Origin of the sequence: Croceibacterium salegens (assembly GCF_009827435.1) — a bacterium.
GTDB classification, from domain to species: Bacteria; Pseudomonadota; Alphaproteobacteria; order Sphingomonadales; family Sphingomonadaceae; genus Croceibacterium_B; species Croceibacterium_B salegens.
In genome coordinates this window covers 113954-170910 of the sequence record NZ_WTYM01000058.1, presented here as the reverse complement: position 1 = coordinate 170910, position 56957 = coordinate 113954, and the positions used below count along the sequence as shown (strand labels likewise).

Annotated in this window: 54 protein-coding genes and 1 tRNA gene (1 of these 55 cut by a window edge); 41 read left to right on the top strand and 14 right to left on the bottom strand. The window is 62.9% G+C overall.

Annotated elements, in window-relative coordinates; all coding sequences use genetic code 11:
* Positions 1-989: the 5' portion of a DUF418 domain-containing protein gene (locus GRI89_RS15665; RefSeq protein WP_159797605.1), read on the bottom strand. Its footprint begins 307 nt before the window's first position; 989 of the gene's 1296 nt are visible here — the first part of the coding sequence; it begins with the start codon at positions 987-989; its stop codon lies off the left edge, out of view.
* A gap of 47 nt (positions 990-1036) precedes the next feature.
* Positions 1037-2182 (bottom strand): SPOR domain-containing protein, encoded by a 1146-nt coding sequence (locus GRI89_RS15660; protein ID WP_159797603.1) that lies wholly within the window; start codon positions 2180-2182, stop codon positions 1037-1039.
* Between the two features lie 259 nt (positions 2183-2441).
* On the opposite strand from GRI89_RS15660, the gene GRI89_RS15655 reads away from it, so the two are divergent.
* The 3 genes from GRI89_RS15655 to GRI89_RS15645 are packed head-to-tail and all read left to right on the top strand — an operon-like array spanning position 2442 to position 5202.
* Entirely contained in the window at positions 2442-3158 is a 717-nt protein-coding gene (locus GRI89_RS15655; RefSeq protein ID WP_159797601.1) for a ParA family protein, read from the top strand.
* A gap of 18 nt (positions 3159-3176) precedes the next feature.
* On the top strand, positions 3177-3839 hold the full coding sequence (locus tag GRI89_RS15650) for a hypothetical protein (RefSeq protein WP_159797599.1): 663 nt from the start codon (positions 3177-3179) through the stop codon (positions 3837-3839).
* A gap of 37 nt (positions 3840-3876) precedes the next feature.
* Positions 3877-5202: an SPOR domain-containing protein gene (locus GRI89_RS15645; RefSeq protein WP_159797597.1), complete on the top strand. Its 1326-nt coding sequence runs from the start codon at positions 3877-3879 to the stop codon at positions 5200-5202.
* A 64-nt stretch (positions 5203-5266) separates the two neighbouring features.
* Here GRI89_RS15645 and GRI89_RS15640 read toward each other — a convergent pair whose 3' ends face one another.
* The 3 genes from GRI89_RS15640 to GRI89_RS15630 are packed head-to-tail and all read right to left on the bottom strand — an operon-like array spanning position 5267 to position 8285.
* Complete coding sequence (locus tag GRI89_RS15640) at positions 5267-6016, bottom strand: SDR family NAD(P)-dependent oxidoreductase (protein WP_159797595.1); 750 nt, start codon at positions 6014-6016, stop codon at positions 5267-5269.
* Positions 6017-6018: 2 nt separating this feature from the next.
* A complete protein-coding gene (locus GRI89_RS15635) occupies positions 6019-7251 on the bottom strand; it encodes a dihydroorotase (protein WP_159797593.1) in 1233 nt (410 codons plus the stop codon).
* On the bottom strand, positions 7248-8285 hold the full coding sequence (locus GRI89_RS15630) for an aspartate carbamoyltransferase catalytic subunit (protein ID WP_159797591.1): 1038 nt from the start codon (positions 8283-8285) through the stop codon (positions 7248-7250). Before GRI89_RS15630 ends, GRI89_RS15635 begins: the two co-directional genes overlap by 4 nt.
* A gap of 142 nt (positions 8286-8427) precedes the next feature.
* Here GRI89_RS15630 and sppA point away from each other — a divergent pair, with 142 nt between their 5' ends.
* Complete coding sequence (gene sppA / locus GRI89_RS15625; RefSeq protein ID WP_159797589.1) at positions 8428-10332, top strand: signal peptide peptidase SppA; 1905 nt, start codon at positions 8428-8430, stop codon at positions 10330-10332.
* Positions 10333-10385: 53 nt separating this feature from the next.
* A tRNA-Val gene (locus GRI89_RS15620) sits at positions 10386-10460 on the top strand.
* Between the two features lie 137 nt (positions 10461-10597).
* Here GRI89_RS15620 and GRI89_RS15615 read toward each other — a convergent pair.
* The 5 genes from GRI89_RS15615 to GRI89_RS18080 are packed head-to-tail and all read right to left on the bottom strand — an operon-like array spanning position 10598 to position 14824.
* Positions 10598-11626, bottom strand: coding sequence for a copper resistance protein B (locus GRI89_RS15615; RefSeq protein ID WP_235913459.1), 1029 nt, complete (start codon positions 11624-11626; stop codon positions 10598-10600).
* The gene (locus GRI89_RS15610) at positions 11626-13386 is read right to left on the bottom strand and encodes a copper resistance system multicopper oxidase (protein ID WP_159797587.1); all 1761 of its coding nucleotides are present in this window, start codon (positions 13384-13386) and stop codon (positions 11626-11628) included. Before GRI89_RS15610 ends, GRI89_RS15615 begins: the two co-directional genes overlap by 1 nt.
* 32 nt (positions 13387-13418) lie before the next feature.
* Positions 13419-13979 carry an RNA polymerase sigma factor gene (locus GRI89_RS15605; protein ID WP_328598304.1) on the bottom strand — a complete coding sequence of 187 codons (561 nt, stop codon included), beginning with the start codon at positions 13977-13979 and terminating at the stop codon, positions 13419-13421.
* Positions 13980-13985: 6 nt separating this feature from the next.
* The gene (locus GRI89_RS15600; protein WP_159797585.1) at positions 13986-14417 is read right to left on the bottom strand and encodes a Spy/CpxP family protein refolding chaperone; all 432 of its coding nucleotides are present in this window, start codon (positions 14415-14417) and stop codon (positions 13986-13988) included.
* Positions 14414-14824: a hypothetical protein gene (locus GRI89_RS18080; protein ID WP_235913457.1), complete on the bottom strand. Its 411-nt coding sequence runs from the start codon at positions 14822-14824 to the stop codon at positions 14414-14416. Before GRI89_RS18080 ends, GRI89_RS15600 begins: the two co-directional genes overlap by 4 nt.
* On the opposite strand from GRI89_RS18080, the gene GRI89_RS15590 reads away from it, so the two are divergent.
* From GRI89_RS15590 to GRI89_RS15565, 6 genes are all read left to right on the top strand, one after another.
* The gene (locus GRI89_RS15590) at positions 14823-15533 is read left to right on the top strand and encodes a DUF2231 domain-containing protein (protein WP_159797583.1); all 711 of its coding nucleotides are present in this window, start codon (positions 14823-14825) and stop codon (positions 15531-15533) included. The genes GRI89_RS18080 and GRI89_RS15590 overlap by 2 nt on opposite strands.
* 57 nt (positions 15534-15590) lie before the next feature.
* Complete coding sequence (locus tag GRI89_RS15585; RefSeq protein ID WP_235913456.1) at positions 15591-16019, top strand: DUF411 domain-containing protein; 429 nt, start codon at positions 15591-15593, stop codon at positions 16017-16019.
* Positions 16020-16037: 18 nt separating this feature from the next.
* Positions 16038-16421, top strand: coding sequence for a hypothetical protein (locus tag GRI89_RS17850; RefSeq protein WP_201290952.1), 384 nt, complete (start codon positions 16038-16040; stop codon positions 16419-16421).
* Positions 16422-16545: 124 nt separating this feature from the next.
* Positions 16546-16818 carry a DUF5676 family membrane protein gene (locus GRI89_RS15575; protein ID WP_159797579.1) on the top strand — a complete coding sequence of 91 codons (273 nt, stop codon included), beginning with the start codon at positions 16546-16548 and terminating at the stop codon, positions 16816-16818.
* Between the two features lie 29 nt (positions 16819-16847).
* Complete coding sequence (locus tag GRI89_RS15570; protein WP_159797577.1) at positions 16848-19079, top strand: copper-transporting P-type ATPase; 2232 nt, start codon at positions 16848-16850, stop codon at positions 19077-19079.
* Between the two features lie 89 nt (positions 19080-19168).
* The gene (locus GRI89_RS15565) at positions 19169-20413 is read left to right on the top strand and encodes an APC family permease (protein WP_159797824.1); all 1245 of its coding nucleotides are present in this window, start codon (positions 19169-19171) and stop codon (positions 20411-20413) included.
* A gap of 10 nt (positions 20414-20423) precedes the next feature.
* Here GRI89_RS15565 and GRI89_RS15560 read toward each other — a convergent pair whose 3' ends face one another.
* Entirely contained in the window at positions 20424-20840 is a 417-nt protein-coding gene (locus tag GRI89_RS15560; protein ID WP_159797575.1) for a MerR family transcriptional regulator, read from the bottom strand.
* Positions 20841-20912: 72 nt separating this feature from the next.
* Here GRI89_RS15560 and GRI89_RS15555 point away from each other — a divergent pair, with 72 nt between their 5' ends.
* The 12 genes from GRI89_RS15555 to GRI89_RS15500 all read left to right on the top strand — a co-directional run bounded on the left by GRI89_RS15555 (position 20913) and on the right by GRI89_RS15500 (position 37978).
* On the top strand, positions 20913-21680 hold the full coding sequence (locus GRI89_RS15555) for a transglutaminase-like domain-containing protein (RefSeq protein WP_159797573.1): 768 nt from the start codon (positions 20913-20915) through the stop codon (positions 21678-21680).
* A complete protein-coding gene (locus GRI89_RS15550) occupies positions 21680-22315 on the top strand; it encodes a cation transporter (protein WP_159797571.1) in 636 nt (211 codons plus the stop codon). The genes GRI89_RS15555 and GRI89_RS15550 overlap by 1 nt, the downstream gene beginning before the upstream one ends.
* Before the next feature lie 5 nt (positions 22316-22320).
* Positions 22321-22758: a hypothetical protein gene (locus GRI89_RS15545; RefSeq protein WP_235913452.1), complete on the top strand. Its 438-nt coding sequence runs from the start codon at positions 22321-22323 to the stop codon at positions 22756-22758.
* Positions 22759-22821: 63 nt separating this feature from the next.
* Positions 22822-24063, top strand: coding sequence for a TolC family protein (locus GRI89_RS15540; protein WP_159797567.1), 1242 nt, complete (start codon positions 22822-22824; stop codon positions 24061-24063).
* A gap of 11 nt (positions 24064-24074) precedes the next feature.
* Positions 24075-25250 (top strand): efflux RND transporter periplasmic adaptor subunit, encoded by a 1176-nt coding sequence (locus GRI89_RS15535; protein ID WP_159797565.1) that lies wholly within the window; start codon positions 24075-24077, stop codon positions 25248-25250.
* A gap of 46 nt (positions 25251-25296) precedes the next feature.
* Entirely contained in the window at positions 25297-28560 is a 3264-nt protein-coding gene (locus tag GRI89_RS15530) for an efflux RND transporter permease subunit (protein WP_159797822.1), read from the top strand.
* A 116-nt stretch (positions 28561-28676) separates the two neighbouring features.
* Entirely contained in the window at positions 28677-31151 is a 2475-nt protein-coding gene (locus tag GRI89_RS15525; protein ID WP_159797563.1) for a heavy metal translocating P-type ATPase, read from the top strand.
* A gap of 66 nt (positions 31152-31217) precedes the next feature.
* Positions 31218-31580, top strand: a complete 363-nt coding sequence (locus GRI89_RS15520) for a hypothetical protein (protein ID WP_159797561.1) — start codon at positions 31218-31220, stop codon at positions 31578-31580.
* Between the two features lie 125 nt (positions 31581-31705).
* Positions 31706-32935: a TolC family protein gene (locus GRI89_RS15515; RefSeq protein ID WP_159797559.1), complete on the top strand. Its 1230-nt coding sequence runs from the start codon at positions 31706-31708 to the stop codon at positions 32933-32935.
* Entirely contained in the window at positions 32932-34440 is a 1509-nt protein-coding gene (locus tag GRI89_RS15510) for an efflux RND transporter periplasmic adaptor subunit (protein ID WP_159797557.1), read from the top strand. The genes GRI89_RS15515 and GRI89_RS15510 overlap by 4 nt, the downstream gene beginning before the upstream one ends.
* Positions 34437-37604, top strand: a complete 3168-nt coding sequence (locus GRI89_RS15505; RefSeq protein WP_328598302.1) for an efflux RND transporter permease subunit — start codon at positions 34437-34439, stop codon at positions 37602-37604. Before GRI89_RS15510 ends, GRI89_RS15505 begins: the two co-directional genes overlap by 4 nt.
* Positions 37583-37978, top strand: a complete 396-nt coding sequence (locus tag GRI89_RS15500; RefSeq protein ID WP_235913450.1) for a copper-binding protein — start codon at positions 37583-37585, stop codon at positions 37976-37978. The genes GRI89_RS15505 and GRI89_RS15500 overlap by 22 nt, the downstream gene beginning before the upstream one ends.
* 24 nt (positions 37979-38002) lie before the next feature.
* On the opposite strand, the gene GRI89_RS15495 is transcribed toward GRI89_RS15500, so the two are convergent.
* Entirely contained in the window at positions 38003-38218 is a 216-nt protein-coding gene (locus tag GRI89_RS15495) for a helix-turn-helix transcriptional regulator (protein WP_328598301.1), read from the bottom strand.
* Positions 38211-38702, bottom strand: a complete 492-nt coding sequence (locus GRI89_RS15490; RefSeq protein WP_328598300.1) for a hypothetical protein — start codon at positions 38700-38702, stop codon at positions 38211-38213. Before GRI89_RS15490 ends, GRI89_RS15495 begins: the two co-directional genes overlap by 8 nt.
* 375 nt (positions 38703-39077) lie before the next feature.
* Here GRI89_RS15490 and GRI89_RS15485 point away from each other — a divergent pair, with 375 nt between their 5' ends.
* From GRI89_RS15485 to GRI89_RS15400, 18 genes are read left to right on the top strand one after another with little or no spacing between them, the layout of a single operon-like run.
* The gene (locus tag GRI89_RS15485; protein ID WP_159797553.1) at positions 39078-39392 is read left to right on the top strand and encodes a hypothetical protein; all 315 of its coding nucleotides are present in this window, start codon (positions 39078-39080) and stop codon (positions 39390-39392) included.
* 34 nt (positions 39393-39426) lie between these two features.
* Positions 39427-39714 carry a type IV conjugative transfer system protein TraL gene (gene traL, locus GRI89_RS15480; protein WP_119585960.1) on the top strand — a complete coding sequence of 96 codons (288 nt, stop codon included), beginning with the start codon at positions 39427-39429 and terminating at the stop codon, positions 39712-39714.
* 13 nt (positions 39715-39727) lie between these two features.
* Complete coding sequence (locus GRI89_RS15475; protein WP_159797551.1) at positions 39728-40294, top strand: type IV conjugative transfer system protein TraE; 567 nt, start codon at positions 39728-39730, stop codon at positions 40292-40294.
* Positions 40291-41106: a type-F conjugative transfer system secretin TraK gene (locus tag GRI89_RS15470; RefSeq protein ID WP_159797549.1), complete on the top strand. Its 816-nt coding sequence runs from the start codon at positions 40291-40293 to the stop codon at positions 41104-41106. The genes GRI89_RS15475 and GRI89_RS15470 overlap by 4 nt, the downstream gene beginning before the upstream one ends.
* Positions 41106-42422, top strand: coding sequence for a TraB/VirB10 family protein (locus GRI89_RS15465; RefSeq protein ID WP_159797547.1), 1317 nt, complete (start codon positions 41106-41108; stop codon positions 42420-42422). Before GRI89_RS15470 ends, GRI89_RS15465 begins: the two co-directional genes overlap by 1 nt.
* A complete protein-coding gene (locus GRI89_RS15460) occupies positions 42419-43282 on the top strand; it encodes a DsbC family protein (protein WP_159797545.1) in 864 nt (287 codons plus the stop codon). Before GRI89_RS15465 ends, GRI89_RS15460 begins: the two co-directional genes overlap by 4 nt.
* On the top strand, positions 43279-43845 hold the full coding sequence (locus GRI89_RS15455) for a hypothetical protein (protein WP_328598299.1): 567 nt from the start codon (positions 43279-43281) through the stop codon (positions 43843-43845). Before GRI89_RS15460 ends, GRI89_RS15455 begins: the two co-directional genes overlap by 4 nt.
* The gene (gene traC / locus GRI89_RS15450) at positions 43842-46403 is read left to right on the top strand and encodes a type IV secretion system protein TraC (protein WP_159797543.1); all 2562 of its coding nucleotides are present in this window, start codon (positions 43842-43844) and stop codon (positions 46401-46403) included. Before GRI89_RS15455 ends, traC begins: the two co-directional genes overlap by 4 nt.
* Before the next feature lie 5 nt (positions 46404-46408).
* A complete protein-coding gene (locus tag GRI89_RS15445) occupies positions 46409-46789 on the top strand; it encodes a hypothetical protein (RefSeq protein WP_407924987.1) in 381 nt (126 codons plus the stop codon).
* Positions 46782-47159, top strand: a complete 378-nt coding sequence (locus GRI89_RS15440; protein WP_159797541.1) for a TrbI F-type domain-containing protein — start codon at positions 46782-46784, stop codon at positions 47157-47159. The genes GRI89_RS15445 and GRI89_RS15440 overlap by 8 nt, the downstream gene beginning before the upstream one ends.
* Positions 47156-47662: a S26 family signal peptidase gene (locus GRI89_RS15435; protein WP_159797539.1), complete on the top strand. Its 507-nt coding sequence runs from the start codon at positions 47156-47158 to the stop codon at positions 47660-47662. The genes GRI89_RS15440 and GRI89_RS15435 overlap by 4 nt, the downstream gene beginning before the upstream one ends.
* On the top strand, positions 47662-48294 hold the full coding sequence (gene traW, locus GRI89_RS15430) for a type-F conjugative transfer system protein TraW (protein WP_159797810.1): 633 nt from the start codon (positions 47662-47664) through the stop codon (positions 48292-48294). The genes GRI89_RS15435 and traW overlap by 1 nt, the downstream gene beginning before the upstream one ends.
* Positions 48291-49304, top strand: coding sequence for a conjugal transfer pilus assembly protein TraU (gene traU / locus GRI89_RS15425; protein WP_159797537.1), 1014 nt, complete (start codon positions 48291-48293; stop codon positions 49302-49304). The genes traW and traU overlap by 4 nt, the downstream gene beginning before the upstream one ends.
* Positions 49301-50056: a type-F conjugative transfer system pilin assembly protein TrbC gene (trbC, locus tag GRI89_RS15420; protein WP_159797535.1), complete on the top strand. Its 756-nt coding sequence runs from the start codon at positions 49301-49303 to the stop codon at positions 50054-50056. Before traU ends, trbC begins: the two co-directional genes overlap by 4 nt.
* Complete coding sequence (locus GRI89_RS15415; protein WP_159797533.1) at positions 50053-51777, top strand: conjugal transfer protein TraN; 1725 nt, start codon at positions 50053-50055, stop codon at positions 51775-51777. The genes trbC and GRI89_RS15415 overlap by 4 nt, the downstream gene beginning before the upstream one ends.
* Positions 51778-51821: 44 nt before the next feature.
* Positions 51822-52595 carry a conjugal transfer protein TraF gene (locus tag GRI89_RS15410; RefSeq protein WP_159797808.1) on the top strand — a complete coding sequence of 258 codons (774 nt, stop codon included), beginning with the start codon at positions 51822-51824 and terminating at the stop codon, positions 52593-52595.
* Positions 52585-54030, top strand: coding sequence for a conjugal transfer protein TraH (locus GRI89_RS15405; protein ID WP_159797531.1), 1446 nt, complete (start codon positions 52585-52587; stop codon positions 54028-54030). Before GRI89_RS15410 ends, GRI89_RS15405 begins: the two co-directional genes overlap by 11 nt.
* Positions 54031-54039: 9 nt before the next feature.
* A complete protein-coding gene (locus GRI89_RS15400; RefSeq protein WP_159797529.1) occupies positions 54040-56745 on the top strand; it encodes a conjugal transfer protein TraG N-terminal domain-containing protein in 2706 nt (901 codons plus the stop codon).
* A 2-nt stretch (positions 56746-56747) separates the two neighbouring features.
* Here the strand turns inward: GRI89_RS15400 and GRI89_RS15395 are convergent, their stop codons facing one another.
* On the bottom strand, positions 56748-56957 hold the full coding sequence (locus GRI89_RS15395) for a hypothetical protein (RefSeq protein ID WP_159797527.1): 210 nt from the start codon (positions 56955-56957) through the stop codon (positions 56748-56750).

Here is a 56957-nt window from a genome sequence, read left to right as displayed (position 1 = left end):
GCAAGGCCGAGGGCGATCGGCAACTGCGCCAAGCGCCCAAGTTCGTTGAAGGTCAGCAAGGTGGTGAAGAACGGGAACCCGGTCGCTTCCGGCCACAACGCGACCAGCGCCGTGAAGCCGAGCCCTCCAAGCAACGCGATCCACCCGCCGCGTCTCAGTTTGGCAGGATCGATCGCCCCGCTGAAGAAGCCGCGCCGGTAGAGCGCCATGCCGATCAGCACGAGCCCGAGCGTTTCCATCAGCGGCACGACGACAAGGCTCTGCAGGAAGCCGCCGGCGTGCTTGGTCACCTGCTCGGTGACGAATTCCGGGTAGCTGGCCGACTGCATGAACTCGATGTTCTTGGCCACGCTCTCGAGCGTTTTGGGTTCGGCGGAGACGACCTCTTCGCGCTGGCTGTCGCTCAGGTGCGCGGCAATCGACGGATTGTTCGCCGCCAACCATGCCCCGCCCAGCATCGTGAGCATGCCCAGCATGCCCAGCGAATAGAGCACAATGCCCGTCTTGAGCTGTTTGCTGGCCGACCATTTCAGCATCGGCAGCACCATCAGGCCCGTTGCCGCGTAGGTGCCGAGGATATCGCCGTGCCAGATGAGGAAGTAGTGCACTGCACCGAAGGCGAGCAGCCAGCACAGTCGGCGAAATTGCAGCCAGCGGCTGCTGCCGCGCGCCCAGGCCCGCTCCATGAACAGGTAGATCCCGGCCCCGAACAGCAACGAGAACAATCCGCGGCACTTGTGGTCGACAAAAATGAGCTGGACATACCAGATCACCTTGTCGCCCAGCGTTGCGCCCCCCGGCAGCGCTTTGGGCCAGAAATAGGCTGCGTCAGGATGTCCGAAGGCGGTGATGTTGGCAAACAGGATACCGAGCACCGCGACGCCGCGGATCAGGTCGAGGGTGACAAGCCGTTCGCCGGCCCGGACCGGCTGGTCGGGAGTCGCATCCGCGCGAAGCTCGTCCGGTTGCCCGCTGACGACTGTGGCCATCTGTAATTCCCCTGCACCTGAAGCAGGGAAACAAATACCGCCTGCGCCTAGCGCGTTACAAGGCAATCCTGACCGGAGCTTTTCAGGCTTCGACAAGCTGCATTGGCATCGGCCTGCGTAGCATAGCCTCCGGCGAGCAACTTCGTGACCTGCCCGGCGGGAATGAGCAACCGCTGGCGACCGGCAAGCTCGCTGCGTCCGCTGAGCTGCGACCATAGCCGCTCGGCATTGCCCACGACCGAGAACGCACCGAGCTGGACGCGCCACGGTCCGGCGCTGGAGTTGCCGGTGGACGGGCGCGTGGTGGCGGACGACGGTTCCGGGCGGGTGGCGGTGGTGGCAGCGACCTGCGTGCGCGGTGCGGCAGTGGCGCCCGGCCGGGCGAACGACGCGCCGGCTTCGGCGGGGCTTTCGGTCCCTGTCGCCTGCGTCGCCTGTGCTACCGCCTCACGGGCAACAACGACCGAGGGCGAAACCGCGGTCGTGGCAATGGTCCGCGGCAATTTCGAGGAGGCAACCGGAGGCGCACCCTGCGCGGGCATGGGTATCCGGCTGGCCGGGGTAACGACCCCCGCTCCGAGATCTGCCGAAGCGAGCGCGCGGCCGCGTTCGATCTCGGTATCGCGCTGCATCTGCACCGCCAGCCCGGCGGCCTGCTGGCGTTGCGCCAGCGGAATGCTCTCGTCCATTTGCGCCAGCGCCGCGGGGGCCTGCGGCAGACCCTGGGCGTTGGCCATCGTCATAAGGGCATAGGCCTTGACCCAGTCCTTGGGCACGATGTCGCCATTGAAGTGGCCAATGCCGAGCAGGTACTCCGAACGCGGATCGCCCCGCGACGCCGCAGACTCGATATAAGGCAGGGCCGCGTCGCGCCGCCCGTCCTGGAAGAGCATCAGGCCATACGTATCGGCGGCCTTTATGTGACCCGCTGCCGCGGCGCGGGCATAGAGCACTTCGGCCTTGCGGGCATCGACCGGCACGCCGCGCCCGAGGCGATAGGCCTGGCCGAGATTGAACATCGCGTCGGGATCGCCCGCTGCGGCCGGTCCTTCCCACTCGCGCACAGCGGCACCGTAGTCGCCGCGGCTCCAGGCATCGACCCCGGCCTTGACGTCGGCGAGAGCCGGGCTGGCCGCGAGCAGCGCCACGGCGGCGAATCCTGCCCACTTCAACCGGTCCACCTTCGCAATCATTGCCAGTCCCTGCGCACCCGCGCGTCCGTTCGATTCATGGGTGCCATAGTAAATGCAGCATTAGCAAAAGCTTTATGCGGCAGGATTTTTCACATTCGGATGCGATCCGGCAAAGTCACGTGGAATACCTTTCCGGATCGGGGCCCGCGAATTCGTGCGATTGCCGCACCCCGTTAACCCAAATTTAGGGGTGTTCTGCGATCCCCGCTTTCGAAGGGCCGGAATTTTGCCTCCGGTCGTAACCTCAGGGGGATTAGCCTTGCGCGTTTTGGCATTGGCTTCGCAAAAGGGCGGTTCGGGCAAGACCACGCTCTCCGGCCACCTCGCAGTCCAGGCGCAGCGCGCCGGGGCCGGACCTGTTGTCCTGATCGACATCGATCCGCAAGGGTCGCTGGCCGATTGGTGGAACGAACGTGAGGCCGAGTATCCGGCCTTCGCGCACACCACGGTGGCCCGTCTCGCCAACGACCTTGCGACCCTGCGGCAGCAGGGATTCAAGCTGGCGGTGATCGACACCCCGCCGGCGATTACCATGGCGATTCAGTCGGTCATCTCAGTCGCCGAACTAATCGTCGTGCCGACCCGCCCGAGCCCGCACGACCTGCGCGCCGTGGGTGCCACGGTCGACCTCTGCGAACGCGCCGGCAAGCCGCTGATCTTCGTGGTCAACGCCGCCACGCCGAAAGCCAAGATTACCTCGGAAGCCGCTGTCGCCCTGAGCCAGCACGGCACCGTCGCCCCGATTACCCTTCACCACCGCACCGATTTCGCCGCCTCGATGATCGACGGCCGCACGGTGATGGAAGTGGAACCGGAAGGGCGCAGCGCGCAGGAAGTCGCCGCGCTGTGGCACTACATCGCCGACCGCCTCGAGCGGAATTTCCGCCGCACCGTCTTCGCCGCTCCGAACAGCGTGTCGCAGGCCCCGGGCGCGAACCGTCCGCAGGGTGGCTTCGGCCGCCGGGTCGCCCAGTAAAGCCGGAGGGTAGGTCGGATGAGCGACCCCAAACCCTTCGCCTCCCTCGGCGCAACGTTGCTGGCCCGCAAGGGCGGCGCGAAACCGGCCATGCGTCCGCAGGCCAGCCGCGTGCCGACCATGAACGGTTCGGCCGCGGCACAGAACCTCGAGGATCTCGGCTGGGACGACATGGGCGAGGAAGACGCTGCCGCGGATCACTCCGCCGAGGTGCTCCAGCTCACCCCCGCTCCGCATAACCCGGAAGCCGAAGCGCTCACCGATCGCGCCTCGCCGAAGCCCAAGGTTCTGACGATGCACGAGGAGCTTGCGCTCCGCGTCGCCGAGGAAGAGCAGAAGAAAATGCCCAAGGCCGCCAAGGTCCAGGCGCTTCCGCCGCTCGACGAAATCGAAGTCGAATTCGACGACGAGCCCGAGCCCATGCCTGTGTTTCCGCACGCCCGGCTGGTCGTGGACTCGGCCCCGGCAACGAGCAAGTCCAAGGGCAAGCCGGAAGCTGCCAACGACAGCCGCCGCGCCGCCTTCACGCTTCGTCTCGACGCCAAGCGCCACCTCAAGCTTCGCCTCGCCAGCACGGTGCGCGGGCGCAGTGCCCAGCAGATCGTCACCGAAGCGCTCGACCGCTTCCTCAAGGATCTTCCCGAAATCGACAGCCTGGCCTCGCAGGTCCGGCGTGACTGACATGAACCAAGCGAGGGACCGCAAGGGGGTCAATACCATGAATAGCAACAACCGCAGCAATCGGATGATCGGTCTCGCCGTCACCAGCGCAATGGGCGCCGTCCTCCTCGCGGGGTGCGCCACCGGCTCCGCGCCGCGTGCCGACCTTTCGGCCAACAAGGCGCAGGTGGCGCTGGCCCAGGGCAAGACCGACAAGGCGATCGTCAACGCCGAAGCGGCGGTCCAGGCCGAACCGCGCAACGCCGCCTACCGCGCAATGCTCGGTACCGCCTACCTCGAAGCCGGCCGCTTCACCTCGGCCGCGACCAGCTTCAACGACGCGATGTCGCTCGGTGACAACTCTGCCCGCACCGCGCTGAGCCTCGCGCTCGCGCTGTCGGGCGGCGCCCGCTACGACGAAGCTGTCGCCGTGCTCAACGACTGGGCCGATGCGATCGCCCCGGCCGACCTCGGCCTCGCCTACGCCCTCGCCAGGCAGCCGCAGCGCGGCGTGCAGGTCATGTCGAACGCCATCCGTTCGGGCGACAACACCCCGAAGATGCGCCAGAACCTCGCCTATGCCTATGCGCTGGGCGGCCAGTGGCGCGAAGCGCGCGTGATGGCCGAACAGGACGTACCCGCCGACCAGGTGGGTGACCGCATGCAGGAATGGGCTGTCATGGCCCAGCCGGAAGCCTGGCAGCAGCGCGTTGCGGTGCTGATCGGCGCCCCGGTCGGCGTTGCCGATGCCGGCCAGCCGGTTACGCTCGCGCTCTCCAACACTCCGTCGGTGCAGCAGCTTGCCGCCGAAGCTTCGGCCTATGCCACGCCCGACACGGACGACGGCGAACTTCCGGCGCTCGATGCGGGTCCGTCGGCCGGCGTCCCCTATGAAGACTATCCGGCGCAGCGCGTCGACCGGCCGAACGACTTCCAGGCCGACTCATCCACGCTCGCGCCTTCGGGCGGCTCGATGGCGCAGGTCGCGCAGAACGCGGTCCGCTTCGTACAGGAGCCGGTCGTGCAGTCCGTTGCCGTTCGCCAGGGCGCCGCACCGCGCGCTGCCTATGTCGCGGCGAGCCAGAAGTCCGACGGCACACACCTCGTCCAGCTCGGCAGCTTCTCCAGCGAACAGGGCGCGCGCCGCGCCTGGGGCATCTACGCCAAGCGCTATCCCGAACTGGCAGGCCACGAGATGGTCATCACCGAGGCCCTGGTGAAGGGCAAGCGCTACTGGCGCGTGTCGGCCGCCGGATACAGCGTGGCCAGCTCGCAGGCCATGTGCGGCCGCGTGAAGAGCGACGGCAAGGGCTGCTTCGCCTACGCCGAGGATCGCCCGCTGCCGGGCGCCGTCGACACCGGCGTGCGGATGGCGATGCGCTAGGCCGCAACAAGCCGATAACAGCGAGAACCCCGCCCCTCACCGGGCGGGGTTTTTCGTTTGGGCGTCAGAGCAGGTAGCCGCCGTCGCTGACCAGCACGGTGCCGGTGATCGTCGCCGCATCGTCGGACAGCAGGAAAGCAACCTGCGCGGCGATCTCGGCGGCGCTGGCGAAGCGACCGAGCGGGGTGCCCTTGCCCATCGCGGCAAGCGCTTCGGCGCGGTCGCCGCCGTGCTGCGCGACGATCCCGGCGAAGAACGGCATCTTGTCCCAGATCGGGGTGTCGACGCCGCCCGGGGCGATGGCGTTGACCCTGATGCCGCGCGCCGCGCCTTCCTTGGCCGCCACCTTGGCGAGCTGGATGACCGCAGCCTTTGAAGTCGAATAGGCGGCGTTGCCGATCTCCGGCTTGATCCCCGCTACCGAGGCGGTGAGGACCAGCGAAGCCCCGTCGGCGGCCAGCCGCAGGGCGGTTTTCAGCGACAGGAACATGCCGTCGAGATTGACCGTCATCAGCTCGCGCCAAGTCTCGAACGAGAGGTTGGCGATCGGCGCGCCGCGGCCGATGCCGGCGTTGAGCACGGCGTGGTCGAGCGGACCGGCCTCGACCTCGATCCGCTCCCACAGCGCCGGATCGGCCACGTCACCGATAAAGCGGAGTACCTCGCAGCCGGGAAGGTCGAGCGCGTCGAGCGCCGCTCCGTCGAGGTCGACCAGGACGAGCCTGCCGACCCCCCGCTCCGCGAGAAGCATGGCGCAAGCCGCACCGATACCCGATGCGGCGCCCGTCACCAGTGCGTTCCGTCCCATCCCCATAGTCAGTCCTCGATCCTTGCGCCGCCCTTCCACAAGGCGGTGGCGCGGCCCTGGACGGGCTGGCGGTCGAATGGGGTGTTGCCGGCGGTAGCCTCCATCCGCGCCGAATCGACGATCCAGGGGCGCTCGGGATCGACGAGCGCCAGGTCGGCCTCGTTACCCACCGCGAGTTCGCCCGCCGCCACGCCGAGCAGGCGGGCCGGGTTGCGGGCCAGCAGGTCGAAGGCGCGCTCAAGCGTGATCTCCCCGTCACGAACCAGCGTGAGGGTTAGCGGCAGCAGGGTCTCGGCCCCTGCCATACCCGGTTCGGCGTCGGCGTAAGGCAGGCGCTTGTCCTCGGGCCCGCGCGGGTCATGGCCGCTGGCAATGACATCGATGGTGCCATCGGCGATGGCCGCGACGACCGCCTGACGGTCTGCCTCGCAGCGCAGCGGCGGCGAAAGCCGGGCGAAGGTGCGGAAGTCCTTGGTTGCAAGGTCCGAAAGCATGAAGTGCGCAGGGGTGACCCCCGCGGTCACCGCGACGCCGCGCGCCTTGGCCGCGCGAACGAGGTCGAGCGCCGCAGCAGTGGTAACCTGCCGCAAGTGCAGCCGCGCCCCGCTCATCTCGGCGAGTGCGATATCGCGAGCGGCGGCGAGCGCTTCGGCCTCGGCCGGCGCGCTCGGCAGGCCGAGACGGCTCGCCATTTCGCCCGCGGTCGCCGCGGCGTTTCCTGTGAGTCCGCCGTCTTCCGCGTGGCTGACCACCACGAGGTCGAGCATCGCGGCATATTGCAGCAAGCGCAGCATCGTGCCGCTGTCGGCGATCCAGCTGCGTCCCGTCGCCACGGCTTTGGCCCCGGCGTCGCGCATCAGCGCCAGTTCGGCGAGGTGCGTGCCCTCAAGGCCGACGGTCGCCGCGGCGAGCGGGTGGACCCAGAGGTCGGGCTTGCCGCTCTGCGCCGCGAAGCGCACTGCCGAGGGCCGGTCGAGTGGCGGCGAGCGGTCGGGCATCAGCGCGGCGCGGGCGATGCCGCCGAAATGGAACGCCGGCTTGTCAATCGCGAACACTCCGAAGTCGACCAGTGCAGGAGCGACCAGCGCGCCCTTGGCATCGACGATCTCGTCGCCGTCTTCGGGAGAGACGTCGCCGATTGCGGCAATCGCCCCATCGACGCAGCGGATCGCGCCGGACACAACGCCGCCGTGAAGCACCAGCTTGCCGCCGGTGATGGTCAGCGCGCGCAGCTGTTTCATACCCAGGCTCCCTCGGCCCACCCGGGCACGCCGCGTTGGCGCCGGGTCAGCACATCGAGGCAGGCCATGCGGATGGCGACGCCCATTTCGACCTGGTCGGTGATGATCGACTGGCCGGCGAGTTCGGCTACGTTACTGTCGATCTCGACCCCGCGGTTCATCGGCCCCGGGTGCATGACGATGGCATCGGGCGCCCAGCGCTTCAGCCGCTCCAACGTCAGCCCGTAAAGGTGGCGGTATTCGCGCGGGGATGGGATGAACTGGCCGCTCATCCGCTCGTTCTGCAACCGTAGCATCATGATGACGTCGGTGCCTTTCAACGCGGCTTCGAAGTCGTGGAACGGTTCGGCACCAATCGCCTCGATCCCGGCCGGCATCAGCGCCGGCGGGGCGCAGACCCGGACCCGCGCACCGAGCGCATGCAGGCAAAGGATGTTGGAACGCGCGACGCGACTGTGCAGCACATCGCCGCAGATCGTCACGACGAGGCCGTTCATCATCCCGTCGCTGCTCGGCCTGCCCTGCTCTGCCAGTTTGTGGCGCAGCGCGAGCGCATCGAGCAGCGCCTGCGTCGGGTGTTCGTGCTGGCCGTCGCCGGCGTTGAGCACCGGGCAGCCGACCCGCTCGGCGATCAGCGCCACCGCGCCGCTCGACTGGTGGCGAATGACGATGGCGTCGGCGCGCATGGCGTTGAGCGTTACCGCGGTGTCGATCAGCGTCTCGCCCTTCTTCACGCTAGACTGCGCGGCGTGCATGTTGACCACGTCGGCGCCGAGGCGCTTGCCGGCTATCTCGAAGCTCAGCAGCGTGCGGGTCGAGTTCTCGAAGAAGGCATTTATGATGGTCAGGCCGGTGAGTCGGTCGGAATGCTTCTGTGGCAGGCGATTGAGTTTGACCCACTGCTCCGCCTCATCGAGCAGGTAGAGGATCTCGTGCGTTTCGAGGTGCCCGATGCCCAACAGGTGGCGATGCGGGAAGGCCTGCCCACCGGCCGGATAGCGGCCCGCGTATGAAGTGTCGTCCGGCGATGTCATTAAAGCCGAGCCCATAGGGCTAGAGGTCCCCGGTGGCAATGACTCTTGTCGAGTGGAGTGCACCGCCGGTTCCGATTCGGGTGGCACCGCGCCCGCTGGACCCCTAAGAGACGCGAGAAAATCGATTTTCGAGGTTCCACGCATGAGTTTCGCCCGCAAGGTCTGGCATCTTCTCGTCGCCATCAAGGACGGGCTCAGCCTCGTTTTCCTGATCCTGTTCTTCTGGGCCCTGTTCGCGGTTCTCAACAATCGCCCGAGCCCGGCGGCGGTCCGCAACGGCGCGCTGATGCTCGACCTGAACGGTTCGGTGGTCGAGGAAGTGCAGAACGCGCCGCCGCTCGAAAGCCTGCTGAGCAGCGCCGTGCCCGACCGGCAGTACGCCGCGCACGACGTGATCCGTGCCATCGACGAGGCCGCCAAGGACGACCGCATCAAGGCGATCGCGCTCGACATGAGCACCTTCCTCGGCGGCGGCCACGTGCACATGCAGGAAATCGGCGAAGCGATGGACCGCTTCCGCGCGGCAAACAAGCCGATCTACGCCTACGCGGTTGCCTATTCCGACGATTCGATGCTGCTCGCCGCGCACGCCGATGAGGTGTGGGTCGATCCGCTTGGCGGCGTGGCGGTGCGCGGCCCGGGCGGCAGCAACCTATACTACGGCGACCTGCTCAAGCGCTTCGACGTCAAGGCACACGTCTTCCGCGTCGGCACCTACAAGGCGGCGGTCGAACCCTACATCCGCAACGACATGTCGCCCGAGGCGCGCAGCAACATCCAGCCGGTCGCGGACTCGATCTGGCAGGAATGGCTCGCCAACGTGAAGCAGGCACGGCCCAAGGCGCGGCTCGACTACCTCAAGGGCGACATGGTCGCCTGGGCCCAGTCGACGGGCGGAGACATGGCCCAGGCCGCCATCGACGCCGGCCTCGCCGACAAGATCGGCACCCGTGAGGAATGGGGCGAACGCGTCGCCAAGGTCGCCGGGGAAGACGAGTGGGATAACGGTCCCGGCGCCTTCGCCAACACCGACTACGACACCTGGATCGCCGACATCGGCGAAGGCGACGGCATGGGCTCGCTGTCCGGCAACAAGGCGATCGGGGTCATCACCATCGCCGGCGACATTACCGACGGCAATGCCGGACCGGGCGAGGCCGGCGCGGCGCGCATCGCCAAGCTGCTCGACGATACGCTCGACGACGACCTCGCCGCGCTGGTGGTGCGGGTCGATTCGCCTGGCGGCACGATAACCGGATCCGAAGCGATCCGCCGCGCGATCCTGCGGCAGAAGGCGAAGCGCATCCCCATCGCAGTGTCGATGGGCAACTATGCGGCGAGCGGCGGCTACTGGGTTTCGACCCCGGCCGACCGCATCTTCGCCGAGCCCACCACGATCACCGGCTCAATCGGCGTATTCGGCGTGATCCCCTCGTTCGAGGGCCTGCTCGCCGACTACGGCGTTTCGACCGACGGCGTGAAGACGACGCCGCTGTCCGGCCAGCCCGACATCCTCGGTGGCTTCACACCCGAGGCCGAGGCGATGCTGCAGTCGACTGTCGAGTTTTCCTACGGCCGTTTCATTTCGCTGGTCGCCCAGTCGCGCAAGCTCGCGCCCGAGCGGGTGGACGAGATCGGCCAGGGGCAGGTCTGGGACGGCGGCACCGCGCGCCAGATCGGCCTCGTCGACCAGTTCGGCGATCTCGACGCCGCGCTCGAATGGGCCGCCGGAAAGGCCGGTCTCAAGGACGGCGACTGGCACCCGCGCTTCCTCGTTTCGAAGCCGAGCACCTTCGATACCTTCATCGCCAGCCTGATGGGCGGCGGAAGCCAGACGCAGGGTGCCCTGCCGCGCGACCTGTTCGGTTATCTCGCTCGCCAGCAGGCCGAGCTAGACCAGCGCGTGCTCGGCGACCTCGGAACGCTTGCGACTATGCGGGGGCTGCAGGCGCGCTGTCTCGAATGCCCGGTGGCCGCCGCCGATGCGCGTCCGCGCAAGCTGTCGGCAGAGGCGCGTTCGCTGCTCGCGAGGCTCCTGCTCGACTGAGTCTTGTCAATGACGAGCACGCGTGGCAAAGGCCCGCCCCTGCCCAGAGGGGCGGGCGCGTAGCTCAGTGGTAGAGCACACCCTTCACACGGGTGGGGTCGCAAGTTCAATCCTTGCCGCGCCCACCATGATTTCAATGACTTAGTTGATCTCATGCAACCATGTATGAAACAAGTATGAAAAAGATCGATTGCCCTCCCAGAGTGATTGATCTGACTGGTGACAGTCCAGCGGGCTAACTGCGGTCGACCTTTAATGCGGGCGATCAGAACCAAAACCTCACGCCAACCACGTAATTCGTCGCGCTGGGATCTTCTCCGGCCAAACGCGCATAATCGGCGCTGCCGCCGACTTTCCATTCCTGTTCCACACCGACATAGGGCGCAAATTCACGGATAATCTCATAGCGTAGACGCAGGCCCAGCTCGGCGCTGTCGACCCCCGCGCCGACACCCAGTTCGGGAATGTCCTGCGCGGACAGGTTCAGTTCGGCGCGCGGTTGCAGGATCAGGCGCTGGGTAATGCGCTGGTCCAGTTCGGCCTCGATACGCGCCGTGACATCGCCACTAGTCGAGAGGAATGCGGCGGCATCGACCTCGAACAGGTAGGGTGCCAATCCCTGGACACCGATCACGGCATGGGTGCGCTCCGGTCCGATAAAGTCCTGACGAACGCCTGCTTGTAGATCCCACCATGGACCGATCGCATGGCTCCACAGCCCTTGCAGCTCGGCGCTCTCAAGTTCGCCGCCGAAGTTGCCTTCGCCTTCACTCTTGAACCAGAACTTGTCGAGATCACCGCCGTAATAGCCTTGCACATCCCAGAGATAGCCGTCCTGACCGCCACGCGCCCTATATTCGACACGATCGGCCTGGAACCAGTAGACTGGCAAGCCGCTGACTTCACGAGCGACCGCCGCGCGTGAAGCGGCCATTTCCTCTTCACCGACAAAAGCGTCCGCAGCATAGAGCGGCCCCGAAAAGGCTTCGGGTGGCGGTGGTCCTTGCGATATGTTTGCGCTGTTCGCCGCTGCCCCGCGATCCATCGAGCCGTGACCCATTGCGGCGTGGTCCATCGCCTGTCCGCTGGAACTTTCCGCATTGGCGTTTGGCGACATGCCCTGATGGCCCGATTGGTCCATTGCCTGATGCCCTGCGTGCGGATCGTCGGCGCTCTCCACCTCAACTGGGGCGGTTACCTCGGCGGGATTGGGACTGGAATGGTCGTGGTCCTGCGCCAAGGCCACCTGCGGCAGGACAATAAGCGGCAGGGACAACAGCATGGTCTTGGACATCAGCCTTCTCCCCCTTGCAGAGGTCGGACGGTTACCACCTGAAACATGCCGTTGTGCATGTGGTAGATCAGGTGACAGTGAAACGCCCAGTCGCCCGGCTCGTTCGCTGTCAGGTCGAACTGTGCGCTGCCCCCCGGCTGGACGACCAAGGTATGCTTCAGCGGCTGATGACCGTGCGGGGCATCGTTCACCAGCTCGAAGAAGTGGCCGTGCAGATGGATCGGGTGCGCCATCATCGTGTCATTCACGAGCTTCACGCGCACCCGCTCGTTGAAGGCGAAGCGGATCGGATCGTCAGCCACGGCAGAGAATTTCTGGCCGTCGAACGACCACATGTAACGCTCCATGTTGCCGGTGAGGTGGATCTCCTTGAGCCGAGTCGGCTGACGCATGTCGCGGTTCATGTTCGCCGCGACCAGCTGGCGATAGTTGAGAACGCGGTGACCTACGTTGTCGAGGCCGATGCCGGGGTCACCCATCCGATCCACCGGGTTCATAGAAACCATGTCCACGCCAGGTCCCACTTCGACGCTTGGAGGCAGCAACGACGTGTCGCGCATGTTCATAGCACCCATCGCTTCGCCCTCGGACGAAGCGCCATGATCCATCGCACCGTGGTCCATGGCTGCACCTGAAGTTCCATGGCTCATGCCCATGTCGGCCATGGTCAGCAGCGGCGGGTCGCGCAGCGGCGGCACCTCCGCCTGCGCGCCGGGCTGGCTCGCCAGCATGGCAATGCCCATGCCGGACCGATCCATTGCCTCGGCAACGATGGCGAAAGAGGCATCGCCGGCAGGCTCGACGATCACGTCGTAGGTTTCGGCATTGCCGATCTGGAACTCATCGACTTCGACTGGCCGCACATCCTGGCCGTCGGCAGAGATCACCGTCATCGGCAGACCGGGAATGCGAACATTGAAAAACGTCATGGCCGATCCGTTGATGAAGCGCAGGCGAACCCGCTCGCCCGGCTGGAAAGCGAACTCAAGCCCGTCGTCAGGTCCATGCCCGTTGATCAAGTAGCTGTAGAGCGGAGCCGAAACATCGGAGATGTCCGTCGGCATCATCCGCATCCGCGCCCACATGCGACGATCCTCGCCTGACAACGGGTAATCGTCGGTTGCTGCCGTTCTCTGGTAATTGAAGGGTGCTTCGCCGACCTTGAGCTTCCGCATGACTTCGTGCGGGTCCATTGGCGACCAGTCCGACAGCATGACCACGTAATCACGGTCTACCTGGTGAAGATCGCCACCAGCCGGATCAATGATGATCGGGCCGTAATGACCCATGGGTTCCTGCAAGGTATGGGCATGCCACCAGTAGGTGCCCGCTTGGCGGACGGGAAATTCGTAGCGGAAGCTTTCGCCCGGTTCGACCGCCGCCATGGTCACACCCGGCACTCCGTCCATCAGGAACGGAACGAGCAAGCCATGCCAATGGATTGATGTGCCCATCGAGCTTTCATTGAGAAGATCGACCACGAGGTTCTGCCCCTCGCGCAATCGCACCAGCGGACCCGGCACCGAGCCGTTGACCGTCACCGCAGGGCCACGGCGGTTGCCGGTTGCGAACCGCGCATCGGCAACGGTCATGGTCAGGTGTTCGCCGGACAGCACATCGCTGCCTTTGCGAGCCAGCGCCCCTTCGTGACTGCCGGTCGCCCAGGCCGGTATCGAATGGCCAAGACCAATCAGGCTTGCTGCACCTGCACTGGCAGAGAGGAACTTGCGGCGATCGATGCTTATCGGGTTCGTGCTCATGCCAACTGTTACGCAGTCTTTGCACACTCCCCTCAAAATCCGTCGAATTTCTCCCGCAAGCGCGCTCGCGCCCGGTAGACGCGGGTCTCGATCGCCTTTTCTGTAACCCCAAGCACCTCCGCCGCTTCGCGTTGGGACATTCCCTCCATGCTCACCAGCACCAGTGCTTCTCGCAACCTGACAGGGAGGCGCTCCATCGCCCGCTGGACCCTTTCCAAAGCCTGGCGATCCGCTGCGACCACTTCGGCATCTGGCTGATCGGCGGCAAGGTCGAAATCGAAATCGTTGCCAGCGAACCCGAAGAAGCGAGCTGCCTTGCGTCGCCGCAGGACATCGCGACACTTGTTAAGGGTTACCGTAGTGAGGAAGGCTACCGGTGGACGTTCAGGATCTAGCTTCGCGCGGGCCACCCAGACAGACGCCAAGGCGGACTGCACCGCATCTTCGGCTTCGCTCACCGACCCCAGCATGCGGCGCGCAAGCGTGAGCAATTGCGGGACTAGTGGCGTGACCAGCCGATCAAAGGCCGACCGACTGCCAGTCTGGACCTGTTTTACCAGATCGCGTTCAGCGGGCTGCGTATCTTTGACCACCGCCGTTCATTCGCCGGTGAGCGATGCTGAAACCTGCCTGTCGAATTGAGCCCGCTGCTCTTCAGTCAGCAAGCCGCGCATGGCAAAGACATGGCGCACGGTCGCCTTCTGCAAGTCACCCATTGCGGCGTGGACGTTGTCGATCGCCACGGAGACTTGCGGTCCGTATTCATGCTCCTCATCCATCGCGGCTGCGAGCTGCGCATTCGCCGCACGCAGGGATAGCTCCAGCTGGCGGCGTTCGATGGCGAAGTCGGCTTCCAGCTGTTCAATCGCCGCGGATTGCTCCGCATCAAGATCAAGCTCGTCGTGGACAAAGGCATGCAATCCCTGGCCATGTTCGCCGTCACGCCACTCTCCCGCTGCGAACGCGCCGATGCAACCGGCAGCTATCGCCAGCAGAACACCGGCCATGATCTGGAGAATGCCGAACTTCATGGTTCGACGTGAAGAAGTGCAGAGGGGGAGAGCTCGGCCCCGTCAATCAACTGATAGCGTGCAGCCTCGGCCGAGGCAGGAGCCTGCACTACGCCTATTCCCGTTCCGAGCCCGATAAATGCCATGCCAGCCATCAGGGCCAGGCGGCGGCGCTGGCCCGCAGCCTGCTCCATTTGCCCGGCTCGCAGCCACACACCATCCATGAAGTCGCCAGACAACGAGGGCGCTGCGACATTGCCGAGGGACTTGAGCGCCCTGTCCAGATGATCGTCATGGTGCATATGCAATTCTTCCCGTGTTTGCCCTGACATACGCATGCTGGCGCACCGCCCCTCAATTTTTTTGAGGGCTGGCGGCTCGTCATTCGTAGGACTGGTTATCTCGCCTAGCCAAGGGATGGCAAACATGATCGCAAGATTCCGACGACTGGTCCTGCCTGTATTGGCAATTGGCATCTCGATTGCATTGGCACCTCCTGTCACTGCTCACGAAGAACACCAGCAGGACATGACTGATGCCGAAATGGTGCAGATGGAGATGGGGCACGACGCTGACGCCGATCACCATGCCGGAGACGATCACCACGATACCGACATGCTTGACCATCACGATGGCGAAGCCGCTCCTGCAGTCGCACCAGCCGAAGCGAGTCTGACGCCAGAGCAGGCGATGGAACTGGCAATTGCGGAAAACCGCGCCACCTCTGCGAGCGACGTGCTTGGGCGGCTGCACCCGGTCGCCGCGCATTTCCCGATCGCATTGTTGCTGGCCGCAGCAATCGCCGAACTCATGTTGCTGGTGCGCCCCTCCACTGGCCTGGAGGTGACCTCCCGCTTCCTCGTTGCCGGCGGCGCGGCTGGTGCCGTAGTCGCTGCGCTCTTGGGATGGACTGCGGGAGGCTGGCGGCTTTCCGACCGATCAGAGACACTTGGTCTCCACCGCTGGAACGGGACCGCGATCGCCGCACTGGCGATACTCGCCACATGGCTCGCGTTCCGAAGCGAACGCAGAACCGCGCTTCGGGTGGTCCTGCTCGTTCTTGCGGTCGCTATCGTCGCCCAGGGTTACCTCGGCGGAGAAATGGTGTTTGGTCCCAACCACCTCGGCCTGCGTTGAATAGAACAGGAGATACTTCCCATGGCACGTTCACCCATCATCTCACTGCGTCGATCAATGGCTCCTGCTCTGCTTATGGCACTCGCGGCCTGCTCCAATGCTGCCCAGGCGGCGAGCTACACGATGTTCCGCGATCCGAATTGCGGGTGCTGCGAAGAGTGGGCTGATCATGTCCATGCGGGCATGCAGGCAGAGATCGCTGTGGAAGAGCGTTCGGACATGGGCGCGATCAAGGACCGCGAAGGTGTGCCTGCCGATTTGCGGTCATGCCACACGATGGTGGTCGATGGATATGTCATCGAAGGTCACGTCCCGGCGGCGGATATTGCCCGCCTCCTGCGCGAGCGACCGGAGGGCATTGAAGGTCTTGCGGTTCCCGGAATGCCGATCGGCTCGCCGGGGATGGAAATGGGTGATCGCACGCAACCCTACCAGGTGATCGCTTTCGGCAGCGCCGGTCGCAGCGTGTTTGCCAGTTACGAATAGAACCAAAGGAGAATGACAATGAAGCGATTGATTATGGCACTGGCTGCAGGAAGCATGTTTGCTGGACCGCTTGCCGCGCAAGACCAGGATACACCTGCCGCAGCCGAGCAGCCGCAGATGTGCGAAATGATGCACAACGGCGAGCGGATGCAGGGCATGATGATGCGCGGCGAAGATGGCACGATGACGTGCAAGATGATGGACCACGGACAAATGGAGCATGGCTCGATGGGTCATGGACAAATGGACCATGGCTCGATGGGTCATGGACAAATGGACCATGGCCACATGGGCCACGGACAGACCGCCCAACCCAGCGCGACCGAAGGTCAGACCGATGCTCCCCAGAGCGATCCTGCCCCGCAGGATCATTTGGCCCACGAAGGCCACACCCCCAGCTAAGTCGTCAGGGGACGGACATGGGGCGAGCGCCTGAAAATGAGATCAAGGTGCTCGCTCTCTCCGAAGAGCGGTTGTTCGGGCAAGTCCCTCACGCAGCCAAAGCAGATCAAGGGGGAGAAGAACAATGGCGAAGTCCGCAGTTGGCCAAAGCATCAGGACCTGGGGCTGGACGCTCAGCCTGTTCCTCCTGATCACCTACTTGGCCTGCATCGCCTTCGGCCTGGTTGCGCCTGAACAGATGCACATGCACCGAGCCTGGGCGCCACTCTTGCCGGGATTCGAGTGGTTGACCCTTTCCGGCTTCATCGCCGGAGCCGTGGGAAGTTTCCTCTATGGCTGGTATGCTGCACTCCTGCTGGTGCCGTTGTATAACCATTTCAGTCGCCGCGCCGGTTGAGACCGCGCGGAGTCGAGGAGCTCCCCGATATGGCTCACGATCACGATCACGATCACGAACACGCCGGGCATTGCAGTCATCACGCTGACAAAGATGCTTCAAACGACGGGCGTTACGACACCGTCCCCGAAGGATACCAGGGAACGGTATACACCTGCCCGATGCATCCGCAGGTCCGGCAGACGCACCAGGGTTCCTGCCCGATATGCGGCATGGGGCTGGAACTTGAGTCGGCCACAATGGTCGAGGAAGGTCCCAATCCCGAACTCGTCGATTTCACGCGCCGCTTCTGGGTCGGCGCTGTTCTGACCATCCCATTGCTGATCCTGACCATGGGGCCGCTGGTTGGCCTCTCCGGCATTCGGGACATCTTCGGGGAACGCGCTACGCTCTGGATCGAGCTTGTCCTCGGCACGCCGGTGGTGCTGTGGTGCGGCTGGCCCTTCCTGGTGCGCGGCTGGAACTCCTTCCGCACGCGTAATCTCAACATGTTCTCACTGATCGGCATGGGCGTGATCGCGGCCTATGTCTTCAGCCTTGTTGCGGTGATCACTCCCGATATTTTCCCCGACGGCTTCCGCGATGCGGAAGGCCATGTCGGGGTCTATTTTGAAGCGGCAGCGGTTATCGTGACGCTGGTCCTGTTGGGGCAGGTCATGGAACTGCGCGCCCGCGAAGGGACAGGCAAGGCAATCCGCGCGCTGCTCGACCTTGCGGCGAAGACCGCGCGGGTCATCCGTGCTGATGGCAGCGAGGAGGAGATCCCGCTCGAACACGTCCATGTCGGCGACCGCCTCCGTGTGCGACCCGGCGAGAAAGTGCCGGTCGATGGCGAAGTCGTCGATGGCAGGTCGTCGGTCGATGAAAGCATGATTACGGGCGAACCGGTCCCGGTCGAGAAAGTTGCTGGCGATGCCGTTACAGGGGCCACGATCAACGGCACTGGCAGCCTCGTAATAGAAGCCAAGCGGGTTGGATCGGACACCATGCTCTCGCAGATCGTCGAGATGGTGGCAGCCGCGCAGCGTTCGCGCGCGCCAATCCAAAAATATGCGGACAAGGTCGCCGGCTGGTTCGTCCCGGTAGTGATCGGGGTGGCCGTGCTCGCGTTCATCGCCTGGGCCATCTGGGGACCAGAACCCACCCTCGCCTATGCCCTGGTCGCCGCAGTAGCCGTGCTGATCATCGCCTGTCCCTGTGCGCTTGGCCTGGCCACTCCCATGTCCATCATGACCGCCACCGGCAGGGGCGCGCAGGCAGGCGTGCTGATCAAGAACGCCGAAGCGCTGGAACGCTTCGAGAAGATCGACACCCTGATCGTGGACAAGACCGGCACGCTCACCGAGGGAAAGCCAATGCTTGTGGCCGTCCTGCCCCAGCCGGGCAAGGATGAAGAGGAAGTATTGCGAGTGGCCGCATCGCTCGAACGCGGCTCCGAACATCCCCTGGCGGAAGCCATTGTGAATGGAGCCAAGGAGCGCGGCATCGCCATGGTCGAGGCCAAGGAGTTCGAGGCGGTCACCGGCAAGGGCGTGAAGGGCGAGGTCGATGGGCACGTGGTAGCTCTCGGCAACAAGGCGATGATCGAGGACCTTGGCTTGGCCGCCGGTGATCTGGTCGAAAAGGCCAACCAGCGCCGTGACGAAGGCGAAACCGTGTTGTTCGTTGCCATCGATGGCGTCATTGCCGGGCTCGTCAGCGTGGCTGACCCGGTCAAGGAGACGACGCCGGATGCGCTCAAGGCACTACACGCGCTTGGCCTGCGCATCATCATGGCCACGGGCGACAACGAGCGCACAGCCAAGGCTGTCGCCGCGCGGCTCGGCATCGACGAGATTCGTGCCGACGTCCTGCCCGAAGACAAAGCCCGCATCATTCGCGAGTTGCAGGATGGCGGGGCCAAGGTGGCCATGGCAGGCGACGGCGTGAATGACGCCCCGGCACTGGCACAAGCTGATGTCGGCATTGCCATGGGGACTGGTGCGGATGTCGCGATCGAAAGCGCGGGCATCACTCTGGTGAAGGGCAATCTCGACGGGATTGTTCGCGCCCGCCGACTTGCCCAGGCGACCATGGGCAACATCCGGCAAAACCTGTTCTTTGCTCTGATCTACAATGCTGCCGGCGTGCCCATTGCCGCAGGGGTGCTTTATCCGGTTATGGGCATGCTTATCAGTCCGATGTTCGCTGCCTTCGCGATGAGTGCGTCTTCGATCTCTGTTGTCCTGAACTCCCTGCGCCTGCGGACGGCAAGGCTGTGAAGGGATCGCACCAAAACCACAGCGCTGGTCAGCATTCGCACGGCGGATCAGAAGAAAAGGGAAGCATAACGCTCGGCGGCGCTGTCGCCATGGGCACTGGGGTGATGATCGGCGCGGGTATCTTCGCACTCACCGGACAGATCGCAGAACTCGCCGGACCATTGTTCCCGCTGTCATTCATCGCCGGCGCCATCGTCACTGCCCTGGCGGCATACAGCTACATCAAGATGTCCAACGCCTGGCCTTCATCGGGCGGCATCGCGATGATCCTGCAGAAGGCATATGGCCCCGGCACCGTAGCCGCTGCGGCTTCGCTGCTTATGGCGCTTTCGATGGTGATCAACGAAAGCCTCGTTGCGAGGACATTTGCCACCTACGCGCTGCGACCGTTCGATTTGCAGGACAATGGCCTCCTGCAGTCGGCACTCGCCCTGGCGCTGATCGTGTTCGCCTATCTCGTGAATGCTTCGGGCAATCGCTCGGTGAGCATGGTCTCGATTGTCATGTCAGCGATCAAGATCGGCGGCATCGCGATCTTTGCTGTCGCAGCCCTCTGGATGAACGGTTTTTCCGGTGGTGCCTTCGCCGAACCGACAGTCGGGTTCGGATGGTCAGGGCTTGTTGCCTCGGTCGCTTTCTCCATCCTTGCCTTCAAGGGGTTCACGACGATCACGAACAGCGGCGGAGAGATAGTTGACCCGCACCGCAATGTCGGGCGCACGATCATGATCGCCATCGGCATCTGCGTCGTGACCTACCTCCTCGTTGCAGCTGCCGTGGGAGCCAGTCTGGACATCAATCAAATCGTGGCGGCGCGTGATTACTCGCTGGCGGCAGCTGCCGAGCCAGCGCTTGGCCGCGTCGGGTTCTGGTTCACGATTGTCATTGCCATTACCGCCACCGCTTCGGGCGTCGTGGCGAGCGTGTTCGCCGTATCGCGCATGCTCACCATGCTCACCGAAATGAAGATGATCCCGCACAGCCATTTCGGGATGTCAGGCAGCCTGCGCAGTCACCTGTTGGTCTATACCGTGGTGGTCGCAGGAACGCTGGCGGTCCTGTTCGACCTCTCACGAATCGCTGCCCTTGGGGTGTTCTTCTACTTGGTCATGGACATGCTCGTGCACTGGGGTGTGCTGCGCTATCTGCGCAAGGAGATCGGAGCCCGCGCTGAGATCCTGCTTGCAGCACTGGCAGCAGATGCAGTCGTTCTTGGCGCTTTCACCTGGATTAAGCTTCAAAGCGATCCTAGCATCGTGGCGTATGCCGCAATCGGGATGTTCTTTGTCTTTGGTGGCGAGCACTTGTTCCTGCGCGGTCAAAAGGGGCGATAGGGCAATGGTCCTAATGCGCCTGCTGGCAATGATGGTGGTCAGCCAGAGATTCCAGGACGTAGCAGTCAGACGACTTCCCTTCGCCGTCACACCCTCTTGCAATGCGAGCAAGTTCCTTTTCCAGAGAACGAAGCTTCTTAATGCGGGCACGAACATCGCCCAGCTGCGCGGACGCAATCTCGGTGGCGGCCTCACAAGAACGATCGGGGTTGTCCTGCAATTCGATAAGGGATGAGATGGCCTCGATAGTGAAACCGAGTTCGCGAGCATGCTTGATGAAGGTCAGACGCTCGAGGCCCGCGTTATCATAGCGCCTTTGGTTTCCATGAGTGCGTTCGGGGACGCTCATGAGCCCAGTTTGCTCGTAGTAACGGATCGTTGGCACCTTCACATTGGTGCGCCGTGAAAGCTCCCCAATAGAATACATAAAAACCTCTTGAACCTCTAGTTACTAGAGGTGTTACAAGAGTTCGCACGGACAATCCAGGGCTTTAGAATTATGGACCGATTCCTCGCAGAGACCCGGCTGGTCGATTTTCGCGCAGCGCCCATCAAGGCGCTGATCGAGGAGCGTAACTGGCTGAGCCTCTCGGATTGGGATAAGATTGGCTCCGCCTATGACTTCGTCCGCAACGAAGTTCGTTTCGGCTATAATGCAGCGGATGCCTTGCCAGCATCGAAAATTCTCGCTGATGGATACGGCCAGTGCAACACCAAGGGTATCCTGCTCATGGCACTTCTCCGTGGGCTTGGGATACGCTGTCGTTTTCACGGCTTCACGATCGATAAGGCACTTCAAAGGGGTATCGTTCCAGAATTCGTTTACCCGCTCGCCCCCGCCAGAATCCTGCACTCTTGGGTCGAAATCGAATACCAGGGACGATGGATCGAGCTTGAAGGCTTTATCCTCGATCAGTCTTTGCTCACCGCGCTTCAGGATCACTTTCCGCAACGCTCGTCCATCTGTGCTTATGGTATTGGGACAAACTGCTTGCAGATGCCCGAAGTCGAATGGAAGGGTGACAACACCTACATTCAAAAAACAGGGATCAAGGCTGACTACGGGGTGTTCGACAGTCCTGATGACTTTTTCGCGGTCCACAGTCAGCTGACTGGCCCTCGCGGTCTTCTCTATCGCTTCTTTGTCCGTCACTGGATGAACCGACGCGTTGCACAAATGCGTGGCGGCATCATTCCTCAGATTCCGGGTGCTACGTCAAATGATGGACGCACAGTTCTAACCGGTCAGATGCAGGAGACCCGCTGATGCCAGGTTGTTGCGGCGAAGACACGAAATTCGACGGTGCGTCCGACAGCTACAAGCGGAGGCTCTGGATCGTCATTGCGCTTAATGCGACAATGTTTGTCGTTGAAATGGCAGCAGGGCAACTCGCAAAGTCGCAGGCCCTCCAGGCAGACGCGCTCGATTTCCTAGGCGATGCCATGACCTACGGCATTTCTTTGGCGGTGATAGGTGCTTCGGTCCGCGCACGTACAAATGCGGCCCTGGCAAAAGGGATCAGCCTCCTGCTCATGGGCCTTTGGGTGCTGGGCTCGACAATCTACCATGTCTTTTTTGTCGGCGCGCCCGAAGCGGAAATCATGGGTGCCGTCGGCTTCCTTGCCCTCCTGACAAACATGGTGAGTGTGTTTCTTCTCATTCGCTTCAAAGATGGCGACGCCAATGTCAGGTCGGTGTGGCTCTGCTCACGTAACGACGCGATCGGCAATGTCGCCGTAATGATCGCAGCTTTGGGTGTTTGGGGTACCGCCTCTGGCTGGCCGGACCTTGTGGTCGCAGCTATCATGGCGTCTTTGTTCCTGTCTTCAGCATTGCAGATTACCCGCCAGGCGCTTGCTGAACGGCGCGAGCACGTCGCCCAGGGTCATTCGGGAGCATGATGACGATGCGGCATTTCAAATATCATCGCGCGCTTGGTCTCTGCAGACCTGCGGCAGCCTTGCAAGTTTCGCATGGGCCGTCTATTTCGCAGCGCGCAATGTCGCGGAAACTGGGCCTCCTTTTTGCGTTGATCGCTTTGGCTTTCAGCAATGTGCTGATGGTTCCGGATGTGCATGCACAAGACACCGGCGCATTCGTCCATGCTGCGGACCACATTTTTGAGCATGGGCAAGATCATTTTAGCAGCGACGACACCGATTTCGACGAGGATGCAGTCGGGCACCAGCCGGTGCACCACCACAATTGCAGTTTTTCCCTCCCTGATCACGCAAGCGAAGCCGGAGCGGACTTCTCGCGCAGGGTGTCCCTTCGTGCCCCGCTATCGGAAAGCCCTCTAGGCTCGCGTGCCTCGCCGGTTTTGATCCAGCCACCCATCGCCTGACCCGAATGACGCTCGGGATGCCGTCGCGCATCCCTGACCTGCATTCCTGTCAGGAGAATTGTTATGCGGCGCATTGCGCTGTCGGTGGCTCTGGCTGCCATATTGTTAGATTCGTCGGTATTTGCCCAGGAGATCTTGTCTCTCGAGGAGGCGCTGGATCGCGCCGGAGTTGAATCCAACCTTCCCCCAAGTTCCCAGAGCACGAATCCTCGGGTCTATGGACCATTGGCAGAGGAAGAGGCTGCGCGCGCTGCAATCGCGCAGGCGCGGCTTCGTCCCAACCCGGAGCTTACCTTCGAGGCCGAAAACATTGCGGGCACTGGAGCGTTCTCCGGTCTGCAATCCAGCGAATACACTCTGGGTTTCGGGCAGCAGATCGAGTTAGGCGGCAAGAGAAGCGCTCGCATTGAAAGCGCCGAGGCATCGGCGCGTGTCGCCGGCGCGCGTCGCGAGCTCACAATGGCCCAGCTCGCGCTGACCGTCAGGGAGCGCTATGTTCAGGCGGTTGCCGCCGGACAGCGCGCCAGTCTCGCGCGCGAAATTGTAGAACGCAATCGCGAATTGGCACGCATCGCAAGAGCGCTCGTCGAAGTCGGGCGCGAGCCTCCACTGCGGGCAATGCGCGCCGAAGCGGCGTTGGCAGAAGCAGAAGCGGCACTGGAAACCGCCGAAGCGGAATACCTTGCAGCCAGGCAGGCGCTGGCTGCGCTCTGGCTGGCGGACGGAACAGCACCACAGGTATTCGGAACATTCCCGGAGCTGGCACCCGCACTTGCCCCAATGGACACTTCACTACCCTTGCACCTGCGGTTGGCCGGTGCTCGCGCCGATTTCGCAGAAGCAGAAGTCTCCCGCGAACGTTCGTTAGGGGTACCCGATCCGACCGTGATGGCGGGCGGGCGCCGGTTCGAAGACAGCAATGAGCAGGCGTTCATAGTCGGGATTACGATCCCGCTCCCGTTCAGCAACCGCAATCAAGGCAATATCGCTGCTGCCGAGGCTCAGGCACGTGCAGCACAGGCGGACGAGGCGATAGCCGAAGCGGACTATCGTCTCGAGTTCGAGCGAGCGCGGACCTTGTATCTCGCGGCAGAGAGAAGGGTCGAGACCTTGGCGGGGGCAAGCCTGCCTCAAGCCGAAGAAGCGCTGCGTCTGGTCGAGATCGGCTACCGCAACGGTCGCTTCCCGCTGATCGAAGTCCTCGCGGCCGCCCAAGCGCGCGACGCCATTCGTGAAAACCTAATCCAGGCAGAAGAGACACGCAGCCTCCTGGCAGCGCGTCTCATCTGGCTCACCGCAGAGTGAGGTCCAGCCCTATGAAACGTAATATCCTCATTGCTGTCGCTGCCATATTCGTGGCGACAGCTGCCACCTGGGCATTCTGGCCCGGCGATCCTGCAATGCATGCCGAAGATTCGCATGACGAGTCCGACGATCACGGAGACAACCATGACGAAGAAGGCAGTCTCCCTGAAGGCTTTGTCGGGATTAGTGATCAGCAAATCGAAGATGCATCGATCGAGATTGAATCCGTCCAGCTTGGTGCAGCCGTAGAATTGGTGTTTCCGGCAACGGTCGCCGCTGCCCCTAGTGCAAGTGCGCAAATCGATGCGCGCGCTTCCGGTGTAATAAGAAGTGTCAACAAGAATCTCGGGGATTTCGTCCGGCAGGGGGAGGTCATTGCAAGGATCGAAAGCGGCGAGGCGGCGACCCTGGCGTCCCAAGTTGCCGCAGCACGTGCGCGGGTTGACGAGCTTTCCGCGATTTATGACCGGGAGCTTCGTCTGTTCGAGGCCAATGTTACAGCACGTCAGGATCTCGAATCCGCGCTGGCCAACCTCCAGGTAGCCAGGTCGGAATTGGCCCGCGCGCAATCCGCGGTCGCAGCAGCTGGCGTGAGCGGTGACGGGAGGTCCTTGGCCGTTACCAGCCCCATTTCCGGTCAGGTAACTGCCGCACCTATAGTGCTGGGTTCGTTCGTCGCAGCCGGCGACGAACTGTACCGGGTCGTCAATCCCAATGGCTTGCAGGTCGAGGTGGCCTTGCCGTCCGCCGATGCAATCCGAATCCAACCTGGCGACGATGCCGTACTTTTGTTAGGCGAAAATCGAGAAATCGGAGCACGGGTACGTTCAGTCACCCCTGCTCTTGATCTGGAAAGCCGCAGCGCCACTGCTGTGCTGGCGCTGGCCAGCTCCGTCCCGGGCCTGCAGCCCGGTGCCTTCCTCCAGGCCCGGATTCGCCCCTCCGGCGAGATTGCTCATGACAGCATTTCGATACCCGAAGACGCGGTCCAAATCATTGACGGCCAGGAAAGCGTGTTCGTTAGGACGGAGCGAGGATTTCAGGCTCGTCCGGTGGTAGCGGGGGCGCGTTCCGGTGGTCGGGTTGTCATCGAGTCAGGTCTTGCACCCGGCTCGCGGATCGCCACTGCAAACGCCTTCCTCCTTAAAGCTGAACTCGAGAAAGAGGAGGCCGAGCATGGTCACTGAGAAACCGCTCGAGGCACAGTACTCCCAAGAGAAGAGCGGTCATGGGCTGATCGGCGCGATTCTCGATGCCGCAGTCCGGTTCCGTTGGGCAATGATCGTCCTGACGGCTGGGATCGCCGTTTGGGGAGCGTTCAACCTTTTGCGGCTGCCAATTGATGCCGTTCCCGACATCACCAATGTTCAGGTACAGATCAATACCGAAGCGCCGGCCCTGTCTCCTGCACAGGTCGAGACCCAGGTTACCTATCCGGTCGAAACTGGCCTGGCGGGGATAGAGGGCCTCGAAATGACCCGCTCGATCTCGCGCAATGGTTTCAGCCAGGTCACCGCAATCTTCAAAGAGGGAACCGACATCTATTTTGCGCGCCAGCAAGTGAACGAGCGGCTGGCACCGATCACCGCTTCTCTGCCTGGTGGTGCCGAACCGGTAATGGGTCCGATCTCCACAGGTCTCGGCGAAGTGCTCATGTACACGATCGAATACGAGTTTCCTGGAGGCGACGGCGCGCCCGTCGGCGGGCCCACCGGCTGGCAGAGTGACAGCAGTTTCATTACCGAACGCGGTGACCGGCTCGAGAGCGAAGTTGCCAGGGCAGCCTATCTTCGAACGGTCCAAGACTGGATCGTGGCCCCGCTCATGCGGTCGGTCGACGGTGTCGCGGGGGTAGATTCGATCGGCGGTTTCGAGAAGCAGTATCTCGTCCAGCCTGACCCTGCCCGCCTGACCGGATATGGTTTGTCGTTTAATGAACTGATCGACGCACTTGAGGCAGCAAATCTCGCCGAAGGTGCCAATTTCGTTGAACGTTCTGGCGAGGCACTGCTCGCACGCGTCGATGCGCGGCTAGGGAGCATCGAGGATATCGAACAAGCCGTGGTCACCACCCGCGAAGGTATCCCGATCCGGATCGGCGATGTGGCGACTGTCAGCATCGGTGGCGACCTCAGGACTGGCGCCGCTTCGCTCAACGGCGACGAAGCTGTGGTCGGCACGGTGTTGATGCGGGCTGGAGAAAACAGTCGAACAGTCTCCGCAGGGGCTGCCGAACGTCTCGAAGCGATCAGATCTTCGCTTCCCGAAGGCGTCGTCGCGGAAATCGTTTACAATCGATCTTCGCTTGTCGATGCAACGATTGCGACGGTTGAAAAGAACCTTGTCGAGGGCGCGCTTCTGGTGATTGCTGTGCTCTTCTTTTTGCTTGGCAATATCCGCGCTGCGATCATCGCCGCGTTGGTCATCCCGGTGTCTATGCTGATGGCTGCGATCGGAATGAACCGATTGGGTGTGTCCGGCAACCTCATGAGTTTAGGTGCTCTCGACTTCGGTCTGATCGTCGATGGCGCGGTCATCATTGTCGAGAACAGCGTTGCTAGGCTTTCCGCCCGGCAGCATCATGAAGGGCGTTTGCTCACGCTTGGTGAGCGCTTGGCCGAAACGCGCCTCGCCGCACAGGAAATGATCAAGCCGACTGTCTATGGACAGGCGATCATCCTGCTCGTCTATGCTCCACTGCTCACCTTTACCGGCGTGGAAGGCAAGACTTTCTCGCCCATGGCAATCACGGTCATGCTGGCGCTCGCATCGGCATTTGTTCTGTCACTCACTTTCGTTCCGGCAATGATTGCATTGCTTCTCAACAAGAAGTTGACCGAGAAGGAAGTGAAGCCGATCAGGATTGCCAAGGAACGCTATGGTCCCCTGCTGCGGAAGGCGGTTGCACGTCCTTGGCCCGTAATCGCAGGCGGGCTGGGACTATTCGCTTTCGCGGCATTAGTCTTCACGTTTCTAGGAAGCGAATTCACGCCTCAACTCGACGAACGCGATATCGCGGTTCAGTCGTTGCGCATTCCCTCGACTTCCCTGGAAAGATCGCTCGCCATGCAGCGCCGTGTCGAAGACCGGTTGGAGGAGTTCCCGCAGGTTGCCTTGGTTTTCTCGCGCACCGGCACCGCCGAGGTCGCGAGCGACCCGATGCCACCGAACGCATCGGACGCCTACGTCATCCTTAAACCACGGGACGAGTGGCCCAATCCGGACATGTCCAAGGACGAACTGGTCGCGGACATGGAAAGCGCGTTAAGTAGCCTGGTCGGAAACCTTTACGAGTTCAGCCAACCAATCGAGCTGCGCTTCAACGAGCTAATCGCGGGTGTCAGGGGAGATGTGGCGGTTAAGCTGTATGGCGATGATCTGACCGCGATGACTTCGGCTGCCAACGAAGTCGCCAGCGTCCTGCGTGAAATCGATGGATCCGCCGACGTCAAGGTTCAGCAGGTTGCAGGATTCCCGACCCTCGACATCGCTTTCGACCGTCCGATGATCGCCAGATACGGATTGACAGTGGAAGATGTCGCGCAGTCCGTCGCCATCGCGCTCGGCGGGCGACCGGCCGGCCTCGTCTTCGAGGGCGATCGCCGGTTCGACGTGGTGGTGCGTCTCGACGAAACCACGCGCGACGATTTCGACCAACTTGGAACCCTCCCGATCCTGCTGCCGAATGGTGCGACCGTGCCCCTGCGCAGCGTTGCCGATTTTCGGGTTGTCGATGGTCTGGCCGAAGTCCGCCGCGAACAGGGACGCCGTTTGGTGATCGTTTCGGCCAATGTCCGTGAACGCGACCTGGGCTCCTTCGTGGAGGAAGCACAGGAAGGCGTCCGTGATCAGGTCGAACTGCCCCCGGCGTCCTTCATCGAATGGGGCGGGCAGTACCAGAATTTGCAGGCCGCTCAGGAACGGCTCGGCGTCGTGGTTCCCCTGGCCTTCGCCCTTATCCTGTTGCTGCTCTACATGGCGCTCGGTGGATGGGTACCAGCCCTTTCGGTGTTCAGTGCGATTCCAATGGGACTGGCTGGGGGGGTCTTCGCTTTGGCGTTGCGCGGCATGCCATTTTCGGTCTCTGCAGCCGTGGGCTTCATTGCGCTTTCGGGTGTGGCGACGCTCAACGGGTTGGTGATGGTAACGGCGATCCGCCAGCGGCTCGATGGGGGAATGGCACTCGAGGATGCTATTTGCGAAGGTGCGCTGGTGCGCTTGCGCCCCGTTCTGATGACGGCTCTGGTAGCTTCGCTTGGTTTCGTGCCGATGGCGATAGCCACCGGCACCGGGGCCGAAGTCCAGCGACCGCTGGCTACCGTCGTCATCGGTGGCCTGATCACCGCCACGGCACTCACCTTGTTCGTGCTTCCGGCCATAGCTCGGCTTGTCCTGCACACGGATGAGGACAAACGAAGCTGGCGGGATAAATGGTGGGATCGCATTCGGCGCAATCTCACTCGGACAGAGCGTCGCGAGTGGTCTGAACTCACCTGACGATCATCCGCGCCTTCCGGAGGAAGCCCTTTGATTTCCTCCGGAGGAGCTGATCGTACCAGCGGTAGGATCACGGTCCAGAGCAAACGCTCACGCAGAGCAAAGTGAACCATTTGATGACAGAGAAGCTGAAACTCGAAATCCCGCTCGTTCTTCCCGATATTCCCGACGAACACGACGGGTGCGTAGAGCGCCTGTCCGCCAATCTTCTTGCACGACAAGGGATCGACCGCGCCCATGTTCTTGCCGCAGAGGACGACAAGCCGGCGCTGCTGTGCATTCACTACGATCCCGAAATCGTCTCCCTGTCGCGTATTCGCGATATTGCCCGGGCCGCTGGCGCTGCGATCGCGGAACGCTATGGCCACCTCCTGTGGTCGGTCGAGGGGATCGGTCATCAACGCAAGGCGCGTTCGGTCGGTGAACAGTTGCGCAAGTTGCCCGGTGTTGTGGAAGCGGGCGCCAATGCCGCAGGCACGCTTCGGATAGAATTCGATATGCAGCAGATCTCCGAGCGGGAGCTGGAGGAGGTCCTGGCCGGGATGGACGTCCGGCGAGAGCAGCATTCCGGCGCAGGGTCGGCGGGCGATGCGCATGCAGGGCATGACCACGGCGACGCTGACCAAGATCATAACCACGATCACGGAAATTTCCTGGGGCCCAACACCGAACTGATCTTTGCACTCGCCAGCGGCGTAATGCTCGGCCTCGGTTTTGCTATCGAGAAGCTGGTTTCCGGCACGCCGGACTGGTTGCCGACCGCGCTGTATGTCGCAGCCTACATCTTCGGCGGCTTCTTCACTCTGCGGGAAGTTTTCGACAATCTGCGGCAGCGCAAATTCGAAATCGATACCCTGATGCTGGTCGCAGCTGCGGGAGCGGCCGCGCTGGGTGCCTTTGCCGAAGGGGCGCTGCTGCTGTTCTTGTTCAGCCTCGGCCACGCGCTGGAGCATTACGCGATGGGGCGGGCCAAGCGCGCGATCGAGGCTCTGGCCGAACTGGCACCGCAAACCGCGCTGCTTCGGCTCGAAAACGGCAGCACCGAAGAGATCGCTGTGGAAGAGCTCGTGCCGGGCGATCTCGTCGTTGTCAGGCCTGATGCCCGCATCCCAGCCGACGGCTTCATCGTCAAGGGCACGACCAGCATCAACCAGGCACCCGTGACCGGCGAGAGCATGCCGGCGGACAAACATGCCGTGCCGGATGAGACGCTTGCCCGCTCCAATCCGCAGCAGGTCGATGCGGCGAGCAGGACATTCGCCGGGTCCATCAACGGCAGCGGCCTGATTGAAATCGAGGTCACGCGCCTTTCGAGCGAGAGCACGCTCGCAAAGGTCGTGAAGATGGTAAGCGAGGCCGAGACCCAGAAGTCGCCCACCCAACGCTTCACCGACCGCTTCGAGCGAGTTTTCGTGCCGATCGTCCTGGTGCTCGCGTTCGGGCTGCTCTTCGCATGGGTGGTGGTAGACGAGCCGTTCAGTGACAGTTTCTACAGGGCCATGGCGGTTCTGGTCGCGGCAAGCCCGTGTGCGCTGGCTATTGCCACGCCGAGCGCGGTCCTTTCCGGCGTGGCACGAGCCGCACGTGGCGGGGTTCTCGTGAAGGGCGGTGCACCGCTGGAGCTTCTGGGCTCGCTGAGGGCGGTGGCCTTCGACAAGACCGGAACGCTTACCCGCGGCGAACCGCAGATTCAGCGCATAGTTCCGGCGGAAGGTGTGACGGAAGCAGAACTGATGGCTGCGGCCGTCGCAGTGGAGAGCCTGTCGGACCATCCGCTTGCGAAAGCCATCGCCCGTGATGGTCGCAACTATACTGGCGAATACCCGATTCCCGAGGCGAACGATCTCAAGAGCATGACCGGCATGGGGGTTCGCGCGACGGTGGCCGGACAGGATGTGCTGATTGGCAAGCCGGAAATGTTCGGTGCCGAGGGTATAGAAGAGCTTTCGGACGAGATGGCGGTAGCCATCGAACAACTGCGCGAAGGCGGCTACACCTCCATGGTCGTGCGGCGCGACAATAGCGACCTGGGGGCGATCGGCCTGATGGACACCCCCCGCGATTCCGCGCGGAAAGCGCTCGAACAATTGCGGGCGATCGGCATCGAACGGATGATCATGATTTCTGGAGACCACCAGCGCGCGGCGGAAGGGATCGCCGCGCAGGTGGGCATCGAAGAAGCATGGGGGGATCTCATGCCCGAAGACAAGGTCGAGGCGATCCGGAAGATTCGCGTCGAAGCCAAGGTTGCGATGGTCGGTGACGGCGTCAACGACGCCCCTGCCATGGCGACCGCGACTGTGGGCATCGCGATGGGCGCGGCGGGATCGGACGTGGCGCTGGAAACGGCGGACGTTGCGCTGATGGCCGACGACCTGTCGCATCTGCCGTTTGCCGTGGGGCTTAGCAGGACGACACGATTAATCATCTTGCAGAATGTCATTGTCAGCCTTGGTGTCGTCGTCTTCCTTGTGCCTGCAACAATTCTGGGGCTGGGCATCGGGCCCGCTGTGGCGGTGCACGAAGGGTCGACTCTGCTGGTCGTGGGCAATGCTTTGCGGCTCCTGGCTTACCGGCAGAAGGTTCGATAAACGAACGAAGCACGATGCGGCCACTAGCAGCTTGTCGAGCATGTGAATTCCGAATAGATTACCTTTGTGAGTATTCGTCGATACCTTGCCTTTTTTTGCTTCGGACTGGGTCTTCTGGTGCAGGTCGCGGCGCATGCTGCGGCTGTTCCGGTAATCGAATCCTCTCAGACGATGGACTGCGACGAAATGCAGCACTCAAAGATTAGTGGTCCGGTGAGTGAAGGCATGTCCGGAGAATCGCGCGAGCCTTGTAAAGAGATGACCCTGGGATGCCTTGTCGCCATGAATTGCGTCTCACCGCTTTTTGCAACCGACGACACTTCGGGCGGATTCAAGCCGTATATTGACCGCCAGTCATTCTTGGCGCCAATCGCAAATACGCTGCACGGCCAGCCATTGGCACCCGAGGCGCCTCCACCTCGCCTTTAACTCGCTCTGTAATGTTGCCGGGCGTTTTGACGCCTGTTTTGGGTTAGGGCATTTCGGCATCTGCACTTTGAAGTGCAGTGGCCACGAAGTGCTTGGCGCCTTGAACTCGAGCGAGAATTTCGAACATGAGAAAGACAATTGGCGGGGGGCTCCTTGTCGCCCTCCTAACGGCAAATGCCGTGCAGGCTCAGCAGGTCACCTACGACGAAGCGCTGAATGCAGCGGTCAGCGATCAACCGCTGGTTCGTACAAGCGAACTTCGGTTGGAAGCGCGTCGTGAAGTCGCCGATGCGGCCGATGAACTTCCCGATCCACGCATAAGGACCGGCCTTCGCAACATTCCAATTACGGGGCCCGATGCCTTCGACCCCGTCATGATGACGATGTTCGAGGTGGGGATCGAGCAGGAAATTCCGAACCTTGCCGAACGCCGCGCCCGCGCGGGTCTGGCCTCTGCCGATATCGAATGGGCAGCAGCTGAGCTGTCACATGCACGACATATGGCACGGATTGGCGCGGGACAAGCGTGGATAGCGCTTGCCTTTGCACAAAGATCCGAAACTGTTGCCAGCGAAGCCTTGGTTGAAATCGCGCGCACGGTGCCGCTTGCTAGCAGTTCGGTCGCCGCTGGGAACGCTCGGCCTGGCGAGAGCCTAGAAGTTCGGCGTGCGGTGCTCGAAGTTGAGGACGCTCTCACGAGGATCCAGGCTGAGGAGGAAGCCGCACAAGCGCGGCTCGCCCGCTATATCGCGATCGCGCATGCGACTGCTTCGGGAGAAATCCCTTCTGCAGACGTCGATGAAAGATGGCTGCGTTCCATTCTGGAGTACAATCCCGAGATCATATTGGCCGACGCCCAGGTGCTCCGAGCAGAGGCGGCAGTCGATATGGCTCGTTCGGAACTCCGACCGGATTTCAGCGTCGGCGCCAGCTACGGTGTACGCGACGGTCAGTATGGCGACCTATTTTCGGTAATGGGCACCGTCACATTGCCGTTGTTCAGAGGGCGAAGACAGGAGCCCCGTATTTCTGCTGCCAGTTCCGAGGCAGCATCCGCGCGTCAAGCGAGAGCGGATATGCTTCGCGCACTCGAGGCTCGGTTCGAGGAGGACCTTGCTGCCTGGCGCAGCGCTTATCGCCAGTGGCAACGCGCGACCGAGGAAATGCTTCCGCTGGCCGAAAGTCGGGTCGAACTCGAACGGGCGAGCTTTGCGGCAGGCAGAGCGGAGTTGCTCGATGTGATCGACGCTATCAAGGCTCTGGCACTGCTGCGCATCGAAATCCTTAACCGCGAGCAGGCCACCGTGGCGGCTGCCGTGAATCTTCGACTGACCTACACGGAGCACGAGCGATGAAGAATGCGATTGCGTCGGCGTGGAACAGACTGTCGCCGCGTCACAAGTTTTGGATAATGGCAGCCATGATCGCCTTGATCAGTGCCATGGCTGGCTACGGCTTGTCTCAGATTGGCGAAGAAAACCTAGAGTCAAATGATGCCAATGCCGACACAGCCACGGAATGCGAAGACGTCTTGTACTGGTATGACCCGATGGTGCCGGGCCAACACTTTGACGAGCCGGGCAAATCACCGTTCATGGATATGGAACTGGTGCCGAAATGCGCGGGCGAGGAAGCGACAGCCGAGGTCCGGATCGACCCTGGCCTGGTCCAGAATTTCGCAATTCGCACCGCCGAAGCCGAATATGGCATTCTCGATTCTGAAATAACCGCGACTGGCGTGCTGGCCTATAATGAGCGCGACGTTTCGATCGTGCAACCACGTGCCGGAGGCTACGTGCAGCGGACTTATGGTCGCGCACCTGATGACGTTATCGAGCGTGGCGCTCCGCTCGCCGACATCCTGGTCCCCGAATGGGGCGGTGCGCAACAAGAATATCTCGCGGTTCTGGAAAGTGGCGATGAGGAACTGGCCCAAGCGATGCGTGAACGCATGCGTTTGCTCGGAATGTCTCCCGGCCTGATCTCTTCTGTGGGACGCAGCAGACAGCAGCGTTCTACGATCACGGTGACAGCGCCAATCGGTGGAGCGATCACATCGCTCTACGTGCGTCCAGGCATGACGGTTGTAGCCGGACAGACGCTCGCTGAGATAACAGGCTTCTCTCCGATCTGGCTCGAGGCTGCGGTGCCTGAAACACAGGCAGCGAATGTACGCGTCGGACAACCTGTCAGCGCGACGCTGACCGCATTCCCAGAGGACCGCTTCTCTGGGTCCATCATCGCCATCCTGCCGAGTGCGCAGGATGCAAGCCGTACGATCACCGTTCGTGCGCAGCTGCCTAACGCGTCCGGTCGGCTCAAGCCGGGCATGTTCGCACAGGTCTCGCTGACCCCGGACACACGCCGCGCGCTGCTGGTGCCCTCCGAAGCGGTCATCCGGACCGGACGTCGGAACATCGTGATGGTAAGACAGGACGAGGGCGGCTTCATGCCTGCCGAAGTCCGGATCGGTCGCGAGGCGGGCGGCAGGACCGAAGTGTTGGCTGGTCTCACGGTCGGAGAGCAGATCGTGACATCCGGCCAGTTCCTGCTCGATTCAGAGGCAAGCCTAAGCGGATTGAACGTGCGTCCCATCGAACAGGCAGGCGACGCGGGACCAACCGATGACGAGCTAACGACGTTCAGCGCGACAGGCACGGTTCAAGCGATTGCCAACGGTTCGGTAACCCTGCGGCACGGTCGCGTTCCGAGACTCGACTGGCCCGCTATGACGATGAGCTTCCGCACGAGGAGCGCAGCGCAATTGCGTGGTCTCGAAGAGGGCGACCGAGTCCGCTTTACCTTTTCCCAGCAAGAGGCCGGCCCCCGGATCGAAACCATCGTGAGGACCGGACAGTGATAGCTCGGATAATCGATGTCTCGATCGCCAACCGCTTGTTCATAGTCCTCGCGGCGATCGCACTCGCCGTGGGCGGGTTTTGGGCGGTGCGTACGACACCGGTCGACGCGCTGCCCGATCTTTCCGACGTACAAGTTGTGGTCCGGTCCAGCTATCCGGGGCAGGCGCCCCGGATCGTCGAGGACCAAGTCACCTATCCGCTAGCAACGACCATGCTGTCGGTGCCGGGTGCGAAAACCGTGCGTGGCTATTCGATGTTCGGAGACAGCTATGTCTACATCATCTTTGAAGACGGAACCGACCTCTACTGGGCGCGCTCGCGCGTACTCGAATACCTCAATCAGGTGCAAAACCGCTTGCCCGATGGTGTGACAAGCATGCTCGGTCCCGATGCCACCGGGGTTGGCTGGATATACGAATATGCGCTGGTCGATCGCACCGGCGGGCACGATCTGGCAGGCCTTCGCAGCCTGCAGGACTGGTTCCTGCGATACGAGCTCAAGACCATCCCCGGCATAGCCGAAGTCGCCAGCGTTGGCGGCATGGTCAAGCAATACCAGATCGTGCTCGAGCCTTATCGCATGGCATCGCTGGGCGTGACCCACGCCGAAATCGTCAGCGCCATCCAGTCGGCCAATCAGGAGGCAGGCGGTTCGATCATCCAGATGGCCGAAGCCGAATACATGGTTCGTGCCTCGGGCTATCTAGGCGACCTTGACGACTTTAGGCAGATACCACTGCGAACGACCGCTGGCGGCGTTCCCGTGACCCTCGGCGACGTGGCGACAATCCAGGTCGGGCCTGAATTGCGTCGTGGAATAGCCGAACTCAATGGCGAAGGCGAAGTCGCGGGCGGCATCGTCGTCCTACGCCAGGGAGCAGATGCGCGTGGCGTGATCCAGGCTGTCGAGGAAAGGCTAAACGAGCTTCAGGCGAGCCTCCCCGAGGGCGTCGAGATCGTCACCACCTATAATAGGTCGCAGCTTATCGATGCCTCAGTCCACAATCTCACGACGAAGTTGATCGAGGAATTCATTGTCGTGGCGCTCGTATGCGCGCTGTTCCTCTGGCACGCGCGTTCGGCATTCGTGGTCATGATCACCTTGCCGCTGGGCGTGCTTGCAGCCTTTATCGTGATGCGATTCCAGGGCGTCAACGCCAACATCATGTCGCTGGGAGGTATCGCCATCGCCATCGGTGCCATGGTCGATGCCGCCGTCGTCATGATCGAGAATGCGCACAAGCACCTGGAACGATGGGAGCACGAGAACCCCGATAAGGTGCTGGCGGTGAAGGAACGATGGCGGATCATCGCCGATGCGTCGAAAGAGGTCGGTCCGGCGCTATTCTTCAGCCTCCTGATCATCACACTGTCCTTCTTGCCGGTCTTCACTCTGCAAGCGCAGGAAGGGCGCTTATTCGCTCCGCTCGCCTTCACCAAGACCTATGCCATGGCTGCCGCGGCCATTCTCTCGGTAACGCTGGTGCCGGTGATGATGGGCTGGCTGATCCGAGGGAAGATCCCTTCGGAGGATTCCAACTTTCTCAATCGCTGGCTGACGAGAATTTATCGACCGGGGCTAGACTGGGTCATGCGGCGTCCTAAGGCGACACTGGTGATCGCGGCGATGATCTTCCTGACCACCGCGATCCCCTTCACCAGGCTTGGCGGCGAGTTCCTCCCGCCGCTCGATGAAGGCGACCTGCTCTACATGCCCAGCGCCCTCCCCGGGCTCTCTCCCGGGGAGGCTTCGGCGCTGCTCCAGCGCACCGATCGCCTGATCAAGTCGGTCCCCGAGGTGGACACTGTGTTCGGCAAGGCGGGGCGTGCCGATACGGCAACCGACCCGGCACCCCTGACCATGTTCGAGACCACGATCCGTTTCAGACCGCGCGAGGAATGGCGCGAGGGGATGACACCCGAGTTGCTGGTCGAAGAACTCGACCGGGTTGTCCAGGTGCCGGGCCTCGCCAATGTCTGGGTGCCGCCGATCCGCAACCGGATCGATATGCTCGCAACCGGAATCAAGAGCCCGATCGGGGTCAAGGTTTCCGGCGACGATCTGGAGGAAATCGAGAGGGTCGCATTGGAAATCGAAGGCGTAGCACAGACAATTCCAGGCGTGAGCTCGGCGCTGGCAGAGCGCCTCTCAGGGGGGCGCTATGTCGATGTAGATATCGATCGGTTGGAAGCTGCGCGATACGGACTCAACATTGCCGATGTTCAGCAGATAGTCTCCGGTGCGATCGGCGGTGCCAACGTTGCACAAACTGTCGAGGGACTGGCACGCTACCCGATCAATGTACGCTACCCGCGCGAGATCCGCGACGGCGTTGAGGAACTGAGTGCCCTGCCGCTGCTCACACCCTTGGGTGAACAGGTCACGCTCGGCACTGTTGCGCGAGTGGGCATCAGCGATGGCCCCCCGATGCTGAAAAGCGAACAGGGTCGCCTTACGAGCTACGTCTATGTCGATGTCCGGGGCCGCGATTTGACTTCCGTAGTCGCCGACCTCCAGGAAGCCGTCGATGTTGGCGTCGATCTGCCCCCTGGTGTCAGCCTGTCCTATGCTGGTCAGTTCGAATATCTGACGCGCGCCTATGAGCGGTTGCAGGTCGTGGTTCCAGCAACTCTCGCGATCATATTTCTATTGCTTTATCTCATTTTCCGACGCTGGGACGAAGCGCTGCTGATCATGGGCACGCTGCCTTTTGCGCTGACCGGCGGCTACTGGCTGCTCTATCTCATGGGCTACAACCAGTCGGTCGCCACAGCGGTGGGTTTCATTGCGCTTGCAGGGGTCGCCGCCGAGTTCGGCGTGGTGATGCTGATCTATCTCAAATCCGCGCTCGACCGTCGGGGTCCCGACACCAGCCCAGATGGAGTTGAAGCGGCGATCCGCGAGGGCGCGCTGTTGCGCGTGAGGCCCAAGGCGATGACTGTGGCAGTGATCGTTGCCGGCCTGCTGCCGATACTTCTCGGCAGCGGCGCGGGCTCCGAAGTGATGAGCCGCATCGCCGCCCCGATGGTGGGCGGGATGATCACCGCACCGCTGCTCTCGATGTTGCTCATTCCCGCCGCCTATCTCTTGATGCGGCGTTCCCGACCGGAGACCCCGGCACAACCCCAAGGAGAAGACGAATGCGTACCACAACCTACATGATCTTGCTCGCGGCTCCGCTGGCGTTGGCAGCTTGCAATAGCGCCGAGGACCCGAGCGAGTCCGTAGAAGCAATGATGGCTGACGAAATGTCCGCTGCAAACAAAATGTCCACGTCAGATGACATGCCAATGATGACCGACGACGGCGCCGTTCGGACAGCCAGTGCTGAAGGCATCGTGACCGCTATTGATGATGCTGCCGGAACCATCACGATCGATCACGGCCCGGTACCTGAAGTCGATTGGCCGGCAATGACGATGGCCTTTTCAGCCGACGACGACGACCTTGATGAGGTAGCAGCAGGCGATCGCGTTACATTTGAGTTCCAAATGATGGATAGCGGCAGCAGGATCGTTTCAATCGCGAAGCAGTAAGAATTCGAAATTGGGTGGCGGGGTTCACGAGAGCCTCGCCGCTATCCAGAATTCGATGTCGGCTTCCGCCCACGCTACAGCGTGACCACCCAAATGAACGGTTTTTGGGAATCGCCCCTGCGCCATCCATCTATATATTGTCGAGCGCCCTAGCCCCGTGCGATACTGAACTTCCTTGATGCGAATGAGTCGGGTCGACCGTTCGGGGGCGCCTGCTTCGAGTTCCGATAACTCAGCCACCGGCGATCTCCTGTTCGCCAGCAAGAAAGCTCCCAAGAAACTGGTCCTTGCGATCGAGTTCAGAGATGTGATCGGATAGCATCCGAGCAACCCTGTTCGCCGTACCTTTGGCCCAGCGTGATTTCACATCGCCAACACTGTCTCCGAGGGATCGCTGCATTGCTTGCGGAAACTCGGCGCTAAACTCCTCAAAAAATTCGGCCAGGTCCGTATGCAACCAGTCAATCGCCTGGTCCTCTCCGCAAACCAGGAACAGTAGCAGGTGTGCTCGCGGTGCGACCCGGCTCGCTTCGAGTATGCGCAGGGCTTCGCCCAAGGTCGCCGAACGCTCCCCTTGCAAGACACGCCGCAGGGCATCCTTGTGAAGCCGCGCGTCAGCAGCAACATCGCATTTGGCCCGCCCGCTGGCATCCATTGCGGCAGTTAGTAGGCGCGCCAATCCCAGGCGTGTACGTTCCTCTGAATAGTCTGTTTCGTCAACCACGGACGACTCCCTTCTGCAATCACTCAAGGTACGACTCGAAAGCTAGGGCGAAGGACGAATGTAGGAAAACGAAAAGAACATATAAGGAACATATAGGAGCGAACGAATCGCTGTGCGTTGATGATTCGCGCAGAATCCGGTCGCCAAATCGCAAAATCCGGCAGCCGCCGCGCAGAATCCGTCCGGTCGAGCGCAGAATCACATCCCGCTGGCGCGTGATCCGGCCCCGCTCACGCGAATTGTCGCTTTTCGCTTGGTCAGGCGCCGCAATTGCACGCCGCCCCATTTCCTACATCATCGCTCCAGTTGAAGGAAAGAACATACAGCGAACACGAAAGCTCGCTGTTGTCGATCAACCAACCGGAGTTTTCCTTCATGACCACCAAGACCCTGACCCGTTCCACGCCGCGGATGCGCGACTATATGGTGCCCGCCGCGCTGGCGCTCGCCATTGCGGGTGCCGCCTATGCCGGCGCCGACACCACCTTCGATCCGGCGCTGACCATGTTCACCGACTTCCTCGAAGGCTCGGGCGGCAAGATCATCACCGTGCTTTCGCTGGCAGGCGGCCTCATCGCGCTGGCCTCTGGACGTTTCGCGCTCGGCCAGGTTGCCGTGCCCGTCGGCGTCGGGATCGGTGTCGGCACGGGCGTGCCGATCGTCACCTCTGTCGTGACCGCGGTCATCTGACGCGTTCCTCGCGGTTCACGACAGGGAGGGCGGCATGGCCGATAGGTACATTGTTCCAAGGCGGCTCGACGATCCGGAGCTTATCGGCTTCTGGACCGTGGACGAGTTTGCGGGGATGCTGATCCCCTTCGCCTGGGGCATCCTCACGCAGCACATCATCATCGGCACAGGCCTTTCGGTCATCGCCTGGTTCGGCCTGCGGAAGGCGAAGTCAGGTAACAAGGGCGCGAAGTTGGTGCATGCTGCCTACTGGTACCTGCCGGGGTCATTCCTTGGCCTCAAAGCCACGCCGCCCTCCCACTGCCGCCTGCTTGCAGGCTGAAGGGAGGAGACCCATGCAATCCGAATTCGCGCACGAACAGGCCCAGCGCCACCTGGCCCAGCGCAACCGCTTTGCCGCGCTGGCTGGTGTGCTTGGCGTCACCAGCCTGATTGGCATCGGCGCTGCGGTCACCAGCGACGAAGCGATCGTACTGGTGCCGATCACCGCTGAGACGCTCACCGTCTCGAGCGGCGGGGTGGACGCGCATTATCTCGAGCTTGTCACCCGCGATACCGCGCTGATGCTGCTCAACCGCGCGCCCGAAAGCCTCGACTACTGGATGGAGCAGATCCTCAAAGTCGCCGATCCGGCAGCGCACGGCCGCCTCAAGGCCGAGCTGGTCGCCATCGTCGAGGAACAGCGCGGCTCGGACATCAGCCAGGCCTTCGTCATCCGCACGATGGAGGTCGACACCAAGGCGCTGACCTCGACGGTCAGCGGCACGCTCAAGACCTTTGTCGGCGCGCAGGTGATCGCGAGCCAGGAGCGCAGCTTCACATTCCGCTGGTCGCGGCGGGGCCTCAGCCTCGCGCTCACCCACTTCGAACAGAATTCAACTCCAGAGGACCAGGACCAATGAACCTCCTCAGCAACCCCGCATCCGCCGCGCTTGCCGCAACCGGCCTCGCATTCTTCAGCGTGGGCGCACAGCAGCGCCGCGATGTCGCGCTCAAACTCGCCGGCCTGACCGCGTTGGGCCTCGCCCTCGTGCCGACGCCCGCTCTGGCCGACCAGTTCATCGAGGCGAGCGATGGCTCGACGATCGATTGCGAACTAGCACGCGGCGAGCTCACCCGCATCGCGCTGATCGAGGACGGCTTTGCCAATGTCTCGAAGATTGCCAGCGGCTTTCCGTATAATGATTTTCAGGTGACGCACGAGCCAGTGCGCGGCGACATCTATATCTCGGTTCCGCCGCAATATGCCTCGGACCGGATCAGCTTCTTCGCCACCAGCCAGGCTGGCCATGTCTACAAGTTCGCCTGCCGCCTCGGTGGAAGCGAAGCGACCCAGCTGTTCATCACCAATCCCGCACTTGCACGCAGCGAGGCCGAAGAATTGCAGGCAGGCGCCAGCCCGGCGGACAATGCCATCCGGCTGATCGAGGCCATGGCAAGCGACGCGGTCTTGCCTGGCTTTGCCGCGCGCGCCGAATTGTCGCGTCCGCGCCGCACCGGTTCCATCGAAGTGCAGCAGGTCGCGCAATATGAAGGCGCCGAGCTAACTGGCCAGCGCTTCCTCATCCGCAACCTGGGCGGCGAACCGATCGACCTTGCCGGTGAACGCGAGGCTCCAGCTGGCGCACTTGCCTTTGCCTATGGCCGCGAGACCCTCCCTCCCGGCGAAGCGACCAGCGCCTTCCTTGTCTTTGCTGCGGGAGGGCTTGAATAATGGCCGACGCAGACGTCACCAGGAGCAAGACCGAAACCCGGCCTAACGAATCCAAGGATTCTGGGCGCAAGGACACGCGGCGCAATCTCAACGCCAATATCGCGCAGCGGCAGAAGCTGCTGCTTGCCGGGATTGGCGGCTTGACGCTGCTGGCCGGTGCATGGTTCATCCTTGACGATGACGACAGTGCGTCGGCTGACAGCGAGAGCGTTGCCAGCATCGACACCGGAGGCCTCGTCAATCGCAATCTCTCGCAACGCGAGTTCGTCGCCACCTATGGCAACCGGCTCGATGCGCAGGGCCGCGCGATCAAGGATCTGCAGGATACTCAGCTCCCTCGTCCCGAGATCGAGCAGGAACTCGAAGCCCTGCGCGCCGAGAACGCGCGGATGATGAGCGATGGCCAGGTCGCGATCGATGCGATCTCGGCCGAGAATGCAGCGCTGAGGACCGAACTCGAACGCTCACGCGAAGCGGTGGCTGCAACGCCTGCCATGCCGCCGCCTGACTATGGTCCCGGCGTGACACCACCCGGCGAGAGCAATGGCAATGCCACCCCTGCTGCCGCGCGAACCGGCGGTCTCGACATGCTGACCTTCGGCGAGCGTACGCCCACGAATGCGCGACCCGCCGGTGCCGAACGCGCGCCCGCGCTGATGCTTGAGGCAAGCCGCGACTATCTGCCGCCCAATTCCTATGCGCCCGCACGCGTCATTGTCGGGGTCGATGCCTCGACCGGTGTTGCCAGCCAGACCGATCCGCTGCCCGTGGTACTCAGGATCACCGGCCCTGCCCGCTCGGTCATGCGCGGCAATGAACTGCTCTCGACCGATATCACCGGCTGCCTCGTCAATGGCGCGGCGCGCGGTGATCTCTCGGCTGAGAAGGTCTATGTCCAGCTGGTGCGCATGACCTGCGCCCAGCCCGGCGGCCGCTACGCGGTCTCCGAGGTCAAGGGCTTCATCGCCTTTGCCGGAAAGTCGGGGGTGCGCGGCCGCGTGGTCAGCCGCGAAGGCAGTCTTGTCAGCCAGGCGCTGCTTGCCGGGATCGTCGGCGGGTTCGGGCGCGGCTTTTCCGCCAACGCCAACGGGATCTTCACCGGGCAGGTCGGCGCCAATGGCCAGCGCGAGGCGCTTTCGCCGACCGACATTCTTGCAGGCGGCATCGGCCAGGGCGCGGGCGAAGCAGCCGATACGGTCAGCCGCTACCTCATCGAACGCGCCGAACAATACCAACCAGTCGTCGAGATGCCGACCGGCATCGAGGTCGAGATCGTGTTTCTCGACGGCGTCCATGTCAGGAGCACACCCCAATGAACTTTTCCGAGAACCAGCCCGGCCTCAAGGCGCGCCTTGCGCATGTCGCCATTGCCGCGAGCAGTGCAGCCGCTGTCCTGACCGTCGGGGTCAGCGCGGTCACAGCAATGCCTGCAACCGCACAGGATCTGGCGAGCGATGTCGCCGAGGCCTTGCAACTGCGCTTGCCCAAGACACCGATCGACGAGATCGCCTGCGACAGGTTTGGTCCCTGGTGCGAGGTCGTCTCGGGCGAGACGCTGTTCTATATCGACAAGAGCGCGCGCTACCTGCTGGTCGGGCGTCTCTACGACATGGAAGAGCGGCGCGATGTCACCGCATCGCGGCTGCTCGAACTCAACCCCGACCTGATCGCGGCAGGCGCTGCGCGCGCCAACCCGTCTGCAAACGAAAATACCGCCAGTGCGCCCGCGACCGACACAGTCGATCTTTCCACCCTGCCCGCCGAAGGGGCAATTCACTGGGGGAACAAAAAGGGTCCAAAGCTTATCGTCTTCTCCGATTTCCAGTGCGGCTATTGCCGCCGCCTGGTGGATGAACTCGGCAAGGCGGGTGTGCTGGTCGAGGAGCGGCCCATCTCCATCCTCGGGACGCAAAGCCGCCGCCTTGCCGAGACCGTGATCTGCGCGAGTGATCCGGGACGCGCGCTGCACCAGGCCTATGACGGGGTGCTTGATCCGAGCGGGGCAAGCTGTGCCGAGACGCGCGGGCTCGATGACAACGAAGCATTCGCGCGTGCGAACGGGTTTGCCGGAACCCCGGTGATCGTCCGGGCGAGCGATGGCGCAGTGCTCCACGGCTACCGCGATGCGGCCACGCTGCGCGAGTTTGCTCGGCCCGCCAAGGAGCAGCGCAAGTGAGCGCGCTCTCGCATCTTCGCACGCAGGGCCTTGCCTTGTTTATGCTGACGGGCGGCTGCTCGACACTGGGCGGCAATGTGTCGGGCGACTTCGCCTGCCGTGCGCCCGAAGGGTCATGCGCGCCGACGACGCTGATCGATGCGGCGGCCACCGGGATGGATGCGCAGGTAAGTGCAGTGCCGACACCTTCGCAAGCGTCGGCAAGCGCAAACGGCCAGAGCCTGCGGATCGTGCTTGCCGCCTGGCGCGACGAAGCAGGCCGCACGCACGAGGCGCGCGTGGTCCATGTAACCCTGCCCGAACCGGCAAGTACCGATTGGCGGGCACCTCATCGCACAGGCGAGGTCCTGCGCGCGATTGGCAACTCGATTGCCGATGGAGGCAGTGGGGCCCGCCCAACCCATTACGAAACACCCGAGCAAGAGCCGGAAATGCCACTCCCCCCTTGGCAGCCCGTTCCGGCCTCGCCTGGCGCAAGTGCGCCGGTCATCGGGGCACCCGTCGGTCCCATGTCAACCGATCGGGTGCCCCACCCTCCTGAACCCCAAGGAGACGAGGAATGAACCTCTCCTTTGCCGCCGCGCGCGACGCGCTCATGGCAGGCCTCTTCGCCGATACCGAACGCGCCGAGAAAGGCGCTGCGCATTTCGCGCTCGATATGCTCTCGGACTGGCTGCCTTACCGCGTCTACGACGAACGCGCGGGGCTCTATCGCAACCGTGCGTCAAAGGGCTACGTGCTCGAAGTGACCCCGCTCGTCGGTGCGGACGAGCGCACCGGCGAGATCCTCGGGCAGTTCTTTTCCGAAGGCCTGCCGCCCGGCGCCTGCCTGCAGGTGCTCAATTTCGCCTCGCCCAGGATCGGCAATGTCGTCGGCCCGTGGTTTGCTCCGCGCTACGAGCAAGGGGGGATATACGAAGCCATTGCCAGGTCTCGATCGAGCCGGTTCTACGATCTCGTCTGGCAGTCGGGGAGCGCGCATGCGCCGTTCCATGCCCGCAGCAGCCGTCTTGTGGTTTCCCTGGGCGTGCCGGTTCCCGGATCGATTACCGACGCTGAGCTCACCGAATGCCGCGAGGGCCTGCTCGGCATGCTCCACTCGCTGGGATTGCATGCCGCGCCGCTCGAACCGGCAGGCCTGCTGGCGCTTATCGACGAACTGACTTCGCCCACCACGGCGCGCGAGCCCGACCGGATCGACTGGAACCCGCACGAGACGCTCGATGTCCAGGCGATCCGCCGCGATATCGAGCTCGAGGTCGAGGATGACCGGCTGCTCCTGCGTACCGAACGCTTTCGCGAGACCGGACGCGACCGCCAGGGCGTGCCGCAGGTCGGCGCATGCTATCCTGATCGCTTTGACCTGCGCCATTATGCCTTCCGCACCGCGCCCGAACGCTGGGCGCCATGGGAATGCGCGCGGCTGATCGGCGACATGTTCACCGACAAGCTGCGCTTTCCCTGTCCTGCCGCGACAATGCTCTGCCTTGTCTATCCCGACCAGGAAGCCGCCGCTGCGCGCGCGGGCTACAAGTTCATGCGCACGACCAGCCTAGCCGATACCAAGAGCGCGCGCTTCCTGCCGCGCCTCGGCGAACAGTCGGCTGAATGGAAGCACGTCCAGGCCGAGCTGCAGGAAGGCAAGAAACTGGTGAAGCTTTTCTACGGGCTCACCACCTATTCGCCGCTCGGCGAAGGCGATGCGCACGAGCGCGTGGTGAAAGCCATCTACAAGGCGGCAGGCTGGGATCTCGCCGACGAACGCTTCCTGCAATTGCAGGGCCTCGTTGCCGCCTTCCCGCTCAGCCTTGCCGACGGGCTCGCCGCCGACATGACGCGCTTGAAGCGCCTTCGCACCATGCTCTCGACCACGGCCGCCAATATCGCCCCGATGCAGGGCGAGTACCTGGGCGGCCCCGTCCCTCACCTGCTGCTGGTTGGACGGCGCGGCCAGCCCTTCTTCTGGTCGCCCTTCGAGAATGGCGCGGGCAACCACAATATCGCGATCTGCGGCAAGTCGGGTTCGGGCAAATCGGTGCTGCTGCAGGAGCTCTGCGCCGCCCTGCGCGGTGCGGGTGCCAAGGTCGTGGTGATCGATGACGGCCGCAGTTTCGAGCATTCGGTCAAGCTCCAGGGCGGACGCTTCGTCGAATTCACGCTTGCCTCGGGGTTTTCATTGAATCCCTTCTCGCTGATCGACGATGCCCGCGCCGAGATCGACGAGGATTACCGGCTCGATTGCTTTGCCATGGTGAAAGCGATCGTCGGGCAGATGGCGCGGCCGAGCACTGCGCCTTCGGACACCGAACGCGGCCTCATCGACAAGGCCATTTCGCAAGTCTGGGCAAGCCTCGGCAGTGGCGGATCGATCGACGATGTCGCCCATGCCTTGCACGAAGGCGAGAATGAGACCGGCAAGGAGCTCGCGCTCGCCATCGCGCCCTTCTGCCGCGGCGGGAGCTATGCCGGGTTCTTCTCCGGCAAGGCGAGTTTCGCATTCGACGATGATTTCACCGTCTTCGAGATGAGTGATCTCGCGTCACGCGAGGAATTGAGGAGCGTGGTCCTATCGGCGATCATGTTCATGACTGGCCAAGCGATGACGCGGAGCTCGCGTAGCACCAAGAAGCTGCTGCTGATCGACGAGGCCTGGGCCATGCTCAAGGGCGGTTCGATGGGCGAATTCGTCGAGACCTATGCCCGCACCGCGCGCAAATATGGCGGCGCGCTCGCGACCGCCACCCAGTCCCTCAACGACTACTACAAGTCCGACGGCGCACGCGCCGCGCTCGAGAACAGCGACTGGATGCTGGTGCTCCAGCAGAAGCCTGAGACCATCGCCGATTTCCGCAAGGAAGCGCGGCTCGACATGGACGACCGCACCGAGACGCTGATCCGCAGCCTCAAGCGATCGGGCAGTGAATATAGCGAGCTCTATATCAAGGGACCCGATGTCGAGGCCGTCGGACGGCTCGTGCTCGACCCGCTCTCGGCGACGATCTTCTCCTCCGATCCCGATACCTACGCCGCGATCCATGGCCATGTCGAAAACGGAATGCCGCTCGACAAGGCCATCGCGCTCGTCGCTGGCCGCCCTGACGTTCTTGGGGGAGACGCGTGATGTGCATGCATGTCGAAACCATGCTCGACCGGATCGAGCACGGTAAATTTCCGAAGCCCAGGATCGCGCTCTGGCCCATGATCCAAGGCACCTGCCTGGTGCTGATCGAGGCGACGGGTTTTGCTGCAAGCACGCTGCTCACCGTGCTCGGCCTGCCGCTGTTCGTCTTCCTGTTCCTCGCCGGATGGGATTTGGGGCTGCTGTTCGCCCAGCTCGGCAATCTCGCCGATCACTATGCCAGCGCAGAGGGACCTGCGCGCATCTCCTTCAGCCGCGACCTGCAAGTGGGGTTCCTGGTCCTCGCCGGCGGGTTCACCCTGCTGCGCCTGCCAGCCTTCATCCGGCGTCTTTGCACAAAGCTCGAACGGGAGATGCCGCATGACTGATCAAGCTTTCGCGCGCCCGCTGGCCTTGAAGATCGCGGCCACGCTCGCAATTGCAGCCGTGCTGCTTTGGGCGGGCTGGATCACCCGCGCGGTGCTCGTGGATGAGCCGCCCCGGATCGTCACCGTCCGCCTTGCCGAGACGATCGGCCACTTCATCGACGAGGCAGCACGCGCCGATGCCGATCCCTCCACCGTGCAGGCAGCAAGCCTCGCCTACCTGCAGGCTGCCGAGCTGGCGGTCGCCGATATGGGGAAAGACGGGCGCGTGGTGCTGGTCGCCGAAGCCGTGCTTGCCGGCGCTGCCGAAGACGCAACACCCGAACTCGAAGCCCGCATCGCCGCAAGGCTCGAAGCGGAGGCGCAGCCATGAGCCGCCTTTTCAACTGGAAGCGCGTCGCCCTGCTATGCGGCCTCGTCGCGCTCCCGCTCGCCTGGGCCCCGATCGACGCTTTCAGCAAGAGCCACGCCTTCCTCATAAATGCCAGTCCGAGCCTCCCCAACTGGGCCTTCTGGCTCGACAAGGCAGCGCCGATCGAGCGCGGCAGCCTCATTTTCTTCAAGCCGCCCGCAAGCGCGCTCGTGGCGAAGCATTTCGGGGAGGATCCGCAGATGTTCGGGAAAAAGGTGCTCGGCCTGCCCGGCGATGTGGTGAGCCATGAGGGCATGGAGGTCTTCGTCAACGGGAAGCAGGTCGCCACGCGGCTAGCCCGGACCCGGCTGGGCATCACGCTGACGCGCGGCCCTGACGGACCGGTGCCGGACAACTGCTTCTATGTCGGGACCGAACATCCGCGCGGCTTTGACAGCCGGTATGCCGAGATCGGCTTTGTCTGCCGGGGCCAGATCCTCGGCAGCGGAAAGGCGATCCTGTGATGCGCCGCGCCCTTCTCATTCTCGCCCTTGCACTCGCCTTGCCCGCAACGGCGCATGCCCGCGACTACGGTCAGCGCGGCACGGTCTTCCCGGTGGTGGAGCGCGACCTGCTCGAACAGATCCAGTCGCGCCTTGTGGCGATGGAAGCATCCGGCGAGACCGCGCGGATCAACGAGGAACTGAAGCGCCGCACGCTCGCGCGGGTCGAACGCCCCGCGCCCGTTGCCGGGATTGCGCGTGCCAGCGAAAGCCGCTCGTGGACCTTCGATCCGACCATCGCGCTGCAGCAGGATATCAGGGGGGCACGCGGCGAACTCATCCATGCCGCCGGGACACGCGTTAATCCGCTCGACAGTGTGTCCTTGCGCGCCGATCTTCTCTTCCTCAATGGCGATGATGCCGAGCAACTCGCCTGGGCGCTGCGTCAGCAAGGCCAGCCCAAGCTGATCCTTGTGAATGGCGCGCCATTGCAGCTGATGCGCACGCGCCAGCGGCGCTTCTATTTCGACCAGCAGGGCACGCTGACCTCGCGATTTGGTATCACGGCCGTCCCTGCGCGCGTGCGCCAGCAGGGCCGCCAGCTTGAAGTCAGCGAGATCGCGCTGCCCGCCACGGCGGAGGCAGGCCGATGAGCACCTTGCGCAATCTCCTTGCCGGTGCGCTCGCAGCACTATCGCTAACCCTCGCTGCGCCTGCGGCAGCGGGCGGCGAGCCGGGCAAATGCACTGGCAGTTTCGTCAACCCGATCACCGATATCTGCTGGTCCTGCCTCTTCCCGATCTCGATCGGTGCGCTCGATATCTGGCCCTCGAGCCGACCCGATCCCGACAATCCCGACCTGCCCTTGTGCCTGTGCGGTATCCGCCCGGGCATTGCCATGGGCTTCTGGGAGCCTGTCCGCCTCGCCGATGTCAGCATGAAGCCCTGGTGCTTCGTCAATCTCGGCGGCACCAAGCTCGATCCCGGCTTCGATATCGGTTTCCGCTCGATCTCGGGCCCCTCGGCCATCGGCGGGGCGAACCAGTATTATTCGAGCTGGCACGTCCACTGGTATGCCTATCCACTGATCTACTGGATGGAGATCGTCGCCGATTTTCTCTGCCTGGAACCGGGCTCGATCGACATTCTCTACATCTCCGAGATCGATCCGCTATGGCAGGATTCCGAACTCACCGCGATCATCAATCCCGAAGCCGTGCTCTTCGCCAACCCGTTGGCCTTGGCCGCTTGCGCCGCCGATTGTGCCGCTTCGACCGGCAACCTACCGCTCGACGAGATGTTCTGGTGCGCCGGTTGCCAGGGCTCGATGTACCCGATGAACGGCAATGTCTCGGCCTCGATCGGCCATGTCCAGGCTTCGCGTCTCGTGCTCTCGCGCTTTGCCTACAAGCTCCACCGCGAACTCGTCTCCTGGGGGACGATGGGCAGCGCCGGGCTTTGCGGCAAATACCTCATGCCGGTGATGAGGAAGCAGCAATACCGCTTCCAGATGACCAACCCCAATCCGGCGACTTCGGGCCGCTACGCCTGCCCGCCGATCGGTGCCTCCACCACGCTCCAGGAACCCGGACAGGTCATTCCCGCCATCGGCGAGGACATGGGCTACCTCGTCTGGCGCAAGAGGAATTGCTGCGCGCTATGAAACACACCTTTCCCCTTCTTGTCGTCATTTCGCTGCTAACCGCCGCCGGCTTCGCTGCCGTCGCCGCGCAGGATACCGGCCCGGAGCTCGATCTCGAAGAAATCCGTGCGCGGGCGAGCGAGTTCACAGAGGATGCCGAAGCGCTTGCAACCAGCGTGCGCAATCGCGCCGAAGGGCTCGTCGAGGATGCGCGGACAACGCAGAGCGAGGCGCAAGCCAACCGCGCCGCCTACGTCGAGAGCGTCGGTACCAACACCTCGGGCGAGGTGCTCGATTTCGATGCCATGGTGCGCGACCAGGCTGCCGCCGAGCGCAGCGCAATGGGGACAAGCCCGCGCTTTATCGCCTTTGCCTCGCTTTCCATGCCCGAAGCATCGCTCAAAGCCCTGGTGCAGGACATGGCGCGCGCGGGCGGCGTCACCGTGCTGCGCGGCTTTCCCGAAGGCAATGCTGACCTCTTCAAGCGGCGCCTGGCGTCGATCTGGAACGATGGCAGCGAGACCGGTGCGCTCGGGATCGACCCGCGCCTCTTCCGTGCCTTCGCTATCGAGGCCGCGCCGAGCTTCGTCATGCTCGGAGGCGATTTCAGCCCTTGCGACGGCTTCGATTGCACCAGCAACGTGCCCCCGCACGACCGCCTCGCGGGCAATGTCAGCGTTGCCTACGTCCTCGAGACCTTTGCCGGAGGCGGCGGTCCCGGGGCCAGCGCAGCCCGTCATCACCTCACCCAGCTTGAAGGAGCACGGCCATGAGACTGGCACCTCTATTCGCTTGCCTGCTGGCCCTCGCCTTGCCGGGAAGCGCCTTATCTCAATCGACCGACGCCGCGCGGGCCGATGGCAAGGAGACCGCGCGCGATCTGCTTGAAACCGCGCGAAGCAGCGCCTCGGCACCGGTCGATGCCAGTCGCCTGCCGAATTATGATCCAAATGGCGTGCAGGGTCTCGAGACGCTGGCTGACGATCCCGACCAGATCGAGAGCGACTCACGAAATGCCGCGCGGGTCCACGAAGGCTACCGGGCGATGGAAGAAAGTCTCGCGCGGCGCGCGCGGTTCGATCCCAGCGAAATCGAGGCGGTGATCGCGCGGGCGGGAACCATCAGCGACGCGCCGCTCGATTACACGAGCGGCATGGCCATTGGGGGTAGCCAGGGCCAGTGCGTCGAACTGCCGCCCGGTTCCGCCTCGGCAGGCACTTATGTCGCGACCTGCAACAGCGGGACCTCGGGCGAACTTGTCGATGCCAGCTGCACGGCGAGCCTCGTGCCCGAAGTCACGACGACGAGCGCATACGACTATTATTGCCTGCCCAACAATGCGCCCGACAGTGGCAAGTGGTCCTGCCAGCACTACACCGGTGGTAGCTGCACTCTCTACCAGACCGCCTTCGTCCCGTGCTACCAGTTGCCCCAATTCTCGAGCATCCCCTGCCGCGGGCAGAACATGATCGAGGTGCGCCGCTTCCGCTGCGGCGAGCAGATAGGGGGCTTCGCGCCCGACGATGTTACGACCACCCGGACGGTCAATGTCCGGCTCGATGACAACCAGTGCCTGCCGCTTGCCCAGGCCTCCACCTGCTCGCAGGTCAGCGAGACCTGCACCGATGCCAGTCCGCAGACGCGTGTGGTCGATGGCGTCTCGATCACCCGCAGTTGCTGGCAATGGCAGCGCGACTACCAGTGCCTCGACACGGTGTCGGGCAATGACTGCGGCGAGATCGAAGCCAATCCCGAATGCCGCTTCCTGCGCGAAGAATGCCTTACCGACGAGACACCCTGCCAGACCAGCGAGCGGCTCTTCGAATGCGCATTGCCGCCCGATGGCTCGGCGCCCGCGCAATATATCTGCGACGGCGATGTCTATTGCATCGACGGTTCATGCGAGACCATCGAGCGCACCGCCAATGACGAGTTCAAGGATGCGGTTGTCGCATTGAACGCGATGAACCAGGCACGCGGCGAGTTCGATCCCGACACGCTCACGCTCTTCACCGGCACGCGCAACACCTGCTCGTCCAAGGTCTTCGGAATTCTCAACTGCTGCAAGGGCAAGGGTTTCCCGCTCATCCCGGGGATCAGCCTGCTCGTCGCGCTGGGCTGCGACCGCGAGGAAGTGCTGCTCCACGAGCGCGATGCGCAGGGCCTGTGCGCCTATGTCGGCACCTATTGCTCGGACAAGTTTCTCGGGATCTGCCTTACCAAGCGCAAGGCCTATTGCTGCTTCGAGAGCAAGCTCTCGCGCATCCTCCAGGAACAGGGCCGCGCGCAGCTGCCAAAGCCCTGGGACGAACCCAAGGAAGAGACCTGCGAAGGCTTCACGCTCGACGAGTTCGCTCAGCTGGACCTCAGCCAGATGGATTTCTCCGAAGTCTATGCCGAGTTCACCGAGGCGGCGCGCCTGCCCGACGAAATCGAGGCCAGCGTGCTCATCCAGCAGAAAATCGAAGACTATTACGCAAGGGAAATGCAGTGATGCACCGTACCGCCTATTCTTTCAGCCTTGCGCTGGTGCTGTCGATGAACATGCTTGCCGCAAGCCAACCCGCGATAGCGCAGGATGTGTGGCCCAGCGTCCCTACTGCCGATACGCTCTACTGCCAGGAGCGGCAGCTCGGTTACTGGTTCTACTGCATCGACCCCGATCCGGAGCCGCGCGAAGACGAGGCAACCCCAGTCCCGACGGCAAGTGCTGCTGAAGAACTCGACGCGATCACCGGCGAGCTGCGCGAGCTGAAAGCGCAGGCAATCCTCTACCCGACGCCTGCCAACGTCACTGCCTATATCCGTTTCCAGCGCGAGCAACTCGACCGTGCCTCGCTGTTCTCCGATGTGTGGCAGCGCGCTCTGTGGCAGGATCCCGCACTCGACTACACGCTCGAACGCCCGGTAGGCGCGCTCGCCAAGCGGCAATGGCAGGATGCGCGCTCTGCCGAACGCGATGTTGTCATGGCACGTCTCTCCGAGCGCTACGGACTGTTCTATTTCTTTGCCCAGACATGCGGTGCCTGCGAGGTCATGAGCCCGATCGTCAAGTCGGTTGCGGAGCGCTGGCGTATCACCGTGCGCGCGATCTCGACCGATGGCGGACCCTCGCGGCACTTCCCCAACTACATCGTCGAGAACGGTCAGCGTCCGCGCATGGGCCTCGAGCCCGGCATCACCCCTGCGGTCGTGCTGTGGGACAGCGAGACCCGCCGCCCGATCCCGATCGGCTACGGCGTGCTCTCGGCCGACGAACTGCAGGACCGCATCTACCTCCTCACCACCAGGGAAGCCGGCCATGATTACTAGGATCGGACAACTTGCGCTCGCTCTGGGCGCGCTCGCCATGACCGTAACGCCAACCGCTGCAACCGCGCAGGATGTCGGCAACAGCATGGACCGCTTCATGGACGACATGGGCGCGGCCGCCAATGTCACCGGCCCCACTGCCTTCGAGGGCCAGTCGGCAGGCTACTACTCCATGGGCAATGTCTGGACGCGGTTTCCCCAGAAGACCACCAACATTGCCAATCTCCAGCTACCGCGTGCACGCGCGGGCTGCGGCGGGATCGACATCTTTGCCGGCTCCTTCTCCTTCATCAATGCGAGCGAAATGGTCGCGCTGTTGAAGGCGGTTGCCAACAATGCGGTGGGCTTTGCCTTCAGCCTCGCGATCGACACGATCTGTCCCGAGTGCAACAAGATCATGCAGGAGTTTAGCCAGAAGGCGCAGCTCATGAACGAGCTATCGATCAACTCCTGCGAAATGGCGCAGGGCCTCGTCGGCGGGGTCTGGCCGCAGGGCGATCTGGCCGACAAGGCGATCTGCGAAGCCATCGGCAATTCGACCGGCATCTTCACCGACTATGCTGCGGCCAAGCATGGCTGCGGCACGCGCGGCCAGCGGACAAGTACCAACAATGCCGGCGGAACCGACTTCGAGGACGTCAATCCCGGCGTGCCGCGCAATTACACCTGGCATGTCCTTAAGGAATCCGCCTTCTTCAATCCGGGCGGCAGTTTCGACCGCGACCTCGCCGAATATGCCATGACGCTGATCGGCACGGTGATCTATGTCCCGCCGAGTGACGATAATCCGGGCAGCTTCGTGCCTTTTGCAGGCGATGCGTCCTCGACCCTCGTGACCGCCCTGCTCGACGGGACGCAGGGCCAGAGCGTTGAGGTCTTCCGCTGCGACGAGCCCGAACTCTGCCTCAACCCCACCTTCCAGCAGCTGAGCCTGTCGTCCGCCAAGGCAATCCGCCCGCGGGTTGCGACCATGATCGGCAATATGGTTGAAGCGATCCGCGAGGACACCGCTATCGGCGCTTCCGAGATCGAATTGCTGCAGGTGGCCTCGCTACCCTTGTACAAGATCCTCACCGTCCAGGCCGCCTATGGCCGCGGCATGGCGACCGACGATCGCGCAACGCTCGCCGAGGTCACCAGCATCGACCTGCTCCATGCAATCCTCGAGCGGATTTCTTCCGAAGCGAGCCGCTCGATGGCAAGCTTCATCGCCGCCGACGAGGCCAAGCTGACGCTCTGGCGCGCGCAGGTCGCCGAAGTCCGAAACCAGCTCGCCAGCCGGCAGGCGACCGGACAGGCGCGCGTTACCGCCATCGTCCAGATCATCGAGAAGACCGCGATGATCGAGAACATGCTTGCTGCTTCCATGTCGCCCTCGATGGCCGCCGCACTCGACTGGTCGCGCGGCATCCAGTCGCGCTCGATCGTTCCCTGAGGAAATACCATGGTCGAAGTCTACACGGTCGGCGGCGGCGAATATCTCGTCAATGTCTTCAACGCGGTCGCCGCCTGGACCGGCGCGGGGGGCTACAAGAGCCTGATCCAGGTCGCGCTCGTAATGGGCATGGCATTGGGCGTCATCGTGCTCGCCTTCAACCAGGACTGGCGCGCCTGGGTAAACTGGTTCCTCGGTGCCACGCTCATCTATATGTGCCTGATGGTCCCGCGCATGGACGTCCATGTCACCGATCGCGTCAATCCGGGCCTCGCACCGGCAACAGTGGCCAATGTCCCGCTCGGGCTTGCGCTGATGGCGAGTTTCACCAGCCAGGCGGGCGACTATCTCACCCGCTCGGCCGAACTGGTTTTCGGCCTGCCCGACGATCTCAACTATTCGAAGAACGGCATGATCTACGGCGCGCGGCTTCTGGAAGCCACAAGGGGCCTGCGCATCTCCGATCCCGAATTCGCTGCCAATCTCGACGAGCATTTCAAGCAATGCGTGTTCTACGACGTGCTGCTCGGCCGCTATTCGATGCAGGAGCTTGCCGAGAGCGCCGATATCTGGGCGACGATCGGCCCGGGCAGCGAAGCGCGCGCACAGCGTTTCCTCATCCGCGACGTCAATACCGGCGAGGTCACATCGGTCGTCACCACCTGCCGCGAAGCCTACAACACGCTCGGTGGCCAATGGGCGAACCTGATCGATGATATGGGCACGGCCTTCGGACGTCAGCTCTATCCGCGACAGACCGAAGCACTCGCGCGCGCCAAGCTCTTTGCCGACCTGCCGATTGCCTACAGCTACCTCTCGGGGGTTTCGAGCAATGCCAGCGACATCTTCCGCCAGGTGCTCTCGATCAATGCCATGAACCAGGCGATGCACGGTTTTGCCGGGGCGAGCGGCATGGGCAGCATCGATGTCTTCGCCCAGACCCGCGCCGATATCCAGACCGAGCGCACCTATTCCTCGATCGCGCACAATTCCATGAAATGGGTGCCGATCCTCAATGTCGTGCTGACGGTCGTCTTCTACGCGCTCTTCCCGGTGCTTTTCCCGCTCTTCCTCATGCCGCGCACCGGGCCAATTGCGCTGCGCGGTTATGTCACCGGGTTCTTCTACCTCGCCGCCTGGGGACCGCTCTTCGTGATCCTCCACATGATCCTCATGTTCAAGGGTGCGAGCGATGTGGCTGCTGCTGGCGGCGATACCGGTCTCAGCCTCGCGACATTCGCCGGTATGTCCGATGTAAACTCCGATATCGGCGTGCTCGCTGGCTATCTCGTTGCCTCAATTCCGTTCCTGGCAGGCGGCGTGGCGCGCGGCGCGATGGCGATCTCGGGCCAGGCGACGTCATACCTTAACCCGAGCCAGAACGCGGCGGAGGAAGCTGCGCGTGAAGCGAGCACGGGCAATATCTCGCTCGGCAACACCAATCTTGAGAACTCGTCGGTCTTCTCGCGGCAATTCGCGCAAGGCAATCTTGCACCAAATATTGCTTATGGCGCAGGCCAGACGCGCAGTTTTGGCGACAGCGGCACGCAGACCACGGGCTTTCCCGATGCCGAATTCGCGAATGTCCCGACCTCGAGCTATCCTTTTGCGCCTACGCTGGGCTCGGATTTCTCGAGCAGGCTCTCGACCATTGCCGGGCAAAGCCGCAGCCAGAGCGAGACCTATTCGAACCTTGCGCAGCAATCGACGAGCTCGGCAGTGACCCGCTTCTTCGAGCTGCGCGATGCCTATTCGACCGGCCAGTCAAACGAAACCGTCAGCGGCATCTCGAGTGGTGACAGCATCGGCACGGCATTCAGCGAGATCGATAATGCCTCGCGCACGCTGCAGCAGCAGTTCGGGCTGTCGCGGCGGGCCTCGGACGACATCACCGTCTCTTGGTTCCTGAATGGAGACGCCGGGTTGGGCTTAAAAGGCGAACGCGGGCCGGGTTCTGCTAGCTTGGGTGTGAGAGGTGGACGCAACCAAAGTTGGACCGACAGCGATATCGGCATAGCGTCGGAAGACCGCTCGCGTTTGCTGGCTGCCCTCACCCAGATCTCCGAGAGCCGCAACTGGTCGAGCACGCGCGAAGGCTTCCTGCGTGAGACCAGTTCCAGTTCCGAAAGCCTGGTTTCAAGTACCGCTTCCGGCCTCAATACCTCGCTGACCGAGGCCCAGAGCTACACGATCGAAGCACGTCGTGCAGAGGAGCTGGCCAGCCGTCTTGAAGATCAGGCGAGCTGGTACGAGAGCGCCAATGCTGCGGGTACGCTCAATCTGAGCCAGGCCTATCGCGAATGGGGCATGGCCGAGATCGAGGCCAACCGCGACTACTATGGTCCCGTGCGCTTCGACGACATCGATTTCCAGATGAGCCCGGCCGGACAGCAATTGCAGGCGCGCTTTGTCGCCAGCTATGCCGACAGGCTTCATGCGGATATCGAGGACGAACTCAGCCTGCCGGCCGCCGCTCCGATCTCCCGGCCCACCATTAGCGGCCGGGGTGACGTGCGAGGCTCGGCGAGGCTGGGATCGGCGCCAGGGCGACTGTCTGGCTCTCCAGTTGATCCCGCAGATATTGGCCGAACGGTCGACCGCGTCCAGGGTTGGGGCGGCGAACGGGTTGATACTGTGGGTGACTACCTTGATGGGCGCACGCGCAATGCGCGCGGCGCTAGCGAGGAAGCCGCCGACGAGATCAAGGAATGGTAGAATTAGAGGATTAGGTCTTGAACAACAACGAAGCCAACGAACGCTGCTAGCCCGACAAATATTAGGATGAGCTTCAGTCGCCCCAAAGGGTCGGCCCAAGCTTTCTTCCAACTGTAGGCAGTCAGCCGGTTCTCTGCGATGGCGCGATCCACCTCGCGAAAGCCCTGCCAGTCGTCCTTCGATGGCGGTGGGGAGTTGTCAGGATAGGTCAT

Coding starts and splice junctions, on each gene's coding strand:
- GRI89_RS15660 (WP_159797603.1), bottom strand. CDS start 2,182: ATGATTGCGAAGGTGGACCGGTTGAAGTGGGCAGGATTCGCCGCCGTG.
- GRI89_RS15650 (WP_159797599.1), top strand. CDS start 3,177: ATGAGCGACCCCAAACCCTTCGCCTCCCTCGGCGCAACGTTGCTGGCC.
- GRI89_RS15645 (WP_159797597.1), top strand. CDS start 3,877: ATGAATAGCAACAACCGCAGCAATCGGATGATCGGTCTCGCCGTCACC.
- GRI89_RS15640 (WP_159797595.1), bottom strand. CDS start 6,016: ATGGGGATGGGACGGAACGCACTGGTGACGGGCGCCGCATCGGGTATC.
- GRI89_RS15635 (WP_159797593.1), bottom strand. CDS start 7,251: ATGAAACAGCTGCGCGCGCTGACCATCACCGGCGGCAAGCTGGTGCTT.
- GRI89_RS15630 (WP_159797591.1), bottom strand. CDS start 8,285: ATGACATCGCCGGACGACACTTCATACGCGGGCCGCTATCCGGCCGGT.
- sppA (WP_159797589.1), top strand. CDS start 8,428: ATGAGTTTCGCCCGCAAGGTCTGGCATCTTCTCGTCGCCATCAAGGAC.
- GRI89_RS15615 (WP_235913459.1), bottom strand. CDS start 11,626: ATGTCCAAGACCATGCTGTTGTCCCTGCCGCTTATTGTCCTGCCGCAG.
- GRI89_RS15610 (WP_159797587.1), bottom strand. CDS start 13,386: ATGAGCACGAACCCGATAAGCATCGATCGCCGCAAGTTCCTCTCTGCC.
- GRI89_RS15600 (WP_159797585.1), bottom strand. CDS start 14,417: ATGAAGTTCGGCATTCTCCAGATCATGGCCGGTGTTCTGCTGGCGATA.
- GRI89_RS15590 (WP_159797583.1), top strand. CDS start 14,823: ATGATCGCAAGATTCCGACGACTGGTCCTGCCTGTATTGGCAATTGGC.
- GRI89_RS18080 (WP_235913457.1), bottom strand. CDS start 14,824: ATGTTTGCCATCCCTTGGCTAGGCGAGATAACCAGTCCTACGAATGAC.
- GRI89_RS15585 (WP_235913456.1), top strand. CDS start 15,591: ATGGCTCCTGCTCTGCTTATGGCACTCGCGGCCTGCTCCAATGCTGCC.
- GRI89_RS17850 (WP_201290952.1), top strand. CDS start 16,038: ATGAAGCGATTGATTATGGCACTGGCTGCAGGAAGCATGTTTGCTGGA.
- GRI89_RS15575 (WP_159797579.1), top strand. CDS start 16,546: ATGGCGAAGTCCGCAGTTGGCCAAAGCATCAGGACCTGGGGCTGGACG.
- GRI89_RS15570 (WP_159797577.1), top strand. CDS start 16,848: ATGGCTCACGATCACGATCACGATCACGAACACGCCGGGCATTGCAGT.
- GRI89_RS15565 (WP_159797824.1), top strand. CDS start 19,169: ATGGGCACTGGGGTGATGATCGGCGCGGGTATCTTCGCACTCACCGGA.
- GRI89_RS15560 (WP_159797575.1), bottom strand. CDS start 20,840: ATGTATTCTATTGGGGAGCTTTCACGGCGCACCAATGTGAAGGTGCCA.
- GRI89_RS15555 (WP_159797573.1), top strand. CDS start 20,913: ATGGACCGATTCCTCGCAGAGACCCGGCTGGTCGATTTTCGCGCAGCG.
- GRI89_RS15550 (WP_159797571.1), top strand. CDS start 21,680: ATGCCAGGTTGTTGCGGCGAAGACACGAAATTCGACGGTGCGTCCGAC.
- GRI89_RS15545 (WP_235913452.1), top strand. CDS start 22,321: ATGCGGCATTTCAAATATCATCGCGCGCTTGGTCTCTGCAGACCTGCG.
- GRI89_RS15540 (WP_159797567.1), top strand. CDS start 22,822: ATGCGGCGCATTGCGCTGTCGGTGGCTCTGGCTGCCATATTGTTAGAT.
- GRI89_RS15535 (WP_159797565.1), top strand. CDS start 24,075: ATGAAACGTAATATCCTCATTGCTGTCGCTGCCATATTCGTGGCGACA.
- GRI89_RS15525 (WP_159797563.1), top strand. CDS start 28,677: ATGACAGAGAAGCTGAAACTCGAAATCCCGCTCGTTCTTCCCGATATT.
- GRI89_RS15515 (WP_159797559.1), top strand. CDS start 31,706: ATGAGAAAGACAATTGGCGGGGGGCTCCTTGTCGCCCTCCTAACGGCA.
- GRI89_RS15510 (WP_159797557.1), top strand. CDS start 32,932: ATGAAGAATGCGATTGCGTCGGCGTGGAACAGACTGTCGCCGCGTCAC.
- GRI89_RS15500 (WP_235913450.1), top strand. CDS start 37,583: ATGCGTACCACAACCTACATGATCTTGCTCGCGGCTCCGCTGGCGTTG.
- GRI89_RS15485 (WP_159797553.1), top strand. CDS start 39,078: ATGACCACCAAGACCCTGACCCGTTCCACGCCGCGGATGCGCGACTAT.
- traL (WP_119585960.1), top strand. CDS start 39,427: ATGGCCGATAGGTACATTGTTCCAAGGCGGCTCGACGATCCGGAGCTT.
- GRI89_RS15475 (WP_159797551.1), top strand. CDS start 39,728: ATGCAATCCGAATTCGCGCACGAACAGGCCCAGCGCCACCTGGCCCAG.
- GRI89_RS15470 (WP_159797549.1), top strand. CDS start 40,291: ATGAACCTCCTCAGCAACCCCGCATCCGCCGCGCTTGCCGCAACCGGC.
- GRI89_RS15465 (WP_159797547.1), top strand. CDS start 41,106: ATGGCCGACGCAGACGTCACCAGGAGCAAGACCGAAACCCGGCCTAAC.
- GRI89_RS15460 (WP_159797545.1), top strand. CDS start 42,419: ATGAACTTTTCCGAGAACCAGCCCGGCCTCAAGGCGCGCCTTGCGCAT.
- traC (WP_159797543.1), top strand. CDS start 43,842: ATGAACCTCTCCTTTGCCGCCGCGCGCGACGCGCTCATGGCAGGCCTC.
- GRI89_RS15445 (WP_407924987.1), top strand. CDS start 46,409: ATGCATGTCGAAACCATGCTCGACCGGATCGAGCACGGTAAATTTCCG.
- GRI89_RS15440 (WP_159797541.1), top strand. CDS start 46,782: ATGACTGATCAAGCTTTCGCGCGCCCGCTGGCCTTGAAGATCGCGGCC.
- GRI89_RS15435 (WP_159797539.1), top strand. CDS start 47,156: ATGAGCCGCCTTTTCAACTGGAAGCGCGTCGCCCTGCTATGCGGCCTC.
- traW (WP_159797810.1), top strand. CDS start 47,662: ATGCGCCGCGCCCTTCTCATTCTCGCCCTTGCACTCGCCTTGCCCGCA.
- traU (WP_159797537.1), top strand. CDS start 48,291: ATGAGCACCTTGCGCAATCTCCTTGCCGGTGCGCTCGCAGCACTATCG.
- trbC (WP_159797535.1), top strand. CDS start 49,301: ATGAAACACACCTTTCCCCTTCTTGTCGTCATTTCGCTGCTAACCGCC.
- GRI89_RS15415 (WP_159797533.1), top strand. CDS start 50,053: ATGAGACTGGCACCTCTATTCGCTTGCCTGCTGGCCCTCGCCTTGCCG.
- GRI89_RS15410 (WP_159797808.1), top strand. CDS start 51,822: ATGAACATGCTTGCCGCAAGCCAACCCGCGATAGCGCAGGATGTGTGG.
- GRI89_RS15405 (WP_159797531.1), top strand. CDS start 52,585: ATGATTACTAGGATCGGACAACTTGCGCTCGCTCTGGGCGCGCTCGCC.
- GRI89_RS15400 (WP_159797529.1), top strand. CDS start 54,040: ATGGTCGAAGTCTACACGGTCGGCGGCGGCGAATATCTCGTCAATGTC.
- GRI89_RS15395 (WP_159797527.1), bottom strand. CDS start 56,957: ATGACCTATCCTGACAACTCCCCACCGCCATCGAAGGACGACTGGCAG.